The organism is Roseivivax halotolerans (assembly GCF_900115815.1).
GTDB classification, from domain to species: domain Bacteria; phylum Pseudomonadota; class Alphaproteobacteria; order Rhodobacterales; family Rhodobacteraceae; genus Roseivivax; species Roseivivax halotolerans.
Genome location: NZ_FOXV01000012.1, coordinates 1 through 56,880, shown reverse-complemented (window position 1 = coordinate 56,880; position 56,880 = coordinate 1). Strand labels below are relative to the sequence as shown.

At 65.2% G+C, this 56,880-nt stretch carries 53 protein-coding genes (1 of these 53 only partly in view); 29 read left to right on the top strand and 24 right to left on the bottom strand.

Going from position 1 to position 56,880, the window contains the following annotated elements; genetic code table 11:
- The 7 genes from BM171_RS14965 to BM171_RS14935 all read right to left on the bottom strand — a co-directional run.
- A protein-coding gene (locus BM171_RS14965; protein ID WP_093014176.1) for an ABC transporter substrate-binding protein crosses the window boundary here: on the bottom strand, positions 1-734 show its 5' portion. Its footprint begins 481 nt before the window's first position; 734 of the gene's 1,215 nt are visible here — the first part of the coding sequence; its start codon is at positions 732-734; its stop codon lies off the left edge, out of view.
- Positions 731-1,354, bottom strand: a complete 624-nt coding sequence (locus BM171_RS14960; RefSeq protein WP_093014173.1) for a CDP-alcohol phosphatidyltransferase family protein — start codon at positions 1,352-1,354, stop codon at positions 731-733. Before BM171_RS14960 ends, BM171_RS14965 begins: the two co-directional genes overlap by 4 nt.
- Before the next feature lie 113 nt (positions 1,355-1,467).
- Complete coding sequence (locus tag BM171_RS14955; RefSeq protein ID WP_093014170.1) at positions 1,468-2,028, bottom strand: PqiC family protein; 561 nt, start codon at positions 2,026-2,028, stop codon at positions 1,468-1,470.
- A gap of 5 nt (positions 2,029-2,033) precedes the next feature.
- Positions 2,034-4,499: an MlaD family protein gene (locus BM171_RS14950; protein WP_093014167.1), complete on the bottom strand. Its 2,466-nt coding sequence runs from the start codon at positions 4,497-4,499 to the stop codon at positions 2,034-2,036.
- 3 nt (positions 4,500-4,502) lie between these two features.
- Entirely contained in the window at positions 4,503-5,147 is a 645-nt protein-coding gene (locus tag BM171_RS14945; protein WP_093014164.1) for a paraquat-inducible protein A, read from the bottom strand.
- Positions 5,117-5,773, bottom strand: a complete 657-nt coding sequence (locus tag BM171_RS14940) for a paraquat-inducible protein A (protein ID WP_093014161.1) — start codon at positions 5,771-5,773, stop codon at positions 5,117-5,119. Before BM171_RS14940 ends, BM171_RS14945 begins: the two co-directional genes overlap by 31 nt.
- A 166-nt stretch (positions 5,774-5,939) precedes the next feature.
- Positions 5,940-7,037 (bottom strand): transglutaminase-like domain-containing protein, encoded by a 1,098-nt coding sequence (locus BM171_RS14935; protein ID WP_093014159.1) that lies wholly within the window; start codon positions 7,035-7,037, stop codon positions 5,940-5,942.
- A gap of 275 nt (positions 7,038-7,312) precedes the next feature.
- On the opposite strand from BM171_RS14935, the gene BM171_RS14930 reads away from it, so the two are divergent.
- From BM171_RS14930 to BM171_RS14920, 3 genes are read left to right on the top strand one after another with little or no spacing between them, the layout of a single operon-like run.
- A complete protein-coding gene (locus BM171_RS14930; protein WP_093014156.1) occupies positions 7,313-9,349 on the top strand; it encodes an NADH:flavin oxidoreductase in 2,037 nt (678 codons plus the stop codon).
- Between the two features lies 1 nt (position 9,350).
- Positions 9,351-10,586: an aromatic ring-hydroxylating oxygenase subunit alpha gene (locus BM171_RS14925; RefSeq protein WP_093014153.1), complete on the top strand. Its 1,236-nt coding sequence runs from the start codon at positions 9,351-9,353 to the stop codon at positions 10,584-10,586.
- An 8-nt stretch (positions 10,587-10,594) separates the two neighbouring features.
- Positions 10,595-11,644: an FAD-binding oxidoreductase gene (locus tag BM171_RS14920; RefSeq protein ID WP_093014150.1), complete on the top strand. Its 1,050-nt coding sequence runs from the start codon at positions 10,595-10,597 to the stop codon at positions 11,642-11,644.
- 3 nt (positions 11,645-11,647) lie between these two features.
- Here the strand turns inward: BM171_RS14920 and BM171_RS14915 are convergent, their stop codons facing one another.
- Entirely contained in the window at positions 11,648-13,276 is a 1,629-nt protein-coding gene (locus BM171_RS14915) for an AfsR/SARP family transcriptional regulator (protein ID WP_093014147.1), read from the bottom strand.
- Between the two features lie 177 nt (positions 13,277-13,453).
- Here BM171_RS14915 and BM171_RS14910 point away from each other — a divergent pair, with 177 nt between their 5' ends.
- Complete coding sequence (locus BM171_RS14910; RefSeq protein ID WP_139218716.1) at positions 13,454-14,599, top strand: phosphatase PAP2 family protein; 1,146 nt, start codon at positions 13,454-13,456, stop codon at positions 14,597-14,599.
- On the opposite strand, the gene BM171_RS14905 is transcribed toward BM171_RS14910, so the two are convergent.
- Positions 14,575-16,641 (bottom strand): S8 family serine peptidase, encoded by a 2,067-nt coding sequence (locus BM171_RS14905; protein WP_093014142.1) that lies wholly within the window; start codon positions 16,639-16,641, stop codon positions 14,575-14,577. The genes BM171_RS14910 and BM171_RS14905 overlap by 25 nt on opposite strands.
- A 201-nt stretch (positions 16,642-16,842) precedes the next feature.
- Between BM171_RS14905 and BM171_RS14900 the strand changes: the two genes are divergently transcribed.
- Positions 16,843-18,054 carry an acetyl-CoA C-acyltransferase gene (locus BM171_RS14900; RefSeq protein WP_425438954.1) on the top strand — a complete coding sequence of 404 codons (1,212 nt, stop codon included), beginning with the start codon at positions 16,843-16,845 and terminating at the stop codon, positions 18,052-18,054.
- Positions 18,055-18,097: 43 nt separating this feature from the next.
- Here the strand turns inward: BM171_RS14900 and gph are convergent, their stop codons facing one another.
- Both gph and rpe read right to left on the bottom strand, forming a co-directional pair.
- Positions 18,098-18,730, bottom strand: a complete 633-nt coding sequence (gene gph, locus BM171_RS14895; RefSeq protein WP_093014138.1) for a phosphoglycolate phosphatase — start codon at positions 18,728-18,730, stop codon at positions 18,098-18,100.
- Positions 18,727-19,410 (bottom strand): ribulose-phosphate 3-epimerase, encoded by a 684-nt coding sequence (gene rpe, locus BM171_RS14890; RefSeq protein ID WP_093014135.1) that lies wholly within the window; start codon positions 19,408-19,410, stop codon positions 18,727-18,729. The genes gph and rpe overlap by 4 nt, the downstream gene beginning before the upstream one ends.
- 394 nt (positions 19,411-19,804) lie before the next feature.
- Between rpe and aroQ the strand changes: the two genes are divergently transcribed.
- From aroQ to BM171_RS14835, 11 genes are all read left to right on the top strand, one after another.
- Positions 19,805-20,245, top strand: a complete 441-nt coding sequence (gene aroQ, locus BM171_RS14885) for a type II 3-dehydroquinate dehydratase (RefSeq protein WP_093014132.1) — start codon at positions 19,805-19,807, stop codon at positions 20,243-20,245.
- Between the two features lie 130 nt (positions 20,246-20,375).
- Positions 20,376-21,428, top strand: a complete 1,053-nt coding sequence (locus BM171_RS14880) for a C4-dicarboxylate TRAP transporter substrate-binding protein (protein WP_093014129.1) — start codon at positions 20,376-20,378, stop codon at positions 21,426-21,428.
- Positions 21,429-21,512: 84 nt separating this feature from the next.
- Complete coding sequence (locus BM171_RS14875) at positions 21,513-22,034, top strand: TRAP transporter small permease (RefSeq protein WP_093014127.1); 522 nt, start codon at positions 21,513-21,515, stop codon at positions 22,032-22,034.
- 1 nt (position 22,035) lies between these two features.
- The gene (locus BM171_RS14870; protein WP_093014124.1) at positions 22,036-23,373 is read left to right on the top strand and encodes a TRAP transporter large permease; all 1,338 of its coding nucleotides are present in this window, start codon (positions 22,036-22,038) and stop codon (positions 23,371-23,373) included.
- A complete protein-coding gene (locus BM171_RS14865) occupies positions 23,373-24,212 on the top strand; it encodes an IclR family transcriptional regulator (protein ID WP_245760284.1) in 840 nt (279 codons plus the stop codon). The genes BM171_RS14870 and BM171_RS14865 overlap by 1 nt, the downstream gene beginning before the upstream one ends.
- A 32-nt stretch (positions 24,213-24,244) precedes the next feature.
- A complete protein-coding gene (locus tag BM171_RS14860) occupies positions 24,245-26,341 on the top strand; it encodes a 3-hydroxyacyl-CoA dehydrogenase NAD-binding domain-containing protein (protein ID WP_093014121.1) in 2,097 nt (698 codons plus the stop codon).
- 12 nt (positions 26,342-26,353) lie between these two features.
- Complete coding sequence (locus BM171_RS14855) at positions 26,354-27,532, top strand: acetyl-CoA C-acyltransferase (RefSeq protein WP_093014118.1); 1,179 nt, start codon at positions 26,354-26,356, stop codon at positions 27,530-27,532.
- 11 nt (positions 27,533-27,543) lie between these two features.
- Entirely contained in the window at positions 27,544-28,740 is a 1,197-nt protein-coding gene (locus BM171_RS14850; protein ID WP_093014115.1) for an acyl-CoA dehydrogenase family protein, read from the top strand.
- Between the two features lie 34 nt (positions 28,741-28,774).
- On the top strand, positions 28,775-29,905 hold the full coding sequence (locus BM171_RS14845) for an acyl-CoA dehydrogenase family protein (protein WP_093014111.1): 1,131 nt from the start codon (positions 28,775-28,777) through the stop codon (positions 29,903-29,905).
- A 3-nt stretch (positions 29,906-29,908) separates the two neighbouring features.
- Complete coding sequence (locus BM171_RS14840; RefSeq protein ID WP_093014108.1) at positions 29,909-30,334, top strand: PaaI family thioesterase; 426 nt, start codon at positions 29,909-29,911, stop codon at positions 30,332-30,334.
- 48 nt (positions 30,335-30,382) lie between these two features.
- Positions 30,383-31,897 carry a class I adenylate-forming enzyme family protein gene (locus BM171_RS14835; RefSeq protein WP_175497578.1) on the top strand — a complete coding sequence of 505 codons (1,515 nt, stop codon included), beginning with the start codon at positions 30,383-30,385 and terminating at the stop codon, positions 31,895-31,897.
- A gap of 4 nt (positions 31,898-31,901) precedes the next feature.
- On the opposite strand, the gene BM171_RS19010 is transcribed toward BM171_RS14835, so the two are convergent.
- The 3 genes from BM171_RS19010 to BM171_RS14825 are packed head-to-tail and all read right to left on the bottom strand — an operon-like array spanning position 31,902 to position 34,135.
- The gene (locus BM171_RS19010) at positions 31,902-32,072 is read right to left on the bottom strand and encodes a hypothetical protein (RefSeq protein ID WP_175497577.1); all 171 of its coding nucleotides are present in this window, start codon (positions 32,070-32,072) and stop codon (positions 31,902-31,904) included.
- Positions 32,069-33,202 carry a YeeE/YedE family protein gene (locus tag BM171_RS14830; RefSeq protein WP_093014105.1) on the bottom strand — a complete coding sequence of 378 codons (1,134 nt, stop codon included), beginning with the start codon at positions 33,200-33,202 and terminating at the stop codon, positions 32,069-32,071. Before BM171_RS14830 ends, BM171_RS19010 begins: the two co-directional genes overlap by 4 nt.
- A 3-nt stretch (positions 33,203-33,205) precedes the next feature.
- Positions 33,206-34,135, bottom strand: coding sequence for a sulfurtransferase (locus BM171_RS14825; RefSeq protein ID WP_093014296.1), 930 nt, complete (start codon positions 34,133-34,135; stop codon positions 33,206-33,208).
- Positions 34,136-34,486: 351 nt separating this feature from the next.
- Here BM171_RS14825 and BM171_RS14820 point away from each other — a divergent pair, with 351 nt between their 5' ends.
- The 8 genes from BM171_RS14820 (at position 34,487) to BM171_RS14785 (ending at position 42,880) form a co-directional block, all read left to right on the top strand.
- A complete protein-coding gene (locus BM171_RS14820) occupies positions 34,487-37,345 on the top strand; it encodes a monovalent cation/H+ antiporter subunit A (protein ID WP_093014293.1) in 2,859 nt (952 codons plus the stop codon).
- Between the two features lies 1 nt (position 37,346).
- Positions 37,347-37,715 (top strand): Na+/H+ antiporter subunit C, encoded by a 369-nt coding sequence (locus tag BM171_RS14815; protein ID WP_093014102.1) that lies wholly within the window; start codon positions 37,347-37,349, stop codon positions 37,713-37,715.
- Positions 37,712-39,394, top strand: a complete 1,683-nt coding sequence (locus BM171_RS14810; RefSeq protein ID WP_093014099.1) for a monovalent cation/H+ antiporter subunit D — start codon at positions 37,712-37,714, stop codon at positions 39,392-39,394. The genes BM171_RS14815 and BM171_RS14810 overlap by 4 nt, the downstream gene beginning before the upstream one ends.
- A 2-nt stretch (positions 39,395-39,396) precedes the next feature.
- Complete coding sequence (locus BM171_RS14805) at positions 39,397-39,930, top strand: Na+/H+ antiporter subunit E (protein WP_175497576.1); 534 nt, start codon at positions 39,397-39,399, stop codon at positions 39,928-39,930.
- Entirely contained in the window at positions 39,920-40,204 is a 285-nt protein-coding gene (locus tag BM171_RS14800; protein WP_093014096.1) for a K+/H+ antiporter subunit F, read from the top strand. Before BM171_RS14805 ends, BM171_RS14800 begins: the two co-directional genes overlap by 11 nt.
- On the top strand, positions 40,201-40,584 hold the full coding sequence (locus BM171_RS14795; RefSeq protein ID WP_093014093.1) for a Na+/H+ antiporter subunit G: 384 nt from the start codon (positions 40,201-40,203) through the stop codon (positions 40,582-40,584). The genes BM171_RS14800 and BM171_RS14795 overlap by 4 nt, the downstream gene beginning before the upstream one ends.
- Before the next feature lie 125 nt (positions 40,585-40,709).
- Positions 40,710-41,654 (top strand): lipid A-modifier LpxR family protein, encoded by a 945-nt coding sequence (locus BM171_RS14790; RefSeq protein WP_245760283.1) that lies wholly within the window; start codon positions 40,710-40,712, stop codon positions 41,652-41,654.
- Between the two features lie 161 nt (positions 41,655-41,815).
- Positions 41,816-42,880 carry a Hint domain-containing protein gene (locus BM171_RS14785; RefSeq protein WP_093014090.1) on the top strand — a complete coding sequence of 355 codons (1,065 nt, stop codon included), beginning with the start codon at positions 41,816-41,818 and terminating at the stop codon, positions 42,878-42,880.
- Positions 42,881-42,911: 31 nt separating this feature from the next.
- Here BM171_RS14785 and BM171_RS14780 read toward each other — a convergent pair whose 3' ends face one another.
- Positions 42,912-43,415 carry an SH3 domain-containing protein gene (locus BM171_RS14780; protein WP_093014087.1) on the bottom strand — a complete coding sequence of 168 codons (504 nt, stop codon included), beginning with the start codon at positions 43,413-43,415 and terminating at the stop codon, positions 42,912-42,914.
- Positions 43,416-43,516: 101 nt separating this feature from the next.
- Here BM171_RS14780 and BM171_RS14775 point away from each other — a divergent pair, with 101 nt between their 5' ends.
- Positions 43,517-44,503, top strand: coding sequence for a 2-hydroxyacid dehydrogenase (locus BM171_RS14775; RefSeq protein ID WP_093014084.1), 987 nt, complete (start codon positions 43,517-43,519; stop codon positions 44,501-44,503).
- On the opposite strand, the gene BM171_RS14770 is transcribed toward BM171_RS14775, so the two are convergent.
- From BM171_RS14770 to BM171_RS14750, 5 genes are all read right to left on the bottom strand, one after another.
- Positions 44,493-45,458, bottom strand: a complete 966-nt coding sequence (locus BM171_RS14770) for a GGDEF domain-containing protein (RefSeq protein WP_175497575.1) — start codon at positions 45,456-45,458, stop codon at positions 44,493-44,495. The two genes, BM171_RS14775 and BM171_RS14770, sit on opposite strands and share 11 nt — an antisense overlap.
- The gene (locus tag BM171_RS19005) at positions 45,433-45,954 is read right to left on the bottom strand and encodes a methanogen output domain 1-containing protein (RefSeq protein WP_175497574.1); all 522 of its coding nucleotides are present in this window, start codon (positions 45,952-45,954) and stop codon (positions 45,433-45,435) included. Before BM171_RS19005 ends, BM171_RS14770 begins: the two co-directional genes overlap by 26 nt.
- A gap of 118 nt (positions 45,955-46,072) precedes the next feature.
- Positions 46,073-47,647, bottom strand: coding sequence for a 2-isopropylmalate synthase (locus BM171_RS14760; RefSeq protein WP_093014073.1), 1,575 nt, complete (start codon positions 47,645-47,647; stop codon positions 46,073-46,075).
- A 487-nt stretch (positions 47,648-48,134) separates the two neighbouring features.
- Positions 48,135-49,070 (bottom strand): ornithine cyclodeaminase family protein, encoded by a 936-nt coding sequence (locus BM171_RS14755; RefSeq protein ID WP_093014070.1) that lies wholly within the window; start codon positions 49,068-49,070, stop codon positions 48,135-48,137.
- Positions 49,071-49,080: 10 nt separating this feature from the next.
- Positions 49,081-50,208 carry an alanine racemase gene (locus BM171_RS14750; protein ID WP_093014067.1) on the bottom strand — a complete coding sequence of 376 codons (1,128 nt, stop codon included), beginning with the start codon at positions 50,206-50,208 and terminating at the stop codon, positions 49,081-49,083.
- Positions 50,209-50,300: 92 nt separating this feature from the next.
- On the opposite strand from BM171_RS14750, the gene BM171_RS14745 reads away from it, so the two are divergent.
- Both BM171_RS14745 and BM171_RS14740 read left to right on the top strand, forming a co-directional pair.
- Positions 50,301-51,206 (top strand): LysR substrate-binding domain-containing protein, encoded by a 906-nt coding sequence (locus BM171_RS14745; protein WP_093014065.1) that lies wholly within the window; start codon positions 50,301-50,303, stop codon positions 51,204-51,206.
- Between the two features lie 164 nt (positions 51,207-51,370).
- Positions 51,371-52,003, top strand: coding sequence for a tyrosine-type recombinase/integrase (locus BM171_RS14740; protein WP_093014062.1), 633 nt, complete (start codon positions 51,371-51,373; stop codon positions 52,001-52,003).
- Between the two features lie 103 nt (positions 52,004-52,106).
- Here BM171_RS14740 and BM171_RS14735 read toward each other — a convergent pair whose 3' ends face one another.
- On the bottom strand, positions 52,107-52,850 hold the full coding sequence (locus tag BM171_RS14735) for an SDR family oxidoreductase (RefSeq protein WP_093014059.1): 744 nt from the start codon (positions 52,848-52,850) through the stop codon (positions 52,107-52,109).
- A gap of 98 nt (positions 52,851-52,948) precedes the next feature.
- On the opposite strand from BM171_RS14735, the gene BM171_RS14730 reads away from it, so the two are divergent.
- A complete protein-coding gene (locus BM171_RS14730) occupies positions 52,949-53,878 on the top strand; it encodes an AraC family transcriptional regulator (RefSeq protein ID WP_175497573.1) in 930 nt (309 codons plus the stop codon).
- 350 nt (positions 53,879-54,228) lie between these two features.
- Here the strand turns inward: BM171_RS14730 and BM171_RS14725 are convergent, their stop codons facing one another.
- Complete coding sequence (locus BM171_RS14725; RefSeq protein WP_093014053.1) at positions 54,229-54,861, bottom strand: tyrosine-type recombinase/integrase; 633 nt, start codon at positions 54,859-54,861, stop codon at positions 54,229-54,231.
- 279 nt (positions 54,862-55,140) lie between these two features.
- The gene (locus BM171_RS14720) at positions 55,141-55,485 is read right to left on the bottom strand and encodes a c-type cytochrome (protein WP_139218714.1); all 345 of its coding nucleotides are present in this window, start codon (positions 55,483-55,485) and stop codon (positions 55,141-55,143) included.
- 156 nt (positions 55,486-55,641) lie between these two features.
- On the opposite strand from BM171_RS14720, the gene BM171_RS14715 reads away from it, so the two are divergent.
- A complete protein-coding gene (locus BM171_RS14715) occupies positions 55,642-56,337 on the top strand; it encodes a VIT1/CCC1 transporter family protein (protein ID WP_093014046.1) in 696 nt (231 codons plus the stop codon).
- Between the two features lie 81 nt (positions 56,338-56,418).
- Here the strand turns inward: BM171_RS14715 and BM171_RS14710 are convergent.
- Positions 56,419-56,880, bottom strand: a 462-nt coding sequence (locus BM171_RS14710) for an MOFRL family protein (RefSeq protein WP_281244606.1), incomplete at its 5' end; no start/stop codon positions are given.

The following is a 56,880-nucleotide window of genomic DNA, read 5'->3' as shown; positions in this document are numbered from 1 at the left end:
TTCGGCGTCAGCGCGTCGAGATAATCCCAAAGCGGCGCGGTGACTTCCTGGAAATCCGCCTCTTCGACCGGCGTTGCCAGCGTGTCGTTGTCGTCTGTCAGCTCGATCAGCGTCTGCTTGAGGAAGGTCGAGCCCAGGAAATCGGGCGGCTGGGGATAGGTGAAGCGCCCCGGATTGGCGCTCGCCCATTCGAGGATCGCCTCGGAAGAGGCCAACGGGCCCTCCATGTCGGCGGTGTCGTACATGAAGACGACTTGCGCCATCGCCCAAGGCGCTTCCAGGCCGTCCGTCGGCACGGTGAAGTCGGTCTGAACCGTCTTGCCCTCGACATCGACATATTGCCAATTCGGAAGCTCCTCGGCGAACGGGCCGAAGAGCAGCTCCGCCTCTTTCATGGAGGCGAAGTTGGGACCGTTGATCCAAATGAGATCGACCGCTCCGTCTTCATCCTGGCCCGCCTGCTTCTCGGACAGGACACGCGTCACCGCATCGCCGGTATCGGATAGCTTCACATGCTCAAGCGTGACGCCGTACTCAGCGTCAACCTGCTCGCCGACCCAGGCGATGAAGTCATTCGTCGCGGTGTCGCCGCCCCAGGCATGCCAATAGACGGTTTGCCCGTCCGCAGCATCGCTCACGGCATCCCAATCGGCGGGGTCGATCTCTTGCGCGGCGGCGGGCAAGGCCAGCGCCGCCGCGAGGGCGAAGGGCAGGGCGGAGGAAATATGTGTCATTCTGTCTCCCGGTCGTTGGTGAAGATGGATTGAGCCGCCCAAAGCCTGAGCGCGCCCGTGGCAAAGCAGAGCGTCCCGAATATCCACGCAAGCGGGGCGAAAAATGGTTCAAACAGGCAGATCAGCACGAAAAACCCTATGGTTTCGGTGCCTTCCAGGAGCCCGTTCGAGAAGTAAAGCGACTTCGAGCCTTGGGCCGATGTCTCCATTTCACGCTTCTCGGCGAGGATGGCGTAGCCGAGGAAGGATGTGCCGTTGAAATAGAAGGACGTGAGCAGGAAGGCTCCCGCAAGACCATTCGCCGCCGGGTCGTGGATCACGAAGGCCAAAGGCACGGCGCCATAGAAGAGAAAGTCGCAGACGATATCGAGGTAGCCGCCGTAATCGGTCTTGTGGCTGGCCCGCGCGACCGCTCCGTCGAGACCGTCCGCGAGGCGCGAGACAACCAGGGGAACAAGTGCCCAGAGCGGCGCGCCGAGCGCGATCATCGCCGCGGCGACAAGTCCGATGGCAAGCCCCAGAAGCGTCACCGTATTCGCCCCGATCCCGAGACCGGCAAGCTGCCGGCCCGCCGCGTTGAGCGGCGGATCGATCAGGGGACGGATATGGGCGTCGAGCATGGGCGGCGCAAAACCTTCAGGTGCGAGGATGCTGCGATGAATGCACCCCGCACCCCTATCCGTCCATCGCGCCTACGCGAACGTGATACGGCGTAACGGGCGCAAGGATTGGCTCAGAGGCCCTCGCGCGCGATTTCCTCCGCAAGCCGCGCCACGGCCCGACCGCGTGCATTGGCGATCGCCGCCGCGCTTTCGCCGCCGATCGGCTCCACGATGGCGAACTGACCCGAGGCAGCGCGGCCGCCCGCTTCGGGCGCGACGAAATACTGCCCGGCAAGGCGGAATGTGCCCTCGGCCGTGGCAAGCATCTCCTCAAGCCGCACATCGACACGCGCGGCGGGGAAGGGGCGGAACGGCCAGGGTTCGGGCGCGACCGTCACGCCGGTGATCGTCGCCAGATCCCGCGAGAGCTGCAGCGTGATCGCCCGCGCCGGAAGATCTGCCCAGAGCGTGCCCGCGGGCGAGATCGCCCCGTCCGCACCGCGCAGGTAGATATCCTCCGCGGCGGCGTAGGACGGCAGCGTCACCTCGGCCACTTCGAGGCTCGGGAAGCTCGAGGGCACACGCACCTCGGGCGGCGCGATGGGACTCGCGAAACGGGTTTCCGAGCCGCATGCGGCCAAGGCCAGTGCAAGTCCGATGGCGGCGAAGCGCCGTGTTGTCGTGATCGTCATGTCTGTCACCGTCCCAGGATAAGCGAATTCGGATTGCGTTCGATGGTGCGCGCCAGCCGTTCAATGGCCTCAGCGGCGGACTCGATCTGCCGGATCGCCCCGCGCGTGTTGCGCGAGAACGCGGAGTCGCGGCTGTAATCGCCGAGGGTGGAGCCCGCCTGGTTGGCCACCTGCCGCAGCTGCGTCGCGATGCCGGGCAGAAGCTGCGTCGCCTCCTCGATGGCCGAGGCCGCATCCCGTGCCGAGGCGAGCGTGGCGTTGGTGTTCTCCACGACGCCGCCAGCGCGCAGCTCGGAGAGCGTGAGGCGCAGCTCCTCGAGCGTGCCGTTCAGCTCCTCCGGCAGATCACGCGTCGATTGCTGGTCGAGGATCGCCTCGGCGGAGGCGAGAAGCTCCGACGTGCGGTTCGCCAGCGTCTCGAGCGGCACTTCCCCGGCCTCGTTCAGGATGCTGTCCGCCTGATCGACAAGGGCCGGGAGACCGTCTGCCGCGACGCGCACATCCTCGATCGTCTGGGTGAGCTGCGCGGCGATACCTTCGCGCTCAAGCTCGGCGACGATGTTGTTGAGCGAATTGGAGATCTCGCCAAGGTTGCTGATCACGCCCGAGACCTGATCCGGCAGTCCTTGCGTCGTCTCGTTGCCGGTGAGGCCGCTGACATCGTTCAGGATGGTCTGAACCTCGGTCATCGCGGCGACCAACTCATCCGGGATCGCCTGCGTCGCAGGATCCTCGACATAGGCCCGGATCGAGGCGAGCAGCGCCTGCGCATCGCCCGTCAGCTCGGTCAGTGGCACCTCGTTCGCGCTGGCGACCAGGGTATCGACCTGCTCCACGATGCCGGGCAGGCCATCGGCGGCGGTGCCGACGTCTTCGACCGCGGCGGTGAGCGTCTCCGCGATGCCCTGACGCTCCAGCTCCGCGATGATGTTGTTGAGCGAGTTGGAGATCTCTCCGAGGTTACCGACGACGCCCGACACTTGTCCGGGCAGGCCTTGCACGTCCTCGCTCTCCGCGACGCCGCGCACGGCCTCGAGGATGCCGCGAAGCTCTTCGGGGGCCTCCTGCAGCGCCTGGCTGCCGACCAGCGCCGTGGCGTTGTTGAGGAACCCGATCGCCGATTGCATGACCTCCTCGATGGGAAGATCGCTGACGCGCTGCAAGACGCCCTGCGCCGAGTTGGAGATGTCGGTCACATCTGCCGGTGCCGTCGGGATCTGCGGATAGGGATCGGCGTCGCGCAGGAGCGTGGCCTCTTCGGCGTCGTCGACTTCGACCAGCACGACCTTCAGCCCGCCTGTCAGGAGCGAGGCGTTGGTCAGCCGCGCGCGCATGCCTTCGGCGATCCGCGTTTCGAGGTAGGTGAAAAGCTCTTCCTCTTCGGCGCCTTCGCCAAGCCCGATCCGTCCCGGATTGATCCGCACGGTGGTCAGAAGGTGCACATCGTTGTCGCCGAACCGCTCGGCATCGACGAGGCCGGTGATCGAGGAGACTTCGCCCACGCGCAAGCCCCCGAGTTCGACCGGCGCGCCTGTCGAGAGCCCCGAGAGGTTCTGATCGAAGACCATGCTCATCGTCACGCTCTGACCGTCGCCTTCAACGAGGAAGTCGTCACGCGCGGCGTCTTCGTCGCCGAATAGCTGGAACTCCGTGCCGTCTTCCAGCGGCATGCCGCCAGAGCCCATCGTCTCGAAGGTGACGCCGCCGGAAATGAGCGAGGCGAAGCTGTCGAAATTGAGCCGTGCGCCGGAGGTGCCGAGCGAGAAGGAGAACCCGGAGACGTCCCAGAACCGCGTCGCGGTGGTGACAAGCTCCGTGTGCGGCTCGAAGATCACCGCCTGCGAGACGACGCCCGTGCCGTCCGCGTTGATCTCGGCAGCGGCAACCTGGCCGACCTGAACGCCCTTGTAATAGATCGGCGTGTTCGCCGCGGGCAGCCCGTCGGTGGAGCGCAGCGTGAACTGCACCCCTTGCTGGTCAGCGCCCAGAAGCGGCGCGCTGGTGAGGCCCTCGAACCGGCTCGTGAAGCCGCTCGGCTCGCTATCCCATGCGCCCTGGATGTAGACACCCGACAGCACCGTATCGAGGCCTGTCACACCGCGCGCGGAGACTTCGGGGCGAACGACCCAGAACCGGCTTTCCGCGTCGATATAATCGGCAACTTCGTTGTCGACGCGGATCTCGGCGATGACCTTTTCAAGATCGGGGCTGAAGCGCACGTCCTCGACGAGACCGACCTCGATGTCGCGATACCGCAGCAGTGTCTCGCCTGATTTCACGCCGGCCGCGTTGTCGAAGGTGATCTCGATCAGCGGGCCTTGTTCGGCGTAATTGCGATAGGCGGCACCAAGGGCCACGGCGAGCGCGATCACCGGGATCAGCCAGATAAAGGAGATCCGGCTCCAGACGGATTTCTTGCCCTCCTCGAGCGGGACGGGATCGGGCGAGACGGTGTTATCGTTATCAGACATGGATCAGCGACGGGTCCTCTTGGTTCCGCGGAAACGCGCGTCCCAGATGAGACGCGGATCGAAGGATTGCGCGGAGAGCATGGTGAATATGACGGAAAGCGCGAAAGTGAAAGCCGCGGGGCCCGGCCGGATAGAGGCCACGACCGAAAGCTGCACGAGCGATGAGAGGATCGCGACGACGAAGACGTCGATCATCGACCAACGGCCGATGAACTCCACGATCTCGTAGAGATGGGTGCGTTTGCGCGCCGGCACCGACGAGCCGCGCCGCGCCGAGATTGCAAGAAAGGCGATCGCCAGGAACTTGCCCACCGGGATGAGCACGCTCGCGATCAGAATGATCGCCGCGACCCCGTAAGAGCCGTATTTCGCGATTTCGACCGCGCCGCCCACGATGGTGTTCTCGGTCGAGGAGACCAGCGTATTCGTCGACAGCATTGGATAGATATTGGCGGGGATATAGGCGATCACGCCCGCGACCCACCACGCCCAGACCTTTTGCAGGCTGGCGGGGTCGCGCGACTCAAGGCGGCTGCCGCAACGCGAACAGCGCTCCTGGCCCATCGGCCAGACGCGGGCGCAGCGACGGCAAGCCACGAGGCCCGCCTCGCGCGCCGTTACTCTTCTTCCAGTTCCAGGGATTTCCATACAGACCAGGTACACAAATAATTATCGTTTACCAGAACAAGGATGACCAGGACGGCAAACATCCAGAAAGCGGGGCCGAAGCCGATATTGGCCAGATCGGCGACCTTGACCAAAGCCACGGCGCACCCGATGGCGAAAATCTCCGCCATCGCCCAGGGCTTGAGCTCCTGGCTGAGACGGAAAGCCCGCCGTGCCTGCGGCCAGGGTTTGAAGTCGAAGACGACGGGCGTGAGGACGTAGACGATCAGCATCGTTCGCACCAGCGGAATGACGATGATCGCGGCGGCGACGACGATCGACAGGAAGGTCATGTAGCCCGAGCGGAAGCTCGACGCGGCATCGAGGATCGAGGTCGAGTTGCCGAAGCCTTGCGCGTTGATGTCGAGAAACGGAAAGAACAGCGCGGAGATCACGAGGATCATCACCGCTAGCGTCATCGCGATGATGCGCGCGCCCGCTTTCCGGCGCGGCGAGATGAGCACGGTGTGACAATCGCGGCAGACCGCGCGGCCGCCCGGCTCGGGCAGGCGCGCGACGTAAAGCGCGTCGCAATGCGGGCAGGCCATCAGATCCTCGATCGGAACGTCCGGGGCCGCTGCGTATTCTGACGCGGTGGCTGTTGTCATGCGCTCCTCTTTCTAGCGCTCTGCGATAGTCGCAACCCGGCGCACTCTATGTGGCTACGCGGGCGAGCGAAAGGTCAGGGACGGGCCCGCCGCGTGGAGACACGTAGCTGCCGGGCGAAAAAGCCGTCCCTTCGCGTTCAAGACATAGTGAGCAAAGCCGCGCGGACTAGCCTTCCCGTTCTGCGGCGAAGATCTCATAGGCAAAGCGTTCGGGGTCGAGCTCATCCCGTCGCACGCCGCCGATCTCTGCCTGCGGATACATCAGGAACGGCACCGGCGCGCCGGATGAGCCCGGCAAGGCGACATCGTGGGCGTCGTTGAGCGGAACCCAGTTGCCTTCCGCCGCGCCGAACAGACCTGCGCGCACGGCACGCACCTCGGGATCGCCAAGCTCGAGATCGCGCGGCGGCTCCTCGAGGATCACCTTGCGCACATCTGCCGGATCGGCGGGCACCCAGCCTGCGCCCTCGATGAAGACGTCGGCGCGGCAATGCTGCGCGCCGGTCACGTTGGACGATCCTGCCCCGAGGCTCTTGTAGCCGAAGGCCGAGGGCGCGACCCGCAAGCCGTAGAGATCGCGTGCGGGCAGGCCGGCGGCGCGGGCCAGGCCCACAAAGAGCGCATTGAGATCCGCGCATTTGCCGGTGAGGTTGCCCGAATGCAGCATCGAGGCCACGTCGCCAAGTCCGCAGCCGCGAGTCTCGGGGTTGCGGGTCGTGGTCTCGACGACCCAGTCATAGATCGCGCGCGCTTTCTCCAGATCGCCCGTCTTGCCTTGCGTGATCTCAGCCGCTGTCTCGGCAACGATCCCGTCGGTCGGGATGAGCTCGGTCGGGGCGAGATGCCGGGCGCGCTCTTCCTGCGATAAGGGGTCTGCGCCGGCTCCGGCCGGATCGACACTGCGATCGCGCGTGGTGACGGTTGAGACCACATCGAGAGTTGCCGGTGCATCGCCTTCAGGCCAGACCGCATGCACGAAAGCCGCGCCGGTCGCGGCGTCCCTCCGCAAGACGACTTCCGGGGCGTTCGTGTCCCATCGCGTCGGGCCGGGACGTGACCAATCCGGCGCATCGAGAGACGGCACCGGAATCCAGGCCTGCGCGGTGCGTCCGGCGCGGTCGAGGCGCACGCGTGTCGTCAGCTCGAATGTTCGCCATTCCGGTGAGCCGGGTGCGAACCGCGCCGCGCCGAGCGCCGGGGCTGCTTGAACGAAAGCCGTCGCCGCGCCGAGGGCCAGAACATGTCGCCGTGTGATCGTGGTCATCGAGAACTCCGCACTGAGACCTTTGCTGGCGGATAGCCAAGCGGCAGATGTTGTGCAACGCGGCGCGTCCGCGCGGGCGGTTTGCCTGCAAATGAGGCATGTCGTGACGCGCGTTCAGCCGCTTATAGCGGGCTATTGCGCCGATTTGAGCGGGTGGTCGCAATTAGACCCGCCGTAGTCGCCTTGCGGCACGCGGCAAGAGCGCGATTCTCCGATGTGTCGCTGCAAGACCGGAGGGCGCTCGACCCTCACGGCAAGGCCGACAGGATACCCTCATGCGTAACGATCCCCTTTTGCAGCCCTATCAGCTCAAGCACCTGACGCTGAAGAACCGCATCATGACCACCGCGCACGAACCGGCCTATCCCGAGGACGGAATGCCGAAGGCACGCTATCGCGCCTATCACGAGGTGCGCGCGAAAGCGGGCGTCGCGCTTGCCATGACCGCGGGCTCCGCGGCGGTGTCGCGCAACTCCCCGCCGGTCTTCAACAATATCCTCGCCTACAAAGACGAGGTGGTGCCGTGGATCCGGGATCTCACCGATGCCTGCCACGAGCATGGCTGCGCGGTGATGATCCAGCTCACCCATCTCGGTCGCCGCACGCATTGGAACAAGGGCGATTGGTTGCCGGCGGTCTCTCCTGGCCACGAGCGGGAGCCGGCGCATCGCGCCTTCCCGAAGATGGTCGAGGATTGGGAGATCGAGCGCATCATCGAGGACTATGCCGACGCGGCGGAGCGCATGAAGGCCGGCGGCATGGACGGGATCGAGCTTCAGGCCTACGGGCACCTGATGGACCAGTTCTGGTCGCCGCTCACCAACGCGCTCGACAGTCCCTATGGCGGCTCGCTCGACAACCGCCTGCGCTTTACCTGGGATGTGCTCGACGCGATCCGCGCCCGTGTCGGCGAGGACTTCATCGTGGGCATCCGCTATACCGCCGATGAGCGGCTCGAGGGCGGGATCTCGGTCGAGGAAGGTCTCGAGATCTCTCGCCGACTTGCAGACAGCGGCAAGGTCGACTTTCTGAACGTCATCAAGGGTCATATCGACACCGACCCGGGCCTGACCGACGTGATTCCCGTTCAGGGCATGAAGAACGCGCCCTTCATCGACTTCGCGGGCACGATCCGGAAGGAAACCGGGATGCCGACCTTCCACGCCGCAAAGATCCCGGACGTCGCGACCGCGCGGCATGCGGTCTCCTCGGGGCTTCTCGACATGGTGGGGATGACGCGGGCGCACATGGCCGACCCGTTCATCGTCCGCAAGATCATGGAAAACCGCGAGGACGACATCCGTCCCTGTGTCGGCGCGACCTACTGCCTCGACCGGATCTATGCCGCCGGAGAGGCGCTCTGCATTCACAACGCCGCCACGGGCCGCGAGCTGTCGATGCCGCACATAATCGCGCCCGCAGAAGTGAAGAAGAAGGTCGCCGTCGTCGGGGCGGGGCCCGCCGGGCTCGAAGCGGCGCGCGTCGCCGCCGAGCGCGGCCATGCCGTGACCGTCTTCGAGGTCCAGCCCGATCCGGGCGGGCAGGTGCGGCTAACCGCGCAATCCGAACGTCGCCGTGAGATGATCTCGATCATCGACTGGCGCATGGCGCAATGCGCCGCGCGCGACGTGGACTTCCGTTTCAACACCTATGCCGAGGCCGAGGACGTGGCCGAGTTGTCGCCCGACGTGGTGATCGTCGCCACGGGGGGCCTGCCGCATACAGAGGTCTGTGAGACCGGCAACGATCTCGTCGTCTCCGCCTGGGACATCATCGCGGGCGATGTGAAGCCCGGCACCCGCGTTCTCGTCTACGATGACGCGGGCGATCACACCGGCCTTCAGGCTGCGGAAGTCATCGCCAAGACTGGCGCGCATGTGGAGATCATGACGCCCGACCGCAGCTTCGCGCCCGACGTGATGGCGATGAACCTTGTGCCATACATGCGCGCGCTCCAGGACAAGGACGTGCGGTTCACCGTCACCTATCGGCTGAAGGACGTGACCCGGACCGGCAACATGCTCACCGCGCATATCGGCACGGATTACTCGGCCCACCGCGAGACGCGCGACTTCGATCAGGTCGTGGTCAATCACGGAACGCTGCCGATGGACGAGCTGTATTTCGACCTCAAACCGCGCTCGCGCAATCTCGGCGCGGTGGACCAGGACGCACTGATCGAGGGCCGTCCCCAGCCCGAGGGCCGCAACCCGGACGGCGCATTCACGCTCTACCGGATCGGCGATGCCGTCTCGGCCCGCAATACCCATGCTGCAATCTATGACGCGCTGCGTCTTGTGAAGGACATCTGACATGAGTGCACAATCGGATATGCTCTCCCACCTGATGAGCCGCCGGCCGGGCTACACGCTGCCGCGCGCGCTTTATACCGATCCCGAGATGTTCGACGTCGACATGGAGCGGATCTGGTACCGCGACTGGCTGCTCGTCGGCGCGGGCTCCGAGATCCCCAAGACCGGCAACCACATGACGGTCGAGATCGGCGCCTATTCGGTCATCGTCGTGCGTGGCGCGGACGGCGTGGCGCGCGCCTTCCACAATTCCTGCCGCCATCGTGGCTCCCGGATCTGCAAGACACACAAGGGCTCCGCGCCGAAACTCGTCTGTCCCTATCACCAATGGACCTACGATCTAGACGGCAAGCTGCTCTGGGCGCGCGACATGGGGCCGGAATTCGACCCCTCGCAGCACGGGCTCAAGACCGTGCATTGCCGTGAGGCCGCCGGCATCCTCTTCATCTGCCTCGGCGCGGAGGCTCCCGCATTCGACGCGATGGCTGAGATGGCGCAAAAATATGCCGGGCCGCACAAGCTCTCCGAGTGCAAGCTGGCCCACGAGACCACCATCGTCGAGAAGGCGAACTGGAAGCTCGTGATCGAGAACAACCGCGAATGCTACCATTGTTCGGGCAGCCATCCCTCGCTGTGCGTGACCTTCGATGACAACCCCAACATCGCGGGCGACGGGTCGGGCAAGGACGATCCGGTGATCGCGGCGCATCTGCAGAAATGCGAAAAGGCGGGCCTTCCCTCCGAATTCACGATCGCGCCCAACGAGCAGTGGCGCTTTGTCCGTGTGCCGCTCGTGGGATCGTCGGTCAGCTACACGCTCGACGGCAAGCAGGCCTGCGAGAAGCTGGTGGGCGATGTGACGATCCGCGATGCGGGCACGCTGCTCTTCTTCCACTATCCCAACACCTGGAACCACTTTCTGTCGGACATGGTGATCCTGTTCTCCGTGAAGCCCGTCGGCCCGCAGGAGACCCAGGTCACGACCAAGTGGTTCGTCCACAAGGACGCCGTCGAGGGGCAAGATTATGACCTCGAGCGCCTGACGACCGTCTGGATTCACACCAACGACGAGGATCGCGAGATCATCGAGGAGAACCAGCGCGGCATCAACTCGCCGGCCTACGAGCCCGGCCCCTACAGCGCAGCGCAGGAATCCGGCGTCGCGCAATTCGTCGACTGGTATTGCGAAACGATGACGTCGCGGCTCACGGGCCGCGCCCTCTACGCGGCCGAGTGAGGCAGGGCATGTCCGAATACTGGACCGACACCGAAGAGCTTATCTGCACGATGGTCGTGCCCGAGGCACCGAACGTGAAGACATTCGCGTTCCGCGCCGCCTCGGGCAAACCGTTCCGCTACAAGCCGGGGCAGTTCATCACGCTCGAAGTGCCGGTGAAGGGCGGGCCGATCCACCGCACCTACACGCTGTCTTCGACGCCCTCGCGGCCGCTGACGATCTCGGTCACGATCAAGTGCCAGCCGGACAGCATCGGCACGCGCTGGATGTTCGACAACCTGGGGCCGGGCATGAAGATGCGCGCCTTCGGACCGGCAGGGCATTTCACCCTCGACGACCCCGAGAAGAAGTTTCTCTTCATCGCGGCGGGCTCCGGCATCACGCCGATGATGTCGATGGCCTCTTACCTCTACGACAAGGGCGACATGCCCGATGCGCGGCTCGTGGCCTGCGCGCGGCGGCCCTCCGAGCTGATTTTCCGGCAGCGGCTCATTCATATGGCAAGCCGGGTGCCCGGCCTGCATCTCAGCTTCGCCGTCACCGAGGAGGAGCCCTACGAGGTCTGGACCGGGTATCTCGGCCGCTTCAACCAGCTGATGCTGGGCTTGATGGCGCCTGATTACCTCGAACGCGAGGTCTATTGCTGCGGGCCCGAGGACTTCATGACGATGGTGCGCGAGGGCCTTGCGGGGCTCGGCTTCGACATGGATCACTACCACCAGGAGAGCTTCGAGGCACCCGTGGCCAAGGCCGAGGACGTGCCCGAGTTCGACGACACCGTGCCTCAGGACGCCACCGAGGCCGAGGTGGTCTTCTCGAAGAGCGGGCTGCACGTTTCTTGCCACGAGACCGATACCGTCCTGTCGCTCTCTCGGGCGAACGGTCTGCGAATCCCCTCGGGCTGCACCTTCGGGATCTGCGGCACGTGCAAGATCAGGAAGACCGCGGGCGAGGTCCACATGGTCCATAACGGCGGGATCTCGGAGGAGGATATCGAAGAGGGATATATCCTCGCCTGTTGCTCGCACCCGATCGGCAAGGTTGAAGTCGACGCCTGAGGGTCACAGCAGGTCGAGCGCCATCTCGTGCGACGGCAGAAGGTTCGACTGGCGCAGCGTGAAGACGGGATAGGTTTCGTCTTCACGGATGCGGAGCACGTCGAAATCGGGCTCGATACGCTTGAGGGCGCGGGCCATCTGCGCCGATTTCTGCGCCTCGCCTTGCGCGGCGTAGAGGCACAGCAAGTGCCGCATGGGGGCGCGGAAATGCGGCGCGCGGGCATGGGCGCGCTCATAATGGCGCACCGCCTGGTCGAGATCCCCCGCCGAGATCGCCGAGAGCCCCGCGATGGTGTCGAACCAATGCGCCGAGGCGGCCCGGCCCGCGAGCCGGGCGGCGTGTTCTGAGGCGGCGAGCGCCGCCGCCGTATCGCCCGCGCGCAAGGCCACCGTCGCCGCGGCGGAATGGGCAAAGGCGTTGAACCGGCTCGCCTCCACAGCGTCGCGAGCCAGCACCGCGCTCACCACCGTGTCGTTCTCGAGGATCGCCAACAGCTGCGCGACGAGCGACATCACCAGCGTGTTGCCGTCATTGCCCTCGAGCGCCGCGTGGGCGAAGGCGCGCGCTTCCTCGTGCAACTCCTCGAGGTTCTGCTCGGTCCGTTCCACCAGCATGATCTGACGCAAAAGGCTCCGCCATGCAGCGATGCGCGACAATGGGCGCAAGGCGTATGCTTCGGCAAGAAGCGCTTCGGCGCGGCGCAATTCTCCGGGCATGTAGGTGAACATCGCGGCGATCGCCGCGTTGACGAGCGCGTCGATCCTGAGGCTGAGCCCGGCATCCTCCCGCGCGTCGAGCATCTGCGTCAGAACCCGTTCGGCGGAGTGATAGACAAGGCTCGGCACATCGCCCTGGCCCAGAAGATCGCCTGCGCGTGCATCGAGCCGCGCGGTCTCGGACCAGACCATCTTGCCGGAATCCTGCGCGGTCAGCCCGGCGAGGATCTGAACCTCCTCACCGACGGTCAGTGCACGGATCGCCAGGGTCAGGCCGCCTGCCTTGGCCTCCGCGCTCCGATCCACCAATGTGTCGAACGTTCCGAAATCCGAGATCAGCCCCGCCATCTGCTGACTAAGCATGTCGCCGATGAACTGACCGGTCTCGCGGGCGCTTTCGCCGAAGCCTTTGACCTCGATGGATAATGGTCGGCCCATGAGTGGCGGGGCGCCCGCGCCGAGGGTCAGCGCGCCGGCCGTGCGTTCGAGCGTCTGCAGAATGCGGCTCTTCTCCTCGCGGTGCCAGCTTTTATAGGCTGGAACCTTGAGGCGGACATCCTCCAGGAGATCACCGCCGCTGCGGAGCCGATCGAGGCAGGAGCGCGGATCGACCTCGATATCGGTCGTGCAATCCACGAGCGAGATTGCCGCGCGTGTCGAGACGAGGTGGTCCTCCGCCAGGGGACCGAACGCCTTTCGGATCTGGCTGACCACCTGCCGGAGCGATCCCGAGGCCTGCTCCGGGCTGCGGTCCGGCCAAAGCGTCTGCTCGATCCAGCGACGCGAACGGGTGCAGTCGGGAGACCGGGCCAGGATCGCCAGAAGCGCGCGTGCGCGCGCCGCATTCGGCGTCACGTCCGATCCCGCGTCATCGAGGACGCGGAAATCTCCGATCAAACGGATCTTCACGGTCACCCTGTTCCCCTTCCCGTGCCCGACGAAAGCTAGCAAATCCGGGGCCTTCCGGGAAGCGCCACCGAGAGCTTGCGTGAATTCTTCGCGAATTTCGTGCCCGTTTTGCGAATTTTCTTCGCGCCGGGCCGAACCGGTATCAAACTCCGCCAGCATATTTCAGGCGAGGAGTTTTTCGGTATGGCGATTTTAGGAACCCATGGCACGCACGGAACCCATGGGACGCACGGCACCCACGGCACGCACGGTACCCATGGGACGCACGGCACGCACGGCACGCATGGCACACATGCCGGTGGCGGCGGCTCGCCACTTCTTTCGAGCGCGCTTGGCGTCTCGGCCGAGGGCCTGATGGGATATTGGGACGGGCAGGGCGAGGTGCCGCCTGCGCCGAGCGCGACGATGATCGATCGTCTGCGCGCCCTGCAACCCGGCTCGCGGGCTGCGGTGGTCGCGCAAGAAATGAGCGGCTTTTTCTCCGTCGCCGGCCCGCCCGAAGCGCCGCGCGTGTCCGCGCGAGGCATCTCTCTGACATTGCCGACGCCGAGCGCCGAGGATCTCGGAGTGCATCAATTGCCGTATCTGCGTACCGCGATGGATCTGCGATCCGACCGGCTGCCGGAGATCCTGCTACAACAGGGCGACATGCTCTCCTTCTTCGGCACGCAAGTGCAGCTCGACGCGACCCGGCGGCGCTGGACGATGGAGCTTTTGGGCCGTGTCTACGACGTCGTGATCCAGCCCGAGCAGGCAGTGAAACTCGCCGCGGACGTGCCGCGCCCCATTGCATATTCCCCGAAAGTGCAACCGATCATCCAGACGCCCGGTCACGGCTCCTGCCCGAGCGGCCACGCGACAGAGGCTTTCGCGTTCGCCACGATCCTCGCGCTCATGTCGCAAAAGGGGCGCCGCCCGCACGAGAGCGCCATTGTCGGCGTGATCGAGACGCTGACCGCGGTCGGTCAGCCGGCCCCGGCCGATGAATGGACGCTAATGCCCTTCGCGCTGGCGGCGCGTATCGCCGACAATCGCACAGTGGCAGGCGTGCATTTTCCCATCGACAGCGCCTATGGCGGGCTTCTTGGCTTCATGCTCGGTCTTGCGCTCGCGCGTCCGATCCTCGGCGAGTCCCTGACCCATGACTTCGCGCCGAGCGCGCCTTTCGCGCCCGACGCCGCCTCCTGGAATGGCGGGTTCACGCTGGATGCCTGGCGTGAATGGGTGCGCGCGCTTGTGCCGGGCAGCATCTCGAACGCCGTAAGCGAAGGACGCCGCTCGCGGCTTCTCGGTGCGATCGGTGCTCAGGCGCTGCGCGAATGGGGATGATCGTGTAGCGTGCCGCGGCCCAGCCTTGGGTCCGGGCGGGGCAGAGGCGGCGTATCGCCGAGGATCGCCATGAGGTCGGCTTCGGGATCGCCCGAGCCGCCTTGGCGCGCCCAGAGGCTGGCAAGCGCGCGGCTGACCCGAGGTGCCGCGACGCTGGTTCCCGAGAACCGCGCGACGCTGCCGGTCAGAACGCCCGATGCCCGCTGGCCTGTCAGGAAGACGCCGTCATCGCCGCGTGCGGACAGGGTCGGGCCCACGGATTGCCCGGGACGCCCGAGAGATGAGATGCCTTCGGCCGAATAGCGCGACGCGATGTGGGCGCCCGGCTGACCGGTTGCCGGCCCTGCGGCGCTGACGAACCACAGCATCGCGCTCGTGGCGCCGGCATAGGCGACGGCCGTTCCCTGCCGTGAGATCGGATTCCCGAAGGCCGGCGCGGCGTTGCCTCCAAGCTCGGCATCCCAATCCCAGCCCGGCGCATCGAGATAGGATTGCCGCCCGCGCGGGCGGAAGCCGTAGGGCGTGTCGTCTCGCAGCACCTCGGCGGTGACGAGGGCCGAAGCCGCGCTCTCGACCGAGAGCTTCCAGGCGCCTGCCGGGGCAAGCGCACCGTCATCCCAGCGCGCTGTCGGCGCGACGGCGAGAACCAGGCACGCCCCACCCGCGGGTGCGGACACGGAATAGAGCGCCGCGATCACATGCCGTCCGCGCTGCAGAAGACGCACCTGTCCCGCATCCGGCCAGTCGAGCACCAGCGGCGCGATGCGCGGGTCGGGCACGGTCACCGACACGCGCTTTCCGGCACCGCCTCCTGGTGCGCGCAGTTCGAGAAAGCTCGCTGTGCGGTCATCGGGCTGAATGCGCCAGTCGAGTGCGAGCGGCGCGTCGGCGCAGACCTCCTTGCGGGCGACAAGCTGGTCGAGCCGCGCATTGCCGTAAGCGGCGACGATCTGGAGCCGCCCGCCGGTCAGGCGTTCATAGCGCGCGATTTCAGAGCTGCACCACTCGGCAAGAAAAGCGGTCTCGTCGCCCGGTCCTCCCAGCGCACCTAGGCTCAGGTTGACGACGACAGGGCGTCCGTCGCACGTCGAAGCGCGCATGGCTTCGGTCACGATCCAGCGCAGGCCGATGGCCACATAACCTTCCGTCTTGCGCCCCGAGGTCTCGGCGATCGCGGCGGGCGGCAATTGCACGGCGAGGATCGGCAGATCGCGCAATGGGTCGTCTCCCGTGCACTCTGCGCCCGCGGCGAGGTCGAGAACATGCGTTCCATGCGCCGCGCGGTGATCGGTCGAGTGCCGCACATCCCGCGGCAGAAGCCCGGCGTTCCGCATCCGGTAGAGGTGATCCTCGTCAAGGCCCGTTGCCAGCTCCCGGTCGATGTCACGACGGGTGAGCACTTGGCCGATCCGAACGTCCGGCAGCGGCTCCACGACACCGTGAGTATCGCCGCGCGGCTCGGACTGAAGCCAGATCTTCTCGATCCGGGTTTCGCTCAGGCTGCGGCGGAAGCGGGCATTGAGATAACCGATCCCGTCATCGATGGCGGCGATGATCGGTGTCGTGCCGCGCCCCGTCGCGGCATGGCGTGCGATCGGATCGCGGTCGCGGGGGTCGGCTTCGTTGAGCCGTGCCACGCGCGGGCCGACATGGATGAGCCGGCAATAGTCCGGCAGCTCGTCGAGCGCTCCGAGCCAGAAGACAGCGACACGGACCGGCCAGGGAAAAGCAGGAGGCGGCGGGGAGAGGTCGCCGGCCTCACTGCTGCCCTTGCCGCGCGCCATCTCGTCGAGCGCGGCAATCTCGGCATCGAGCGCATCGAGCTCGGATGCCTGCATGCGGGCCATGGGTTCGGCCTGCAGCGCGAGGATCGCATCCCTGAGGGAGGTCACGGATGCGCTTTCGCGGAGTTCGGCAAAGACCATGACAGCGCGAAGTTGCTCTGTCTTGGTTGCGGCTTCCCAATGGGAATAGCCGTCGCCGGGTTCGGGCAGGGGCTGGGCGTCGCTCCAGACAATTCCCTCATGCGTTGGAATGCTCATTTCGTGCCCTTCTCTGCGTCACCCGGAGCAAACACTGCCATGACGCGGCAACGACGCAATGGCGGCGCGGCATGCAGGCGCAGCATTCACGATTTATTAACGCTTGGATTCACGTGCTTGCGGGCGAGCTTAACGCTAGGGCAGTTTGCTCTCTCGGATAAGCTGCGCCAAAGTACCTGAGAGCTTGTTTGGGAGGCTGATTTGCCACGCGACATCACCGATGATCCGATTCTCATTTGCGGGGCGGCCCGCACGCCGCTCGGCGCGTTCCAGGGGGCGTTCGCTGGCGTCTCGGCCACCGAGCTCGGTGCCGCAGCGATCCGCGCGGCGCTCTCGCAGGCAGGGCTCGCACCTGACGAGGTCGGCGAGGTGCTGATGGGCAATGTCCTGCCTGCCGGCCTCGGTCAGGCGCCGGCGCGGCAAGCGGCTTTGGGTGCCGGGCTGCCGGTTTCGGTACCTTGCACAACCGTCTCCAAAGTGTGCGGATCGGGCATGAAAGCCGTGATCCAGTCGGTCGACGCGATGCGCGCAGGCTCACACGGCATTGCCATCGCGGGCGGTATGGAGAGCATGACCAACGCGCCGTACCTTCTGCCGCAGGGCCGCGCCGGTGCGCGGATCGGTCATTCGCGCGTTCTGGACCACATGATGCTCGACGGGCTGGAGGATGCCTACGACATCGCGCCCGATGGCACACGCCGGTCCATGGGCACATTCGGCGAGGATTGCGCCGAGGCCTACCAGTTCACGCGCGAGGCGCAGGATGCCTACGCCATCGAAAGCGTCACGCGCGCGAAACGGGCCACCGAGAGCGGCGCCTTCGACTGGGAGCTGACGCCAGTCGAGGTCAAAAGCCGCAAGGGCAGTGCCGAAGTCGCCCGCGATGAAGGGCCGGACAGGATCGACCCGGAGAAGATCCCGAGCCTGCGCCCCGCCTTCAAGAAGGACGGCACGATCACCGCGGCATCTTCCTCGTCGATCAACGACGGTGCGGCGGCGCTCGTTCTGGCGCGCGCGTCCGAAGCGGAGCGGCTGGGCCTCGAGCCGCTGGCCCGGATCGTCGGCCATGCCGCCTATGCCGGAAAGCCGGGCTGGTTCACGACAGCGCCGATCCACGCCAAGCGGCGTCTCTTCGATGCGACCGGCTGGTCGGTGGACGACGTGGACCTTTTCGAGATCAACGAGGCCTTCGCCGTTGTCGCGATGGCGTCCATGAAAGAACTCGATATCCCGCATGACAAACTGAACGTGCATGGCGGCGCGGTCGCGCTCGGTCACCCGATCGGAGCCTCGGGTGCGCGTATCCTCGTGACGCTGCTTGGCGCGATGCGTGCGCGGCAGGCGCGGCGCGGGGTCGCTTCGATCTGCATCGGCGGCGGCGAGGCGACGGCGATCGCGGTGGAGGTGATGTAGCCGCTACGGGATGGCGCGGCTCGGCGCTGATACCTTCGCTCCGTCAGGCGAATGCGGAGACGAGCTGCGGTAAATCCTCAAAGTCGGAGAACATCGCTGCCGCCGTGATCTCCTCACGCGGCAGATGACAATAGCCTTCCGTGAAGAACAGAAACGGCACGCCCGCTCTCGCCGCCGTTTCGGCATCGACTTCGCTGTCGCCAACATAGACCGCCGGCTCACCCTTCATCGCCGCCCAGAGCGGCGCGGGGTCGGGTTTGCGAACCGGCAGGCTATCGCCGCCGATCACCGTGTCGAAGGATGGCTCCAGTCCCAGATGCGCTAGCACGGCAAGGGTGGGGCCGATCGGCTTGTTGGTGCAGATGGCGAGAACGTGGCCTTCCCGGCGCAGAGCCTCAAGCGCGGCGCGAACGCCGGGATACAGCGTCGTGAGGCCGAACGCGGTCTCGTACCGAGCCTCGAAACCGTGCAAGAGGCGGTCCTGTGCCGCCTGGGGCAAATCCCGCGCCGCGCGCATCCGCGCGATGAAGGCCGGGGCGCCGTTGCCGATGAACCCTTTCGTCTCTTCCAGCGTCAAAGGCGCGCGCGCCTCCTCGGCCAGAAGCGCGTTGGCGATCCCGCGGATCTCGGGCGCGCTGTCGATGAGCGTGCCGTCAAGATCGAAGACGATCCTCACGCGGTCTCTGCCGCCTCGCGGATCGCCTTGATGTTCCGTCCATAGACATCCGGCTTGTCGACCGATCCACCCTTGAACACCGCCGAACCCGCAACGAGCGCATCGGCCCCGGCTTTTGCCAGCAGCGGCGCGGTGGTCGGATCGACGCCGCCGTCGATCTCGATATGCACCTCGCGGTCGCCGATCATCTCGCGCAGGGTGCGGACCTTGGCGGTCATGTCGATGAACTTCTGCCCGCCGAAGCCCGGATTCACCGTCATCACGCAGACGAGGTCCGCAAGATCGAGCAGATGCGCCACGGCCTCCGCAGGGGTGCCGGGGTTGAGCGCGATGCCCGCCTTCATTCCCGCCGCGCGGATCGCCTGAAGCGTCCGGTGACTATGCGGGCCTGCCTCCACATGGGCGGTCAGGATGTCCGCACCGGCATCGGCATAGGCATCGATATACGGATCGACCGGGGCAATCATCAGGTGCACGTCCATGACCGTGGTCACATGGCGACGGAAGGCTTTCACCGCGGGCGGGCCGAAGGTGAGGTTCGGCACGAAATGTCCGTCCATCACATCCACATGCACCCAATCGGCGCCCTGATCCTCGATGGCGCGAATCTCGCGGCCGAAATCGGCAAAATCGGCCGAAAGGATGGACGGGGCGATCTTGATCGAACGGTCGAATGGCATGAGGCGCGCGCTTTCCGGCTGGGGTCGTCGCTGTCGTATCTGGCACGGTCTTGCCCAGAGGGGAAGAGCGTCGCTCCGCCGCGCCGGGCGCGAATGATCGCCGATGTCATGGAGACGTCACGGTTTCGGTCTAACTGCCCCTTTCAGGGAAGCATCGACTGATTTGGGGACATGACCGATGACTGAACTCGACCCGCTGCGCTACGTTCTGGCCTGCTGCTTCGGCACATCGCCGAACGGGCCGCTTGCACGGCTATTCGGGCGCAAGACACCCAGCCTCTTCGACTGAGGGCGGTTTTTCCGCCACAACGCTCGTCCCGAGGCGCGCGCTCGTCTTGCCTGATCGCCCCGCGACGGGCGACAACGGACCCATCCGCGTCGCACGAGGCCGCCTATGGGCAAGACGATCTATCTTCTGAACGGGCCGAACCTTAATCTGCTCGGCCAGCGTCAGCCCGAAATCTACGGGCGCGAGACGCTCGCCGACATCGCCGCCGATTGCGCGGCGATCGCGGAGACGTCCGATACCGAGATCGAGGCGCTGCAATCGAACTGGGAAGGCCAGCTCGTCGACTGGATTCACGAGGCGCGGCTCCGGGCGGACGGGATCGTCATCAATCCCGGTGCTTACAGCCATACCTCGATCGCGATCCTCGATGCGCTCAACGCGTTCGAAGGGCCGGTGATCGAGGTGCATATCTCCAACATCCACAAGCGCGAGAGCTTCCGCCACCACTCGTACATTTCCGGGCGGGCCGATGGGGTGATCGCGGGTTGCGGAACGGACGGCTACCGCTTCGCGATTCGGCGCATCCTGTCCTTGCTGGGCAGCTAAGCCTCCTCGACTTTTCCAGTCATGCGAAGAGCATCCGCGGTTTTGCGCGGATGGCCGTTGACGTGGCGTTTGATTTCTGTAGCCATATAGCGGAAATCAATTCCGCATAGTAGAACTGGGAGGAGAAACTATGACGCGTTTCATGAAAGCTGCGCTGGCAAGCGTGATGATCTGTGGGGCTGGAGCCGCCACAGCACAAGATCTGTTCGTCGGTGAGGCGGGCCCGAACCGCGGCGCGCGTGGCGAGTCGCTCAACTTCTTTGCAGAACAGGTCGAGGAGATGTCGGGTGGCGATCTTTCGCTTAACATCCAGTGGGGCGGTGCGCTCTTCAAGGCGGGTGCGGCGCTGTCCGGCATCGCTGACGGCGTGGCCGATCTCGGCACGATCATCGCGGTCTATTTCCCGCAAGAGATGGCCCCCTACCGCATCGCGGACATGCCGCTCGAGAATTCCGACGCCTGGGTCGGCATGAAGGCGACCGACGAGATCATGCGCTCGAACGAGCAGATCACCGAGTACCTCGCGGCGCAGAACCTCGTCTATCTTGGCACATTCACCACCTCCGCGGTCCATATCGGCTGCAAGGGCACCGCGATCCGGTCGGTCGAGGATATCGAAGGGCTCAAGGTCCGCGGCGTCGGCGCTTACGGCGATACGTTCGGCGATTTCGGCGCGAACCTCGTGCCGATGTCGATCTACGACGCGTATCAGGGGCTCGACACGGGGCTCATCGACTGCTCGCAGACATATTCCTACGCGACGGCCGCGCTGAAACAGCAGGAAGTCATCGACAGCTACACGCTCCTCAACTGGGGTCAGACCGGCGCGCTTGGCATCTTCATGAACAAGCAATCCTTCGACGGGCTGCCGGCCGAACAGCAGGACGTCCTTCTCGAAGCGGGCCGCATGATGTCGGACGAGCTGGGCCGTCTCATCACCGCCGACAACGAAGCCGCCATCGAGACGATGCGCGAGGCGGGCGTCGAGATCATCGAACTGCCTGCCGAAGAGCGGAGCAAGCTCGTCGAAGAGGGCTCCAAGTATATCGACGAGTGGGTCGAGCAGGTCTCCGGCCTGGGTCTCGACGGTGCGGCGATGCTCGAGGAATATCGCGGCCTTCTCGAGAAATACGAAGAAGAGCGCGACAGCCAGGGCTACCCCTGGGAGCGTGAGCAGGGCTAAGGCCCGCATCTTCGACGAACACGCGGCGCGCCTTGCCCAGCAAGCGCGCCGCCCCCCCAATCCCCTTCCTCATGAGGTTTCGCGATGCTGCGCCGTATCGAGCGCCTTCTCGTGGATTTGGCGATCATTTCCGTCCTCGGCCTTGGAGTGCTGATCACCGCGACCGTCCTTCTGCGCGCCTTCTTCAATTCGGGTGTGCCTGACGCGATTGTCATGGTGGCCGAGCTGATGGTCGCCGCCGTGATCCTGCCCCTGGCCGCGACGACCGCGAACCGCGCGCATATCGTGGTGGAATTCGTCTCCAACCGGATGCCGCCGCGCGTGCGGGACGGGCTGGTTGTCTTCGGCTCGATCTTCGGACTTCTGGCGCTGGCGCCGCTCATCTGGGCCGGCTGGCGCGAGGTCACGCATACGATTGCCTCCGGGGGATACTTCTTCGGCGATCTCAATCTGCCGAAATGGCCGGGCCGCGTGATCTTCCTCGCCGGCATCTCCTTCTGCTGGCTGCGGCTGGCGATCATGGTCTGGCGCGACATCGGCGCGATGCGCCGGGGCGAGCCTCTGGCTGATACGGGCTACGGCCCCGAACAGACCGAGGAGGCCTGAGATGGATCCGACCACGATTGGCCTCATCGCCTTCGCCGCCGTCATCGTGTTGCTTGCGCTGCGCGTGCCCATTGCCTTCGCGCTCGCGGGCGTCGCCAGCCTCGGCACCTTCGCGATCTTCGCCTTCCGAACCGGCACCTTCATGCCCGAGCGAGCGTTCACGCCGACGTCGAGCCTCGTCTTCTCGAACTCGTTCGACCTCGTTCATTCCTACGATCTTTCGATGATCCCTCTCTTCGTGGCGCTGGGCCACATCGCCTATCGCGCGGAGATCACGACGAAGATTTACCACGCGGCGCGTGTCTGGCTGGCCTCGGTGCCCGGCGGCGTGGCGATGGCCTCGGTCGTCGGTTGTGGCGGCTTCTCGGCGATCACCGGCTCGTCCATTGCCTGCGCCTCGACGATGGGGCGGATCTGCTCGCCCGAGATGCTGAGGATGGGCTACGACAAGCGGCTCGCGACAGCCTCGGTTGCCGCGGGCGGCACGCTCGGATCGCTCATCCCGCCATCGGTGCTGTTCATCATTTACGGCATTTTCACGGAAACCTCGATCTCGGCGCTGTTTCTCGCGGGCATCATCCCCGGCCTTCTGTCGCTCGCAGGCTTCCTGATCGTCATCTTCTTCTGGGTCTGGCGCGAGCCCGAGGCGGCTCCGGCCTTCACCGGCAAGATCACCGCGCGAGAGCGTTTCGACGCGGCGATTGAAGCCTGGCCGGCAGTTGCGCTCTTCGTGATCATCGTCGGCGGCATCTATGGCGGCATCTTCACGGCGACCGAAGCAGCGGCGGTCTGTGTCTCCGCAGCGATCCTCATCGGCTTCGCGCAGCGCAAGCTGACCTTCGCGGGTCTCTGGGAAAGCCTGCGCGAGACCGTGATCCAGACCACGTCCATCTTCATCATCGCCGCTGGCGCGAAGATCTTCGTGGCCTTCATCGCCTTGACGGGCGTTGCCTCGGACATCGTCTCCTTCGTTTCGGACGCAAACCTGTCGGTGGTCCTTCTGCTTGTCGCGATCGCGATCATCTACCTGGTGCTCGGCATGTTCCTCGATCCGATCGGGATCATGGTGCTGACGCTGCCCCTGATGGTGCCGCTCGTCGAAAGCTATGGCTGGGACCTCATCTGGTTCGGCGTCGTGGTCATCAAACTCCTGGAGATCGGCCTCATCACACCGCCCGTCGGGCTCAATGTGTTCGTGATCTCGGGTGTTGTCGGTAAGGATGTGCCCATCGACCGGATCTTCTCGGGCATCCTGCGTTTCCTCAGCATTGACGTGCTTGTGCTTGCGCTCATCATGGCGTTCCCGATCCTGTCGCTCCTGATCCCGAGTTCGATGTGATGACCGGCATGCGACCCGAGGAAGATATCCGCATCCTGCCGCAGGACGAGACCGACCGCCGCTTTGCGACGACGCTGGCGCGGGGACTCGCGGTCTTGCGCGCGTTCCGCGCCTCCGATGACGGGCTCGGCAATGCGGAGATTTCGGAACGGACCGGAATCCCGAAATCCACGGTCTCCCGGCTGACCTTTACGCTGCAATCGCTTGGCTATCTCAACCACGCCCGCCGGCATGACCGCTATCGGCCCGGACCTGCACTCCTGGCACTCGGCAACGTCGCGACATCGTCTATTTCCTTCGTGGAACTCGCGGGGCCGATCATGCAGCGGGTCGCGGACGAGACGGGAACCATGTCGCTGCTGCTGGTGCGCGACGACAAGAAGCTTCTCATCCTGAAGACCTGGCGCCCACGCGGCATCTCTTCGCTGTGGCTCGAGATCGGTCATCGCTTGCCATTCAACGGCACATCCTCGGGGCACGCGCTGCTCGCGGCGATGCCCGAAGACGTCTTTGAGAAGACCGTCGCGAACGTCGCCGGCGCGGGCGGGCTGACGCCGGAGCGCGCGCTCGAGATCCGCCGCGACGCCTGGGGCCAGCTCATCACGCAGGGCTTCTCGATCACCGATCCCGACCAGTATTACGCCGCCAATATCCACGCCGTGGCGCGGCCCTTCCATTCCCGCGATCTCTCGGAGCCCGTGGTCTTCACCTGCGGGGCGATGCCCGAGGCGCTCAGTATCGAACGGATGCGGCAAGAGGTCGGCCCGAAGCTGAACGAAGCGGTGGGCGAGCTCGAACGGATCATGGGGCAGGGTTCCGCAATGACGATGCGGGGCTAGGTAATGAAACGCAAAGACTACAGAGGTGCAGCATGAGCGACGTCGTCGCCTATGAGATGGACGGAGATATCGCCGTCATCACCATCGCCAACCCGCCGGTGAACGCGCTCGGCCATGCCGTGCGGCAAGGTCTCTGGGACGCGATCGAGCGGTTCGATGCCGACGAGGCCGCGCATGCGGCGGTGATCCTCGGTGAAGGTAAGCTTTTCATCGGCGGGGCGGATATCTCCGAGTTCGGCAAGCCGCCGCAAGACCCCTGGCTGCCCGAAGTGGTGAACCGGATCGAGGCCTGCGGCAAGCCGGTCGTGGCGGCCATCCAGGGCGCGGCGCTGGGCGGCGGTCTCGAAGTCGCCTTGGGATGTCACTACCGCGTGGCGATGCCGGGCACGAAGCTCGGTCTGCCGGAAGTCAATCTCGGCATCATTCCGGGCGCGGGCGGCACCCAGCGGACGCCGCGTCTCATCGGCGTTGCCGCCTCGGTGCAGATGATCCCTGCCGGCGGCAATCTCTCGGCCGAGGATGCGGTCGCGCGGGGGCTCGCGGACACGCTCGGGGAGGGCAGCCCGCGCGAGGCCGGTCTCGCCTATGCGCGCGAGCTGGTCGGACAAGGCGCAGGCCCGCGCCGTGTGGGCGCGCTGCCATGCCCGAAAACGGACGAGGCGGCGCTCGAGCAGGCGCGCGCGCTCTGGCGCAAGAAATCCGCAGGCGAGGTCGCGCGGCTTGCCGCCATCGACGCGGTCGAGGCCGCAACGCGTTTGGACATCGCCGAGGGGCTCGACGAAGAACGCCGCATCTTCCGCGAGATGATGGAGACGCCGCAGCGCGCGGGCCTGATCCACGCCTTCTTCATCGAGCGCAAGGTCGCCAAGCTGCCCGAGATCGAGGGCGTTGCCCCGCGCGAGGTCGCCCGGATCGGGGTCATCGGCGGCGGCACGATGGGCGCGGGCATCGCCACGGCGGCGCTGACGCGCGGGCTCGATGTGACGTTGATCGAACGTGACGAGGCCTCGGCGGACAAGGCGCGCGCGACGATCTCGAAAAACCTCGAAGGCGCGGTGAAACGCGGGAAGCTCTCGGACGCGCAGAAGGACAGCATCCTGTCGGACGGGTTCCGCACGGCGACGGGCTATGACGCGCTGTCCGAGGCGGACCTCGCCATCGAAGCGGTGTTCGAGGACATGGACGTCAAGAAGCAGGTCTTTGCCGAGCTCGACCGCGTGATGAAGAAAGGCGCGATCCTGGCGACCAACACCTCTTATCTTGACGTGAACGAGATCGCGGCGAGCATCTCGCGCCCCGGTGACGTGATCGGGCTGCACTTCTTCTCGCCCGCACATGTGATGAAATTGCTCGAGGTGGTCGTTGCGGACCAGACTGCGAACGACGTGACCGCGACGGCCTTCGCCCTGGCGAAAAAGCTCGGCAAGGTGGCGGTGCGCGCTGGCGTCTGCGACGGGTTCATCGGCAACCGCATCCTTGCCAAGTATCGCGCGGCGGCGGACCGGATGGTCCTGCAAGGGGCGAGTCCCTACCAGGTCGACCGCGCCGTGAAGGCCTTCGGCTGGCCGATGGGCCCCTACGAGATGGGCGATCTCGCGGGGCTCGATATCGGTTACATGACCCGCAAGCGCAAGGAGCCGACGCGCGATCCGCGCGACGTGGTGCCGACCTGGGCGGATGAGCTCTACCATCTCGGGCGTCTCGGCCAGAAAACCGGGCGCGGCTACTACATCTACGAGGAAGGCAAGCGTGGCGGGCAGGAAGACCCGGAGGTCGAAGAGCTTGTCGCCAAAGCCCGCGAGAAACAGGGGATCGCGCCGCGCGAGTTCACCGACGCCGAGATCCAGCGCCGCTACATGGCCGCGCTCGTGAACGAGGCTGCCCGCGTCGTCGAGGAAGGCATCGCCAAGCGCCCGCTCGATGTCGATGTGACCTTCCTTTACGGCTACGGCTTTCCGCGCTGGCGCGGCGGGCCGATGCACTGGGCCGATCACGCGGGCCTCGCGGACCTTCTGTCAGACATCAAGGAGTATGCCGAGGAGGACGATTTCTTCTGGCAACCCGCGCCGCTTCTCGAACGGCTCGTCGCCGACAATGCCAATTTTGCCAGCCTAAACGATCAAGGCTGAGGGAGGATTATCATGAACGATCCCGTCATCGTCTCCGTCGCACGCACCGCCATCGGCAAGGCCGGGCGCGGCACTTTCAACATCACGCATGGCGCGGACCTCACCGGCCATGTCGCGGCGGCTGCGGTCGAACGCGCCGGCATCGATCCCGCGCTCATCGAGGATTCGATCTGGGGCTGCGGCTATCCGCAGGGCGTCACCGGCCGCAACATTGCCCGGCAGGCGGTGATCCGTGCCGGGCTTCCGGTCACCATCGCGGGCACCACGGTCAACCGCTTCTGCGCGAGCGGGCTTCAGGCCATCGCTATGGGCGGGCATATGATCGCCTCGGAGGGCGCGAAAGCCGTTCTCGTGGGCGGCGTCGAGTCGATCTCGGGGGTGCAGCCGCCGCCGGATGAAGCCCCGAACGAGTGGATCCTCGAGAACAAGCCCGATCTCTACCTACCGATGATCGACACAGCCGACATCGTCGCGGATCGCTACGGCGTTAGCCGCGAGGCCCAGGACAAGCTTGGCTACCAGTCGCAGATGCGCACCGCCGAGGCGCAGGAGGCGGGCCGCTTCGATGAGGAAATCGTGCCGATGACCGTCACCAAGGCCGTCAAGAACAAGGAGACGGGCGAAGTCACCCACGAAGAGGCGACGATCGCCCGCGATGAATGCAATCGCCCGTCCACAACGCTCGAGGCGCTCCAGAAGCTCGAGCCGGTGCGCGGCGCGGGCAAGTACATCACCGCTGGCAACGCCTCGCAGCTCTCGGACGGCGCGGCGGCGCTTGTGATGATGGACGCCAAGGAGGCCGAGAAGGCGGGATTGACCCCGCTCGGGCGCTTCCGTGGTTTCGCTGTCGCAGGCTGCGAGCCCGACGAGATGGGGATCGGGCCGGTCTACGCCGTGCCGCGCCTTCTGGAGCGCGAAGGGCTTTCGGTCGATGATATCGACCTTTGGGAACTCAACGAGGCGTTTGCGAGCCAGGCGCTTTACTGCCGCGACAAGCTCGGCATCGACAACGACAAGATGAACGTGGACGGCGGCTCCATCGCCGTGGGCCACCCCTTCGGCATGACCGGCGCGCGGATGACCGGGCACCTGATGTTCGAAGGGCGTCGCCGGGGTGCGAAGCTCGGCGTCGTGACGATGTGCGTGGGCGGCGGCCAGGGCGCTGCCGGCCTTTTCGAGATTTTCAGCTGAGGAGACATCTCATGGACCTCACTTATACCGATGAACAGAAAGCCTTCCGGGACGAGGTACGCGCGTTTCTGGACGAGAAACTGCCCAAGCGTCTCTCGGACAAGGTCGCGGGCGGCAAGCACCTCGTGAAAGAGGATTACGAGGAATGGCATGCCATCCTGAACGAGAAGGGCTGGCTCGGCGTGACCTGGCCCGAGGAATTCGGCGGCACCGGCTGGGATGCCGTGCAGCGCCATATCTTCGAGGAAGAGACCACCCGGGCGAGCGCCCCGCGCATCGTGCCCTTCGGCGTCAACATGCTGGGGCCGGTCCTGATGAAGTTCGGCTCCAAGGAACAGCAGGATCACTACCTGCCTCGCATCCTTTCGGGCGACGACTGGTGGTGCCAGGGCTATTCGGAGCCCGGCGCGGGCTCTGACCTTGCCTCGGTCAAGACGAGCGCCGAACGCGACGGGGACCATTACATCGTCAACGGCCAGAAGACCTGGACGACGCTTGGCCAGTACGCCAACAAGATCTTCTGCCTCGTGCGGACCTCGAAGGAGGGCAAGCCGCAGGAAGGGATCTCTTTCCTGCTGATCGACATGGACACGCCCGGCGTCGAGGTGCGACCCATCGTGCTCATCGACGGCGAGGCCGAGGTCAACGAGGTCTGGTTCGAGAACGTCAAGGTGCCGGTCGAGAACCTCGTCGGCGAGGAGAACAAGGGCTGGACCTATGCCAAGTACCTCCTGACCCACGAGCGCACGAACATCGCCGGGGTCGGCTTTGCCAATGCGGCGCTGCAAAATCTCAAGCGGATCGCGGGTCTCGAGAAATCCGGCGGCAAGGCGCTTATCGAGAACCCGTTCTTCGCCGCCAAGATGGCGCAGGTCGAGATCGACCTGATGGCGATGGCGACCACGAACCTGCGCACCATCGCGGCCGCCGCCGCGGGCAATGCGCCCGGCGCGGAAAGCTCCATGCTCAAGATCAAGGGCACGGTGATCCGGCAGGAGATCAACGCGCTGACCCGGCAGGCGGTCGGACCCTTCGCGATGCCTTTCGTTTCCGAAGCGCTCGACGAGGGCGCGAACGTGGAGCCCGTCGGCCCCGATTACGCGCTGCCCGCGACGCAGAGCTATTTCAACAACCGCAAGCTCTCGATCTACGGCGGCTCGAACGAGGTGCAGCGGCAGATCATCTCGAAAGCGATTCTGGAGCTCTGAGCGCCCCGCGCGCCGGCTCCACAGGAGGACCAAGATGAATTTCGAACTGACCGAAGAACGGCAGATGCTTCAGGACGGCCTTCGCCGCTACCTGCGCGAGAACGTGACGCCAGAGGCGCTCAACGAGGCGACCGACAGCGAGGCGGGTCATATCCCCGCGCTCTGGGACGGGCTCACGGAAATGGGCGTGATCGGCGCGCTCTTCACCGAGGACGATGGCGGGTTCGGCGGCGCGGGCTTCGACCTTTCCGTCGTCTTCGAGGAGATGGGCCGAGCGGGCGCTTTCGAGCCGCTCCTTGAGACGGGTGTGCTTGCGGGCGGCCTGATCGCGGATATCGGCTCTGACGCGCAGAAGGCGGTGATCGAGGAGATCGTCGGCGGCAAGATCCTGAGCTTTGCCCATACCGAGCCCGGCGCCCGCTATGACCTTGAGCATGTGACGACCGAAGCGAAGAAATCCGATGCGGGCTGGACGCTGTCCGGCCGCAAGAGCGTCGTCGGCCATGCCGGCATCGCGGAAGCCTTCGTGGTCTCCGCCCGGACAAGCGGCGCGGCGGCCGATGAGGACGGTATCTCGCTTTTCCTCGTGCCCGCGAGCGCGGACGGGGTCGATATACGCGACTACGCGATGAATGGAGGTGGCCGCGCGGGCGAGGTGACGCTGACGGACGTCTCCATTCCCGCCGATGCGATCCTTGGCGAAGAAGGCCAGGCTTATCCCGCGCTTGAGAAAGCAGCTGCGCGCGCGACCGCGGCGCTGTCCTCGGAAGCGGTGGGCCTGATGGAGACGATCCGCGCGCTGACCGTCGACTACCTGCAGGGTCGAAAGCAGTTCGGCCAGCCCATCGGCAAGTTTCAGGCGCTGCAGCACCGCATGGCGGATGTTCTGATCGAGATCGAGCAGGCGCGCTCGGCGGCGATCAATCTCGCGGGGCACCTCGACGCGGGCCGTGTGGAGCGCGAGCGCCATGTCAGCGCGACGAAGAACCTGATCGGCCGCGCAGGACGGCTGGTGGCCGAAGAGGCGATCCAGATGCATGGCGGGATCGGCATGACGCAGGAATATGCGCTTGGTCATCTCGCCAAGCGGCTGACGATGATCGACCATCGCTTCGGCGACACTGATTACCACCTCGAACGCTTCATCCGTCTCAGCGCGGCCTGAAGCATGGCGGTGATCGAAGGGGAGACCGGCGCGCAGCGCAGCATCGGTTACGTGCTCGATGTGGGACAAGGGGACGGCTCTGCCCGCTGCCATCTCGATGTGAGCGAGGCGCATGCCAATCGGCACGGCGTGCTGCATGGCGGGATCGTGTCGATGATGCTGGACAATGCGATGGGTGCGACGGGCAGCCTGACCGTGGACGAGACCGGGCGCGCGCCGTTCCTGACGGTATCAATGACGACGAGCTTCGTCGGGCCGGCGGATATCGGCAAGCGCGTCACCGCGACCGGCCGTGTGACCGGAGGCGGGCGATCGCTGCTTTTCATCGAAGGACGGCTCGAAGACGCGGACGGACGCCTCGTCGCCACCGCCACCGGCGTCTTCAAGCGTGTCCCGCGCGAGCGGATGGCGACGGGCGGCGACGCCTGACCGGGTGGCAGCCCCACTCATGGAATATGCGAAAAGGACTGGGATCACATGACCGAATTCACGCGGGTGCATGAGATGATCGCCGCCAGCGCCGCGCCGCGGCCCCGTGCGGTTGCGGTGATCGACGGAACTGCGCGGATATCTTGGAAGACCTATGCGCGCCTGACCGAGGAAATGGCCGCGGTGCTGAGCGGCCTTGGTGTCGGTCCCGGTGACCGGGTGATGATCGTGGCCGAGAACTGCCTTGCCGTGGCAGTGACGATCTTCGCGGCAAGCCGCCTCGATGCATGGGCGGTGCCGGTCAACGCGCGCATGTCGTCCGCGGAGCTCTCGCGGATCGAGGATCACGCCGAGCCGAAGGTCATCCTGTTCACCAGCCATGTCTCGAAGGATGCGGCGGCCCATGCAGGTGCGCTCAAGGCCGAGAAGCTGCACACCGATGTCGGCGATCTGCACGTGGCCGCGCGGCGCGGCGGCGCGCCCGAGCCGCTGGAACCGGGTGCGGAGCAGGTCGCGGTCATCCTCTACACGACCGGGACGACCGGCGCGCCCAAGGGCGTCATGCTGACCCACGGCAACCTCATCTTCGCCGCGCGTGCCTCGCGCGATCTGCGCCGGCTCATGCCCGAGGATCACGTTTATGGCGCGCTGCCGCTGACCCATGTCTTCGGGCTCGCCTCGATGCTGATGGCCTCGGCACTGGCCGGCTGCACCGTCGAGCTGGCCACCCGCTTCTCGGCCGAGGCGCTTTACGACGCGCTCAAGCGCGGGGCGACCGTGGTGCCCGCCGTGCCGCAGATGCACGCCGTTCTCATGGCTTATGCCGCCGAGCACGGGCACGAGACGCTCGGGTCCGAGCGCCTGCGCTATGTGTCCTCCGGGGCCGCGCCGCTCGATCCCGCTTGGAAGCGCAAGGCAGAAGCGTTCTACGGCCTTCCTCTCCAGAACGGCTATGGCATGACCGAGACGACCGCAGGTGTGTCGGGCACTCAGAACGTGCTGGGTGATCCCGATACCTCTGTCGGACCGCCGCTGCCCGGCGTCGAGGTGCGGCTCGACGAAAGCGTCGGCAACGAGCCGGGCGTTGGGGAAGTGCAGACGCGCGGCCCGCACATCATGAAAGGCTATTACAAAAACCCTACCGCGACGGAAGCCGCGATCACCGAGGACGGCTTCATGCGCACGGGCGATCTCGGCAAGATCGACGGCGAGGGCCGCTTGCACATCGTCGGCCGCTCGAAAGAGCTGATCATCCGGGGCGGGTTCAACGTCTATCCGCCCGAGGTCGAGGCCGCGCTCAACGATCACCCGGCGGTGGTGCAATCGGCGGTGGTCGGCAAGAAGCTCGACGGCGGCAGCGAGGATGTGCTCGCCTTCTGCCAGATCACGAAGCCGTATGCTGTGGCCGAGGAGGAGCTCAAGTCCTTTGTGAAAGAGCGGCTGACGGGCTACAAGCGCCCCTCTCGCATCTTCATCGTGGAGGCCTTGCCCGCCGCCGCGACGGGCAAGATCCTCAAGCACAAGATCCTCGACACTTTCGCCGAGATGGTGGCCGAAGGCTGAAGCGCTAGTCGGGCAGGGCCGCGCAATGCGCGCCGCCCGCCGCCTGGCCTGATCCGAGCGCGATGGTCGCTGGCTGCTGGAAGCGGTTCACCGGCTCGCTTTGCGCCTGATCGAAGATCAGAAGCGCGGCGATGAACAGCACCGTCAGTCCGGCTGTCAGTCTGCGCGTTCTCATCGCCGACCCTCCAGCCCGAGGACCGGGCGCAGCTTCACTCCGACGAACGCGCCGCCGAAGGCCGCCACGAACCAGGCCCAGCCGTGCAGCGAACCCGTCGAGATGCCCGAGAAGAACGCACCCACGTTGCACCCGAACGCGATCCGCGAGGAATAGCCCAAGAGGAAGCCCGCGATCACCGTGGCGACCCAGGCGCGTTTCGGCAGGTCGGGAAGGCCCTGGCCGAGACCGCTCCGCCAGACGGCGACGAGGAACGCGCCGCCGATGATGCCGAGATTGGTGAGCGAGGTGACGTCGGTCAGAAGGCTCTGGCTCACGCGCTCCATGTTGCCGGGCGTGCCCCAGAAACTCGACGCGCTGATATCCGCGCCAAGCGCCGTCGCACCCTTCGCGGCCCAGAGGCCCAGCCCGTAGACCACGCCCCAGGGCTGGCCCGCGACAACGAGGTTGAGAAGCGCCAAACCCGCGAGAAGTGCCGCCGCGATCCAGAGGCGGCGCGGGATGCGCCGCGTGCCGGGTGCCGCGAGGAACAGGAGCAGCCCCGCCGACGCCGCCAGCAGCCCCAGCGTCACCACGAGACCCGAGGTGCCGTCGAAGGCGATCAGCGGCAGGGTGCCCAGCTCGGTCCACCACAGAAGGTGATAGGCGCCGGCGAAGCTGCCGATGGCGAAGAAGGGCAGGGCCAGAAGGCTCACCGGGTTGCCGCTGCCGGCATTGACCAGCGTGCCCGAGCCGCAGCCCATGACGATCTGCATGCAGGCCCCGAAGACGAACGCGCCGCCGACCATGGCAAAGCCCACTGGCGCGCGCGCGCCCACGAGCGTGCCGCCTGCATCCGCGAGAAGCGGGATCGCGACGATGGCGACGAGCGCGATGGAGAGCAGTTGCGCCAGAGTGCCGCCCGGATCGCGCTTGGTGATCATCTGCCGCCACGGCCCGGCAAAGCCGAAACGGAAACCTTCAAGCACGATGCCGAAGCCGAGACCGATCAGCAGGAGCAGGCCATACCGCGCGCCGACGAAGGCCGCGACGATAAGCGCCAGAACGAGCGCACCGGCCACGAGGCCGGTGCGGGTGAGAAGCGAGGAGGCCGGCGCCGTGCCAGCCTCGGGGGTCGTTGCGGTGGACATGGATCAGAACGTGTTCTTGATGTTGAGCCACAGGCTGCGAAGCGGCCCCGGAACGTTGGCCATCTCATAGCCCGCATTCGACCAGCCGACCATGCTTTCGGGGTAGAGTTTTACATTCTCGGCGCCTGCAAGTTCGGACAGGGCGAACCAGTTGGTCGCGGCCCAGTGGCCGGTATTGCAGAAGGAGATCAGGCCGTCCGCGCCCGCAAGGTCGTTCTCTTCGGCGAGGCTTTGCGCCGCCGAGGCGTCGATGATGGTGGGGCCGTCCGAGAACCAGCTCGAATGCACGAAATACTGCGATTGCGGCAGCGTGCCGGGCCGCGCGGCGGCAGCGTGCGATTGCTGGCCGTTCCAGAAGCTCTCGGGCCGCGCATCGACGAGCGTCGTATCGGTCTCGCCGTCGATGGCGGCTTGCACATCCTCGACGCTCGCGGTCCAGCTGTCATCCCAGGTGACGGTGATGTCGGAGGGCTCCGGCTGTACGGCGTCGGTGGACAATGCGTATCCTGCCTCGGTCCAGGCGGTGAGACCGCCATTGAGGATCGCGATTTCCTCGAACCCGCTCGACTTCAGGGTCCAGTAGACGCGCGCCGCGGCGCCGAAATCGGTGACGCTTTCACCCTGGTAGGTCACGACGACCGGCTGATCGGTCTCGAGCCCCAGCTGTCGGAAGGTTTCGGTCAGCTGATCCGCGGGAACGATCTGGCCGGGGTTCTCGGCGGGGCCACGGAAAAGACCATAGGGCGCGTTCACTGCGCCTTCGATATGTCCGCCCGCGAACCCGTCCTCGCCCTCGGCGCGGATGTCGAGGATCTGGATGTCCGAGCCGAGCTCGGCTTCAAGATCGGCGGGCGCGACAAGCGGCCCCTCGATCGCGGCCATCGCGGGCGCGGCGAGAAGGGCGAGCGTCGAAGTCAGAGCGATACGGGTCATGCGATCCTCCATGAGTGGGGCGAGTGCTGTTTCCATGCGAATTGGCGAGATTGCGCCCGGTTTCAAGTCCGGCAGGCCGCGCAGGGCAGGGTCGCCGGGAAACGCGCGTTCGATCCGGACATCGAAGTCGGAGAAGCCGCTCCATTCGCACGGCTTCGCGCCAGACGCGCGTCTCGCACTTGCCCCGCTTTCGCAAACGACGTTCTTTTCAGACACGATTTCGGGTGACTCACGAAAACGTCGATCCATATCTCCCGCGAGATAAGGAAAAACTGTCCTGTTTCGCTTGAGGCTCGTGCGAAAGTTTCGCAGAAACGGGAAACTGTCTGTCAAATGGGACCGGGGGACATCGTGTCGCTATTCTTGATCGTCGCGCTGCCGTTTCTTGGCGCTCTGCTGCCTGGCCTGATGTATGGCGCGGGTCGGAAAGCCTGTGCGAGCGTCACGCTGGCCGTGACCCTGACCGCGTTGATCGGATTGCTGACCCGCCTGCCGGAGATCTGGAGCGGTCAGACGATCACCACTCGGATCGACTGGATTCCGGCCCTCGGCCTCAATCTTGAGCTTTGGCTCGATCCCTTGGGCTTCTTCTTCGCCGCGCTGATCCTCGGGATCGGCTGTCTCATCATCATCTACGGGCGCTACTACCTCTCGCGCGAAGATCACATGGGCGAATTCTTCACCTACCTGCTGCTCTTCCAGGGCGCGATGGTGGGGATCGTTCTGTCTGACAACATACTGCTTTTGCTGATCTTCTGGGAGCTGACCTCGCTCTCTTCCTTCCTGCTGATCGGGTATTGGAAGCACCTGCCCGAAGGCCGGCAAGGCGCGCGGATGGCCCTGGCCGTGACCGGGATGGGCGGTCTTGCGATGATCGGCGGCGCGATCATCCTGGGGCAGATCGCGGGCAGCTACCGGATTTCCGACATCATCGCGGCGCGCGATGCGATCCAAGCCTCGGAGCTTTACACGACCGCGCTCGTCCTGATCCTCTTGGGGTGTTTCACGAAGTCCGCGCAATTCCCGTTCCACTTCTGGCTGCCGCACGCGATGGCGGCGCCGACGCCGGTCTCGGCCTATCTGCACTCGGCGACGATGGTGAAGGCGGGCATCTTCCTGATGGCGCGGCTGTGGCCCGCGCTTTCGGGTACGCCCGAATGGTTCTACCTCGTGACCGGGGCGGGGCTCATCACGATGTGCCTCGGTGCGGTGATCTCCTTCTTCAAGCACGATCTCAAAGCGATCCTCGCCTTCTCGACGGTCTCGCATCTGGGCCTGATCACCATGCTCCTCGGTACGGGCACGGCGTTCGGTGTGCTGACGGCGGTGTTTCACATTCTCAACCACGCGACCTTCAAGGCGGCGCTCTTCATGTCGGCGGGTATCGTCGATCACGAAGCGCATACGCGGGACATTCGTCGCCTCGGAGGGCTCCGGCACCTGATGCCGGTCACCGCGACCATCGCGATCATCGCCGCATTGTCGATGGCGGGCATCCCGCTCATGAACGGTTTCATCTCCAAGGAGATGATGTTGAAGGAAGCTCTCGAGACGCAGCTTTTCGGCCCGGAATGGCTGGTGCCCGCGCTCGCGACCTTCGGCGCGCTGTTCTCGGCGGCCTATTCCTTCCGCTTCATCGCCCACACTTTCCTTGGCAAGACGCGCGACGATTATCCCTCGCACCCGCATGATCCCAACAAGGGCATGTGGCTGCCGCCGGCGTTCCTAACGGTGCTCGTGGTGGGGATCGGCGTGCTGCCGTTTCTCGTCGAGCCCTTCGTGAAGTTCGTGACCGGCGCGGTCTTGGGCGGTGTCGCGGAGGTGCCGGACTATCACCTGGCGATCTGGCACGGCGTGAACATCCCGTTGATGATGTCGGCGGTCGCGGTTGTCGGCGGTCTTATCCTGCTGGGCCTGCATCGCGGCTTGCAGGCGGGCTGGGACAAGACCCCGCGTCCAGAGGCCAAGACCATCTTCGACGGCATCATCGCCGGCGCGATCTCCTTCGCGCGCGGCCTGACGGGCGGGCTGCATGACGGCGCATTCACGCGCTATGCGGCGATCCTGGCGCTCGCGATCATCGCGGCGGCCGGACATGCCTGGATGACCGGCGAAGTCGGTGCGCCAGCCTTGCCCTTTGCCTGGCCGAACCTGGCCTCTGCGCTCGGCTGGCTGATGCTGGTCGTGGCGACGGTCGTGCTGGTCGCCACCCATCACAACCGCCTCCTCGCACTCATCCTCATGGGCATCATCGGCACGATGGTGTCGGTCGGCTTCGCCTATTTCTCCGCGCCCGACCTTGCGATGACGCAGATCTCCGTCGAGGTGGTGACGATCATCCTGATGTTGCTCGCGCTCAACTTCCTGCCCGACTGGACCCCGAAGGAATCGACGCCGATGCAGCGGCTCTTCGATGGAACAGTCGCGATCCTCGGTGGTCTCGGGGCAGGGGGGCTGTGCTATCATCTCCTGCGCCGGACGGCGGTAGAGACGCCGATCTCGTCCTATCACCTCGAAAACAGCTATTACGGCGGCGGCGGCACGAACGTCGTGAACGTGATCCTCGTCGATTTCCGGGGCTTTGACACGTTCGGCGAGATCATCGTGCTCGGCATTGCCGCGCTCGTCATCTACGCGCTGACCGAGGCTCTGCTGTCCGGGCCGGTGCGTGCACGGCTTCTGAACCGTGTGCCTGACAAGCCGCTCGCGGGCGACAGGCATCCGCTGATGATGGTCGTGCTGACGCGGGTCATGATGCCGATCGTTCTGATGGTGGGCGTCTACATCTTCCTGCGCGGGCACAACCAGCCGGGCGGCGGCTTCATCGCCGGGCTCGTCGTCGCGGTGGCGGTTGTCATGCAATACCTGGCATCGGGGTTTGCCTGGGCGACGGACCGGCAGCGCTACCCTTACCATGCGATCATCGGTTCTGGCGTTCTGGCGGCGGGTCTGACCGGGATCGGTGCCTGGTTCGCCGGGCGCGAATTCCTGACCTCGAGCTTCGGCTACGTGAAATTGCCCGGTCTCGAGGCCTTCGAGGTCGCCTCGGCGCTCTTCTTCGATCTGGGCGTCTTCCTGGCCGTGGTCGGCGCGGTCATGCTCTCGCTCGAGAGCTTCTCGCGACTTGCACGCCGGTCCGATACGCGCGATCCGGAGCATCCGATGGATATCGACCCTTCACGGGACCAACGCGCAGAGGGAGGGGCCTGACATGGAACTGATCGTTGCAAGCGCCGTGGGCGTCCTGACCGCGGCGGGGCTCTACCTTGTCACCCGATTGCGGACCTTCCCGGTCATCATCGGTGTCGCGCTTCTCACCTATGCGGTGAACGTCTTTCTCTTCGCGAGCGGTCGGCTCACCGTCGGCGCGGCTCCGATCCTGCGCGACGGGATGGAAAACTACGCCGACCCGCTGCCCCAGGCGCTCGTCCTGACGGCGATCGTCATTTCCTTCGGCATGACCGCTGTGGTCGTCGTGATCGCGCTCGGCGCATATCTGGCCGGTGACGATGACCGCGTGAACGATGCCGCCGATCATCTCGACACGACCCGCGTCGGCGGAAAGGAGGCCGGGCAATGAGCCACTGGATCATCGCCCCCGTCCTGTTGCCGGGCCTGCTCGCGGCGTTCATCGTGCTCGCCGCGCGTTTCCATCGCGATATCCAGCGCACCGTCTCTCTTGGCGGGGCGGTCGCATTGCTGGTCATTTCGCTGGCACTTTTCGTCAATGCCTCGGACGGCACGCTGACGCTTTACCAGCTTGGCGACTGGGCCGCGCCGTTCGGTATCGTTCTTGTCGCCGACCGGCTTTCGACGACGATGCTGCTACTGACGAGCGTTCTGTCGCTCTCGGTTCTGATGTATGCGATCGGCACCAATTGGGACGAGAGGGGAAGGCATTTCCATGCGCTGTTCCAGTTCCAGCTCATGGGGATCAACGGTGCGTTCCTGACCGGCGACGTCTTCAACCTCTTCGTCTTTTTCGAAGTGCTGCTCATCGCCTCCTATGGCCTGATGATCCATGGCGGAGGCGCGAAGCGGATGAAGGCGGGCACGCAATACGTGCTCTACAACCTTCTGGGCTCGACGCTTTTCCTCTTCGCGCTCGGCACGATCTACGCTGAGACGGGCACGCTCAACATGGCCGATCTTGCCCAACGGGTGGCGGCGATCTCGCCCGATGAAAGCTCTGGCATCCGTGTCGCGGCCGTCCTCCTGATCATCGTCTTCGGCATCAAGGCGGCGATCGCGCCGGTGCATTTCTGGCTGCCGTCCTCCTATTCGGAGGCGCCCGGTCCCGTTGCCGCGCTCTTTGCGATCATGACCAAGGTCGGTGCCTACGCGATCCTCCGCATCTACACGCTGGTCTTCCCCGCAGATGCGCCGCTCTTCGAGGGACTGCACGGGGCGTGGCTGATGCCGCTTGGTCTTGTCGGGCTCGTGATCGGCATGATCGGGGTGCTCGGCGCATGGAAGCTCGACCGGCTGATCGCCTTCTCCGTGATCGGGTCGATGGGCATGGTGACGATCGCCATCTCGATCTTCACCGAAGCAGGGATCACCGCGGGCCTCTATTACATCGTGCATTCGACACTGGCGACGGCGGCACTCTTCATGATCGCCGACTTCGTGCTGACCCACAGAGGCGGTGCAGGACTGCGCCTTTACGCCTCCACACCGATCCGCGGCAATGCGATGCTGGCCGGTCTCTTCTTTGCCGCTGCCATCGCGATGACCGGTCTGCCGCCGCTTTCGGGCTTCATCGGCAAGCTGCTGATCCTCGACGCGGCCTATTCGACCGACCTCGTGGTCTGGGCCTGGGCGGCCATCCTCGGCTCCTCGCTTGTCGCGGTTGTTGGCTTTGCGCGGGCGGGCACCATCGTCTTCTGGAAGTCACGCCAGATCGCCGGAGAGATGCAGGACGATCCGCGCAGTGAGCAGGACAATGTCGACAGCAAGCCCGACTATCCGAGCGCGCCGCTGAAGGCACTGCCGCTCGTCGCGATCGGCGGATTGGTCGCGCTGATCGGCGTCCATACCGCTCTTGCCGGGCCGGCCACAGCGTTCTTCCGCGCCACGGCGCAGCAATTGCAGTCGCCGGAGCCCTACATCTCCGTCGTGCTCGACACGGAGGGCAAGGAGATCAAGGAAGGCGGCAACGCGCTCGGCTACAAGAAGGACGACCACAGCGGCGAGGAGGGCGCGCTTGCAGGCGAGGACGCAGCCGAGGAGCCCGCCGTTGAAGAGGGAGGCAACTGAGCATGGCAGAGTCGCAGGCACAGGACCGCCCCAAGCTGATGCGCCGGGTCTTTCCGCACCCGCTCCTGACGGTGCTGCTCATCGTCGTCTGGTGCGTCATCACCAATTCCGTCGCGCCGGGCACGATCGTCCTCGGAGTGATCCTTGGCATCCTGATCCCGTTCTTCACCTATCCCTACTGGCCGCATGTCCCGCGCGGGTTCCGGCCGTTCAAGATGGTGAGCTACCTCTTCCTCGTGATCTGGGACATCCTTGTCGCGAATGTCAGCGTCGCCTGGATCGTTCTGACCAAGCGCAATTCCGACATGCGCTCGACCTGGGTGGTGATCCCGCTGGATCTCAGAACCCCCGAGGCGATCACGCTGCTTGCGGGCACCATCACGCTGACGCCCGGCACGGTGTCCGCGGATCTGTCCGACGAGGGCCACTGCCTTCTGGTTCATGCGCTCGACGCGGACGACCCGAACGCTGTCAGAGACGAGATCAAGACCCGCTACGAGGCCCGGCTGAAGGAGATCTTCGAATATGAATCCTGAGAGTTTCTTCGAATGGTGCCTTCTTATCGCGATCGCCTCCGTCGCGGTGAGCCAGGTCCTTGCCATGGTGCGGCTGGTCAAGGGTCCCAATACCGGTGATCGGATCCTCGCGCTCGACACGATGGTCATAAACGCAATTGGCCTGATCGTGCTTTTGGGCGTTGCCGAAGGATCGGAGGTCTATTTCGAAGGCGCGCTGATCTTCGCGATGCTGGGTTTCGTCTCGACCGTCGCCTATGCGCGCTTCAAGCTGAGAGGGGACATCATCGAATGATAGCGATCCTCGAAATCGTCTCCGCCATCGCGCTCCTTGTCGGTGCGCTCTTCACGCTGGTCGGCTCCTACGGCCTTCTGAAGCTCGACGACCCGATGAAGCGACTGCACGCCCCGACAAAGGCCGGCACGCTTGGGATCGGGGCGCTGATCATGGCCTCGATCCTGCATTCCTTCACGACCGGTATCGATTCCGTGCACGAAATCCTGGTTATGGCGTTCCTGTTCGTCACGGCCCCGATCTCGGCGCATTTCGTCTCCAAGGTCCATCTCCATCGCGGCACCTGCGAGACGCCGCCTCCGCCACCCGAAGACAAGGTCTGGGCAACGCGAGGTCAGGCAGACGACGGCCCGCTCGCGCCGGACCAGGCCCAAAGCTGAGTTTGGCAGCCGGCCTGTGGCCGAAGGGAAACGCCTGGTCGTTTTGCGCGTCTTGCGGGTTTGCGTAAACGCAAGGGCTCGCTAAAGCTTGCAAAAAACAAGACAAGAACGAGCGAGCAGGTTTGATGCCTTTCAAGATCATGGACCGGCGCATGCCGGCATGTGCCGCCTTGTGCGCGCTGGCCCTTTCCGTTTTCGCCGCGAGCGCCAGCTCCGCACAGGAGCGCCTCCGGGTGGGTTACGGACGGCTCGTCATCAACGACTCCGCCGGCGAGCTGAAGGATCGTTGGCGGTCAGGCTCCATCGCGTCGAGCCGCGTCTGGGGCTATGGCTGGGACGGTCAGGCGCCGGCGCGGCCGGGTGAGCTTCTCGAGCTGCGACTGCACGGTCAGGTCATCGCGCCGTCGAGCCTGAAAGACTTCAATCCCGACGACCGGCTCTATGCCGGTGCGCTTTCCGCAGGTCTTCACACGCATTTCCAGCGCGGGCTTGCCGAGGTGTCTTTGGGAGGCGACCTCGTCGTGACCGGACCGCAGACCCGTCTGGACGAGCTTCAGACCGCGCTGCACGACCTGCTCAACATTCCCCGGCCAAGCGAGGATATCCTCGATGAGCAGATCGAAAACGGCTTTCACCCGACCCTTGTGGCCGAGGTGGGCAGCACGTTCGAGCTTGGCACCGTGGGCCGCGTGCGGCCCTTTACCGAACTCCGCTGGGGCGCCGAAACACTGGCGCGCGTCGGGTTCGACATGTCCTTCGGTGCCTTCGGCAAGGACGAGCTGATGGTGCGGGAGTCGGTGAGCGGCCAGCAATACCAGGTGATCAGCAAGGATCCGGTCGGCACGAGCTTCTTTCTGGGCGCGGATGTCGCGCAGGTCGAGTCCAGCGTCTACATGCCCGAGGATCGCGGGCCCGAACTTGAGCAGAACCGGCACCGACTGCGCGCTGGTGTGAACTGGCAGGGCAAGTCCTGGGGCGCGCAATACGGCGTCACCTATCTCAGCGAAGAATTCGAGGGACAACCGGAAGGGCAGTTCCTCGGCGGCGTTCGCATCAAGTACAATTTCTGATTGAATGGGCCCGAGGGCGGCGCCGCAGCGCTGTTGCTATTACGCAACCTCGGGCTTGAAAGATGCGAAGCCGGGCAGCGCTTCGGGAAGTTTCTCTTTGGGAAACAAAGTCTTTCCGCATAACCTTAAAGCAATAAAAAAAGACTGAGGCAGATTTGAGAATGGGAACGGGCTATCGAGGCACGTTCGTCATCTCTTGGTCGCAAACTGGTGTGGATGGGTTGGATGCGGCGCCGGTCGCGTCTCTCACTGTCGGATCGCAATGGATCTGGCGGGGTGAAACGGTGCGTGTGGACGGGCCGAATTCCGTACTTGAACTCGACCGGGCAGAGGATGACGTTCTGCTGCGCAGACGCGCGGCGCGTATGGTGCGCCGCCTTGTCGGTGCGGCGCTGGACACATCGCGCGAGCTTTCGGATGTCGAGGTCGATCACCCGCTGACGGACCAGAGCTTTGTCGTGACGGACGGCTTCTCGAGCTACACCGTCACGCTGATCGAGGTCGGCCGCGACGCGCCGCCGCTCTTGATGTTCCTCGACGAGGTGCCGCCGGCGCATAAAGATCTGTGGGTGGTTCACCATAACATCGACATGACGGCGCTCGATCCGCAGTCGCATCTCGGTTCGGGTGTCATCTGCTTCACCAAGGGCACGCGCATCGCCGCGGAGAACGGGGCGGTGCGGGTCGAGGATCTGCGCGAGGGCGACCGCGTCCAGACCAAGGATAATGGGCTGCAGGAGATCTGCTGGATCGGCAGCCGCCGCATGACCGGCGCGCGCCTCTTCGCGCTTCCGAAGCTGCGTCCTGTGCTGATCCGCGCGGGTGCGCTCGGCGTGGAGCGTCCCGACGACGCGCTTCTCGTCTCGCCGCAGCACCGGCTTCTCATCAAGGGGGCGAAGGCGCGGTCTCTGTTCAATTCCGACGAGGTTCTCGTCGCGGCATCCGATCTGATCGACGGGCAGAGCATCGTCGCGGACACGATGGCGAAAGAGGTGACCTATATTCACCTGCTCCTGCCGCAGCACGAGATCCTGTTTGCAAATGGCGTCGAATCCGAGAGCTTTCATCCGGGAGAGACGCAGCTCGACACGCTCGATCCGGGCGACAGGGCGCGGCTATCGCAGCTCATCCCGAGCGTGGAGCGCGCTCCGCAGAGCTATTCCGCGCCAGCGCGCCGTATGCTGACGCCTTCGGAGGCGGCGATCCTGACCCATCGCGCGGCCTGACCCAACAGGGCACCGGCTCGCACGTGTCGCGTTATTCGCGGATCTCGCGCGGGCCGACGCCCCAGAGTGCCGTCTTGGGTGCCCAGCCGCGATAGCCGCCGGCTTCAACCTCGCACCAGGCAGGCTCGCAGCTGCCGAGACGGGCGATCACGCCGAGGCTCAGTTCGGCATTGATCGGTGCGTCCTTCCGGGGGCGGGAGCGGATCATCAGCTTGTCCTGCTCGACGAGGACCGTCCGCACGCCCGACAGAAGTGCGTAATGCACCCAGCCGCCGGCGCCGTCGCGGTCGCGCACGCGCCGCCAATGTCCGAACTCCGCGGTGATCTCGAGAGGCATGTCGCGACGCACGTAGACCCAATCGATCCTGTGGCTGAGGGAGGGGCCGCGCCGCACATTGCCTTCGTCCGTCTTCAACGAGACGTAGCGGGGAAGCGGCAGATTGGTCACGGGGCCGCGCTCTTCGGCCGCCAAGGCTGCGATCGGCCCGACCGTCAGGACGGCGGCCAGAAAAAGACCCTTCAACGCTTTGATCATTCTCAGTGCTCGAGTTTTTCGGGCGGGGTTCTTGTGCCTCGTCCGGTCTTGCGACACTCTGCCTTGAAATGGCTGTTCGGAAAAGGTCGGGGAGGTCGGGCATGCCCTCAAAACGTCTGAGTGTTGTCGTCACGCGACGCCTGCCGGATGTCGTGGAAACACGTCTGTCCGAGCTGTTCGATGTCCGCCTGCGCGATGACGACACGCCGATGTCCAAAACGGAGCTGGCCGAGGCCATGCGCGAGGCGGATGTCCTCGTGCCGACGGTCACCGACCGGCTCGATGCGGGTCTGATCGGTCAGGCCGGTGAGCGGCTCAAGCTCATCGCGAATTACGGCGCGGGCGTCGATCACATCGATGTGGATACGGCCCGGTCGCGCGGTATCCTCGTGTCGAACACGCCAGGCGTTGTGACCGAGGACACCGCTGACATGACCCTGGCGCTGATGCTCGCCGCGACGCGGCGCATCCCCGAAGGCCTTGCCACGATGCAGTCGGACGGCTGGCAGGGCTGGGCACCGACCGCTTTTCTGGGCGGACGTCTCGGCGGACGCAGGCTTGGCATTCTCGGGATGGGGCGGATCGGGCAGGCGGTTGCCAAACGGGCGCGCGCCTTCGGTATGCAGATCCACTATCACAACCGCCGCCGGCTGCGCCCGGAGATGGAAGAGGCGCTCGAGGCGACCTACTGGGACAGCCTCGACCAGATGGTTGCGCGGATGGATATTCTGTCGATCAATTGCCCGCACACGCCTTCGACCTTTCACCTGATGAACGCCCGCCGCTTGAAGCTGATGAAGCCGGACGCGGTGGTGGTGAACACCTCGCGCGGCGAGGTGATCGACGAGAACGCGCTGGTGCGGATGCTGCGTGGCGGGGAACTGGCAGGAGCGGGGCTCGACGTCTACGAACACGGCAACGATGTGAACCCCGAACTGCGTAACCTGCCCAATGTTGTTCTCTTGCCGCATATGGGCTCTGCCACCCGCGAGGGGCGCGTCGAGATGGGCGAGAAAGTCATCATCAACGTGAAAACATTTGCGGACGGGCATCGCCCGCCCGACCAGGTCGTGCCCTCTATGCTCTGAGGCGGCGCGTGGTCTTCATTTCGTACATGCGGGCATCCGCTGTCTCGAGAAGGTCCGAATAGCGCGCCCCGTCGACCGGGGCCGATGCGGCGCCCATTGAGAACGTGATCGAGATTTCCCGAGGACCGACGAGCCCGGACGTCTCAGGACGTGGTATCGGCGCTTCGACGATGCTGCGAAGCCTGTCCATCAGGCGCGCCGCTTCGCGCGCGCCGCTTCCTGCGAACCAGATACCGAACTCGTCGCCGCCGAGCCTGCCGACAAGGTCATCGGTTCTGCCGAAGGAGCGAAGACGCGCGCCCAACGTGGCGAGGATGATATCGCCCGTCCGGTGTCCGTAGGTATCGTTGATCGACTTGAAGTCGTCGCAATCGAGAAACACGAAAGTGCCTGCGCGTTTGCGGGGGGCATGCAAGTAAGTGCGGCACAGGCGCGCGAATTCCTCCGAATTGAGCAGGCCGGTCAGCCGGTCGGTCGCGGCGAGATATGACAGGCGTCGCGCCTGTGCCTGAAGGTGCTGGCGCTCCGCCTCGATCACCGCCAGTTCTCGCGAGGCCTGCGCCCGCGATTCCGACGCGGCGAGAAGGCGTGCGCTCATGCTCTGCTCCGTGTCCTGTTTGAGGATGATGAGGCCCGCGGGAAGACCCGGAACGTCGTGCATCCGCCATCCGATCGCCTCGAGCCGCCCCGAGGGCGTCCGGATTTGCAGGGCGCAGGCAATGGAGGCCGAGGAGATCCGCCGCAGATCGGCGACGAATGTCGGGTCTTCGGAGAGGCGCGATCTGTGTTGCCCGGCCTGCCCGGTCACGAGGAAGGCGCGGCGACCCAGGCGATTGGTGTAAACGAGCGAGCCGCACAAGGTGAAGACGGCGATGGCCCGCGGCGCATGCGCGAAGACGGCCTCGAGCGATAACAGCGCCGCGGCGCGCTCAACCGAAGAATTCGTGCCCGTCATCGGACGTCTCGCGGCGAAGGGAAACCACGACGCGGCAACGGCCATGGCCCGTCGCGATCGCCTCGTCGATATGGACGCGGGCATAGCCGGTCGCATCCGATACGATCCGGCCGAACACGCTGGTCGTCATCATGCAAAGGGAGGGATGCCCGACGACCCGGTCCGCGAAGGGGCAGGCGGTGTTGATCAGCACCAGTTCGGTCGGGCTGATCGTCTCTATTCGGAAACGGCCCCCGATCCGCGCCTTGAGGTCGATGAGGATCGCGCCGATCGCTTCGATCTCTTGGGGGAGGGCGCCGTCGCTATCGACGTAAAGAGCGCCGATTGCGTCGCCCATATCCCCGCCGACGCGGGCGATGAAGGTCGATGCGTCCTCTATCCCGAGATAATTCTCGAGCGTTCCCGCCAGGTTGACGAGCGTATCGCAGAAGAAGTCCTCGCGCTTCAGATCGCAGGCTGCGCCCGTGGCAACGGATTGGTCGAGACTGTGGGACATCGATGGGCACCCTTCCTGAAGAAAGGGTGCCGCGCAAATCTAAACAAAAGGTTAACGGGTGTCCGGGTTTGATGAGCCGGAGCGCGCTTTCCCAGCGGCCCCGGCCCAACCCCGAGGCTCAGCTCACATCCTTGTAGCTGATCTCTCGCTGATCCGCGCCCGGTCCGGCCTTGTCGCGCCGCACGAGAAGGCGGTTCAGGGCGTTGATATAGGCCTTGGCCGAGGCGACGACGGTGTCGGTATCGGCCGATTGGCCGGTCGCGATCATGCCGTCCTCCTCGAGACGCACGCTCACCGTGGCCTGTGCGTCGGTGCCCTCGGTCACGGCGTGGACCTGGTAGAGCTGCAGACGCGCGGCGTTGGGGTGCAGCTCGCGCACGGCCTTGAAGGTCGCGTCCACGGGGCCGTCACCCTCGCAGGTGGCCGAGACCTCCTTGCCGTCGATCTCCATCTCGAGTTCGGCGCGCGCGGGCCCGCCGGTGCCGCAGGTCACGCTCATGTTCACGAGCTGCAGCCGGTCGGCATGACCGTCGGTGGTGGTGGCGGTGACGAGGGCGAGGATGTCCTCGTCGTAAACTTCCTTCTTGCGGTCGGCGAGATCCTTGAACCGCACGAAGAGATCCTTGAGCTGGTTGTCTCCGACCTCGACGCCCAGATCCTTCAGCTTCGCACGGAGCGCCGCGCGCCCCGAATGCTTGCCCATGACGAGATTGGTGGCGGCCAGGCCGACATCCTCGGGGCGCATGATCTCGAAGGTCTCGGCGTTCTTCAGCATCCCGTCCTGGTGGATGCCGCTTTCGTGGGCGAAGGCGTTCTTGCCGACGATGGCCTTGTTGAACTGCACGGGGAAGCCCGAGACGGTCGCGACGCGGCGCGAGATCTGCATGATCTTCCGCGTGTCGACGCCGGTATCGTAGGGCATGATGTCCCCGCGCGTCCGGAGCGCCATGACCACTTCCTCGAGCGCGGTGTTGCCCGCACGCTCGCCGAGCCCGTTGATCGTGCACTCGATCTGCCGCGCGCCGCCTTCGACCGCGGCCAGCGCGTTCGCCGTCGCCATGCCGAGATCGTTGTGGCAGTGCGTCGCGAAGACCACCTCGTCCGCGCCCGGCACCTCGGCGATCAGGCGGCGGATGAGATCGGCGCTCTCGCGCGGGGCGGTGTAGCCCACCGTGTCGGGGATGTTGATCGTCGTGGCCCCGGCGCTGATGGCGATCTCGACGACGCGCTTGAGGTAATCCCACTCGGTACGGGTCGCGTCCATCGGCGACCATTGCACGTTGTCGGTGAGGTTGCGCGCGTGGGTGACGGTCTCGTGGATGCGGTCGGCCATCTCGTCCATCGTCAGGTTCGGGATGGCGCGGTGCAGGGGCGAGGTGCCGATGAAGGTGTGGATGCGCGGGCGCTCGGCGTGCTTCACCGCCTCCCAGCAGCGGTCGATATCGGGCAATTGCGCGCGCGCCAGCCCGCAGATCACCGATTGCTTCGAGCGCTTGGCGATCTCGCTCACCGCCCGGAAATCGCCCTCGGAGGCGATCGGGAAGCCCGCCTCGATGATGTCGACGCCCATATCGTCGAGCATCTCCGCGATCTCGAGCTTCTCGTCATGGGTCATGGTCGCGCCGGGGCTCTGCTCGCCGTCGCGCAGGGTCGTGTCGAAGATCAACACGCGGTCTTTGTCTGTGGTGGTCATGGCATGTCTCGTGGGTTCGTGTCTGCTTAAGGCTTGGTCGGCGCGGATCCCTGTCTCCCCTGAGCGGTCGCGCCGGTCAAGGCACGCTCAGAGGCGGGTAAGCAGAAGAAGGAGGCCAAGCGCAGGTAGCGCGCCGAGGGGCGCGGTCGCTGCGGAGATATGGCCGGTCATGCTCATGGAGCGGAAGGTAACGGTCTGCGCGGCGGAAGGGAAGGGGGGATTTTGAGGGGGCCGGAGGCGGAGGTTCAGACAGGCTGGAGCGGATGGCGGGGAAGGGTCCAGGCTTGCCCTCGCGGTGCCGCGCTTTCGCTGCGAGCGCATTCGGCAGGTGACAGCCCAGAGCGGACACGGGGCGAGATTGCGCTATTCATCAGAGCCGACCTTCGCTGAGGGCCCGTTGAGTGACAGCTGTGCGGGACGTAGCTGCCATTCGTATTTGTTGGCAGGTCGAAGCCGCACGCGAAGGTATGGGTGTGGCCCACAACCTCTAACTGTCGGCTGCACCGCTTCCCGAAAGATGGTCGAGGATCGCCTTCGCCATATGCAAGTCTTGCAGCGAGATGCCCGAGCTATCGAATATTGTGATCTCGCTGGCATGCCCGCGCCCCAGCGCGTCACCGGATAGAACCGATCCAATGGCAGTCGGAGTTGCCTCAGGGCCCGCGTGCTGGAATTCTCCGATGCGCACTGACTGTTCCGGCAGGTCGCAGAAGAGTCTGGCGTCTCGAAAGATCTCGGTCGGTAGTTCCTGCTTGCCCTGGGAGTCCGACCCCATGGAGGAGATGTGCGTTCCCGGCTGGACCCAGGCCGCCTCGAAGAGAGGCGCGGTGGCCGTCGTTGCGGTGACAATGATATCGGCAGCACGGATCGCCGGTTCTGCCATCGCGGCCTCGACCGACAAGCCGGCGCTGCGCAACTTCTCTACGAAGGCTTCCGTGCGAGAGGCATCTCTGCCGACCACCAGCAGGCGAGAAAGCTCTCGGACGCGGGCGATGGCCTGCGCCTCAAAGGCGGCCTGATGGCCCGTTCCGAACAGGGTCAGAACCTCGGCATCTTGGCGCGCGAGAGCATCCGTTGCCACCGCATCCGCCGCGGCGGTGCGATAGCAGTTCACCGCCGATCCCTCGACCACAGCGCCGATGCGCCCCGTGGACTGATCGATCAGCAGGATGGTCGAAGCGTGCCGTGGCAAACCGCGTGCATCGTTCGTCGGGAAGTAGGCACCGACCTTCAGCCCAGCCAGATCTGCCCCAGACGCGGACTTGATGGTGAAGCGGTTCTGCGGGTCGCTGCCATGGGCGACTACCACCGGAAAGCTTGCGGCGCCCGGCGCGACGGCAGCGATGAAAGCTTCCCGAACGGCCTCGAAAGCGAGTTCGGGCGTGACGATGGCGGAGGACTCGGCCTCGGTGATCAAGATCATGTCGGTCGCCTTACCAGCCGCCGAAGCGGTGCCAAGTCTGCGTAGGGCCGCCGTCCACCGGCAGCACGTTGTAACGATCATGCTGCGCGGCGGTCGCGCAGGCGTGGTTCGGCAGGACGCGCAGGCGTGTCCCCACGGGCAAGTCCGGCACCGACCCGTCCGCGCCAGGGCGGAGCGAGACGATCCCGTGCTCCTGATTGGCGCTGCTCACGATCAGGTCGGGAAGAACATGGCCGTTCTCGTCGCAGACCAGGCCATAACCCTGATCCACGTCCTGCGCCGCCGTGCCGCGGTCGCGCGACAGGGCCATCCACCCGGCGTCGATCATGGTCCAGCCCTTGGCCGGCTGGTGTCCGATCACGGTCGTCAGCACGCTGAGCGCGATGTCGTCCACGGTGCAGACCTCGATCCCGGCCATCACGAGATCGAAGAACATGTAGACCCCGGCCCGCAGCTCCGTCACGCCGGTCAGATCGCGCGCGGCATGGGCAGTTGGCGTCGAACCTACACTCACGACCGGGCACGGCAGGCCCGCGTCACGCAGCGCCTCTGCTGCGGCGACGGCGGCCTCGCGCTCCAGTTCGGCGAAAGCGGCGTGGGCGGCGTCCCCCCGCACGCCATAGCTTTCGCCTGCATGAGTCATCACGCCGCGCAAGCACCCGACTGTGTTCAAGATGCGCCCGATCTGGATCAGCGCCGGATCATCCGGTCGAAGCCCGCCACGATGGCCGTCGCTTTCGATCTCTATCAGCGCAGGAACGGCCGCCCGCGCCACGGCCTGTGCCTGCGCCTCGCTGTCGAGGATCACCATCAGGTCGCAGCCGCGGGCGCGCAGCGCTTGCACGCGCTCCAGCTTCTGCGGGGCGATGCCGACGGCGTAGAGAATATCCGCGTGCCCTGCCTCGTGAAACACTTCGGCTTCCGCGAGGGTCGAGACGGTAATGGGACCGAGCGTCCCGCCGGTCAGGCGACGTGCGGCCTCGACGGATTTGGCCGTCTTCAGATGGGGGCGCAGCGAGACACCGAGGCTCTCTGCGCGCCCGGCCAGTCGTGCGATGTTCCGCATCATCCGCGCCTCGTCCAGCAGCAGCGCGGGTGTGGGCAGGGCATCCTGGTTCAACGGAGCGGGCTCTATCATCGGGTGAATCCTCCAGCATGGCCTGAGGTCTACCCTCGCAACCTTTCAGGGTATATTCACACGATCTGAAGCACGCATTAAGCTGCGCCTTAATGTTTGATGTCTCCGATCTCCGATTTCTTACGGCCCTCTCCGCAGCACCGAGCCTTGCGGCGGCGGCGCGCGGTCTGGGCGTGACGCCGCCCGCGGTTTCGCAACGGCTGGCGCTGCTGGAAGACCGTTTGCGATTGCGGCTCATCGAGCGCGGGCGGGGCCAGCTCAGGCTGACGGCCGAAGGGGCCTATCTCGTTGATCGGGCAAAGGACATCCTGGACGACGTGGAAAGCCTCGCGGACGAGATGGCTGCTCGGGCGGGTCGTATCGAGGGGCCGCTCCATGTCATTGCCCCCTTCGGCTTCGGGCGGCTGCGCGTCGCGCCGGTTCTCGCCCGCTTCGGCGACGAGAACCAGGAGCTGCGCCCGATGCTCAGCCTCAGCGAAGATCCTGTGGGCGCGATGAACGATGGGCTCTGGGATCTCCTGGTCCATGTCGGACGGTTGCCGGACCTGCGGACTACGCAGCGCAAGCTCGCGCCGAACCGTCGCCTGCTGGTGGCGTCGGCCGGCTACGCCAGGCGCTTCGGTCTTCCCCAGAGGCCGGAGGATGTAGCTGCCCACCGGGTCGGCGTGGTTCGCGAGAACCGGGCCGACGCCACGCTTTGGCCCCTGACGGGCCCGGAAGGCATCGAGATGAACCTGCGCGTGCAGCCGGTCTATGGCTGCAACGACGGCGAAGTCCTGCGCGCCTGGGCGCTGGAGGGCTTCGGTATCGTAGAGCGGTCCGAATGGAGCATTTCCGCCGATCTGCGCGCCGGCAGGCTGGTGCGCGTGTTGCCGGACTGGTCACTCCCAGACGCCGACATCGTGGCTTTGCTGAACCCCCGCGCGGTGCGCTCGCTTCGAATAGACAAGTTTGTCGAGCGGCTGGCGTCGGAGATCAGCGCGCCGCCGATGGCTTGACCGGCCGCACTTGGACAAGTCACCCGTCTCTCAGCTTTCTCCGTGAACGCCGTAGAAGGGCTCCGAGCAGCCATTCGTGCAGCGCTCCCGTGGTAGCGTGGTAGGATCGTCCTGCCGACATGATGTCGGTGTTGCGGAGGATGGGGCGGACCGGAGGATCCACCTTGCCCACCACAAACCTCCCTGCCATCCGCCTTCGGAGACCAGCCTGGAACAGAGGCCGCATCGTCGGCCAGAAACGACCGCTTCTGCCGAAAGATGTCTGGGCCATTCGCGTGCGCCTCGAGATCGCTAACCGAATTCGGGATCTCGCCCTCTTCAACACTGCCATCGACAGCAAACTGCGCGGGTGCGATCTCGTCAGTCTCAAGGTGGCGGACGTGTTTGCGGCCGGACAGGTCAAAGAGCGCACATCAATCAACCAGAGCAAGACCAGGCAACCCGTGCGGTTCGAGATCACCGAGGGCACACGCAGGTCGATCGCAGCGTGGCTTCAGGATCCGGCCATGATCGGTTCCGAGTATCTCTGGCCCGGGCGCTTTCACGAGCGTCTGCACATTTCAACGCGCCAGTATGCCCGGCTTGTGCGCGATTGGGTGACCTCGGTCGGCCTTGAGCCGAGTGCCTACGGGACCCATTCCATGCGGCGAACCAAGGTCGCACAGATCTACCGCAAGACAGGAAACCTGCGGGCGGTTCAGCTTTTGCTGGGTCATACCAAGATGGACAGCACTGTCCGCTACCTCGGCGTCGAGCTGGAGGATGCGCTGGCGATTTCCGAGGCGGTGGAAATGTAACAAGCTGGGCCGTCTTCACGGACGGCCCAGAGCCGTCATTCGCCGGTTGCCCTGCGAATGACGGCTTTCACCGTTTGTTCATGAAGTAACGGCGCAGCTCGCGTCAACTTGCCTGCGCCAAGGCCACCGCGTCGGAACCGGCCGGAAAGCGCAAGCGGTCCGTCTTGTCCTGAGCCGCAAGCCAGACCGCTTCGGCGACATCGCTTTCCGAAGTGGTCAGGGCCGGTGTCGCGAAGGCCGCGAAGATCGGCGCCGCGAAGTCGGCATAGGCTTCAGGAATCAAATCCGCGACATCGATGTCGGTGTTCTCGGCGAAACGCGTGGTCGGGGCGTAGCCGGGCTCAACCAGCTTGGCGCGGACGCCGAAAGCTCCGAGTTCGTGTGCGAGCGATCCGGTAAATCCCTCGATGGCCTGCTTGCTTGCCGTATAGGCCGCAGCGAGGGGCATCGGGGCCAATGTCACGCTGGAGGTGACGTTCACAATCACGCCCGATCCGCGTGACCGCATCCCCGGGATTGCCGCCCGAACCATGGCCATCGTGCCGAAGGTATTCGTTTCGAACACTTTTCGGACATGCGCCATCGGCGTTGCCTCGAAGGCCCCCACGACCCCGATTCCGGCGTTGTTGACCAAGGCATCAATCGGACCGGCGGCCTCGATCGCTGCCCGGATACTGTCAGGGTCGGTCACATCCAGCGACAGAAGCCGGAGCCGATCGGATGGCGCGAACAGCCCTTCGCGAGGTGAACGCATGGTGGCGATGACGGTCCAGCCTTTGGCATGGAAGTGGCGCGCTGTTGCAAGTCCGTAGCCCGAGGAGCAGCCGGTGATGAGGACGGTCTTCATGTCAGTCTCCTGTGTTTTGTGTTGACGAGACTGACATAGCGGCCAAAATCCGGACAATCATCGACTCAAAGTCCAATTTTAATTTGCGAAGGTCCAGGATGGCCGATCCTCTTGAGCAGATCATCCGCCTCTTGCGGCCGAAGGCCGTATTCTCAAAAGGGATTTCCGGAGCGGGGGAATGGGCCGTCCGCTACGCGCCCATGCGCCATCCCGGCTTCTGCGCGGTGACGCTTGGACGTTGCCTGCTCGCAGTGGAGGGGGAAGCGCCGATCCTGCTGGAGGAAGGCGATTTCGTTCTTCTGCCCGCGACCCCGGCCTTCACCATGTCGTCGCCCGACGCGACCGGACGCCGGGCCACCCCCGGGGACCTGCATCCGTCCGGGCAGGAGGTGCGCCACGGCAGGAAAGGCGTACCCGCCGATATGCGTCAGTTCGGCGGCTACTTCTCATTTGCTTCCCCGGACGCTGACCTGCTCGTGAAGCTGCTACCGCAGGTCATTCACATCCGCGGAACCGCGCGGTTGACGCAGCTTGTGCATCTGGTCGGCGACGAGGCCGGCCGAGACGACGTCGGGCGGGAGTTGATCCTGGAGCGGCTGGTCGAAATTCTGTTGATCGAGGGTCTGCGATCAGTGCCCGGTACTACGTCCGGGCCAAGCCTGTTGCGTGGGCTGTCGGATGACCGCGTTGTGACGGCGTTGCGTCTGATGCACGGCGATCTTAAGCGGAACTGGACCGCAAACCGCCTTGCGCGGGAGGTCGGAATGTCGCGCTCCGCCTTTTTCGACAGGTTCCTGAGGACCGTCGGCATGACGCCGATGGACTATCTTCTGGCCTGGCGCATGGCCGTCGCCAAGTCGCTGCTGCGGGAAGGAGCGTTGTCGATTGCCGACATCGCGGATCGGATCGGCTATGGATCGGCGAGCACGTTCAGCACGGCCTTCAGCCGCCACGTCGGTGAGCCTCCCGGCCGCTACATGCGGCGCGCGTTGGAAGTGGACACGATCGCGGAAGTCGGCGCTTCGTGATCGAGAAAGGGAATATCCCGCCGGCCTCCGAGACGCAGGCTGCGGGCCAAACTGATATCATGTTCGTCTGATCGCCGTCAGGGCACCCAATGCGTTTGCTCCCCCGTCACCGCAGTTCGCACATACCGCAGCGAACGACTGCTCCCCGCCCTGCCTCCCGGGTGACTGCGTGTGCGCAGCGTAAACCGAGCATGCGCAGCGAAGGTCCGGAAGGTCCCGCTCAGCAGACCTCCGACCTTTCGATTTCGCTGCACGATGTCATGGAGGGCCGGTTCGGGGAAGCCGCGGCGCAGCAAGGCCGAACATCTCGAAGGTCCGGAGTGGGCCGTCTTTGAAAACGGCCCGAGCCTTCAGATTTCTACTGGCTCAGGTATTGCCAAGGCGTCTTCAAGTTCGACGCCGAGGTAACGAACGGTGCTGTCCATTTTAGTGTGACCGAGAAAAAGCTGAACAGCGCGCAGGTTGCCAGTGTTGCGGTAGATCTGAGCCAGCTTGGTTCGGCGCATAGAATGGGTTCCATACGCACTCGGTTCCAGCCCGATCGATTTCACCCAATCCCGGACCAAGCGTGCGTATTGCCGGGTCGAGATGTGCAGCCGCTCGTGAAACCGTCCCGGCCAAAGGAACTCGGAACCGATCATCAACGGTTCGTCCATCCACCGCAGGAGTGATTTCCGCGTTCCCTCAGTGATCTCGAAGCGGACAGGTTTCTGTGTCTTGCTTTGAATAACCGAGGCGCGCTCTTTGACCTGACCGGCAGCGAAAACATCGGCGACCTTCAGCTTGATCAGATCGCAACCTCGCAGTTTGCTGTCGATGGCAGTGTTGAAGAGGGCGAGATCCCGAATTCGGTTAGCGATCTCGAGGCGCACGCGAATGGCCCAGACATCTTTCGGCAGAAGCGGTCGTTTCTGGCCGACGATGCGGCCTCTGTTCCAGGCTGGTCTCCGAAGGCGGATGGCAGGAAGGTTTGTGGTGGGCATGGTGGATCCTCCGGTCCGCCCCATCCTCCGCAACACCGACATCGTGTCGGCAGGGCGATCCTACCACGCTACCACGGGAGCGCTGCACGAATGGCTGCTCGGAGCCCAAACTGACCGCGTCGATCTTGGGTGCGCTCGCTGTTGCAGCATGGGCCAAGCCCATCGCGACCGGCCCGAAGCAGACCTTCGCATGAATACTGATTGTCTCGGCGGAGTTTACCCGATCCAGCCATTCGCCGAAGCTGCGAGATCGGAAGCGAGGCGCTCGCACGCAATCCCTTAGTCGTGGGATTGGAGTTCCGGACGCTGGATCGTCTCGAGATACCGCCAGATCGCCATCATGTCTTCGGGTACGGGGGTTCCGTTGCCTTCTTCTATCTCGACCACCAAGGTCGGACCCGGGACGAGATCCCGGAAGGCCGGCATGGCGTCGCCCCCCTCGTGCATCCGGGTCAGGACCTCGATGCTGGGGAACGTGCCGCTCCCGTCCATTGTCATGCGCGTCAGGCCCGGTGCGAGCCCGTCGCGGCCGTCCAAACCATGGAAGGCCGCGCAGGTCTGCTGAAACAGCTTGGCCCCGCGCGCAGTTATCGACAGCTCGAGGCCCGGGCTGCCTGTGGCCAAACCAGACTGGCCAGCATCATCGTCAAAGCCGATGTTCTTCCCTCCATGCGTGCCCCTCCAATTTATATCGTCGTTTCGATCCTTCCGGCGCAGCCCATCGCACGCTTTGACCCGGATCAACGCCATGTCGATGCAGGAAGGATAGGACTGAGCCGCATGACAGATGTCCCTGAGCCCTCGCCTGATCTGGACGCCGATCACGGCGCTGCGCCGTATCTTCGCGAGGCGGTGCTGGGCGCCATCGACGGAACGGTGACGGCGTTCGCCATCGTCGCCGGCGTGGCCGGCGCGGGGCTGCCCATCAGCGTGGTGCTGGCCCTCGGAACGGCCAACGTCGTCGCGGACGGGTTTTCGATGGCAGCGGGCATCTATGCGGGTGGGCGCGCAAACATGGAGGATGCCGCGCGGCGGCGTGCCTGGTTCACCGCGCTGGTGACGCGCGACCCCGACGCGGCGCGGACGCGCCTGTCACGCCTTCTGTCCGCGCGTGGCCTGACCGGAGACTCACTTGCCCAAGCGACGGAGGCCATCGAGCAAAGCCGATCAGCCTGGATCGGCCTTCTGGTTGACGGCACCGACGCGCCATCGACACCGACACCCGCCCGGGATGCGGTGGCCACCTTCCTGGCCTTCCTCTGCTGTGGTCTTCTGCCGCTCGTGCCATTCGCCGTGGGGGTGCCATATCCCTTCATGACCTCTGTTCTGGCGACAGCGGTTACGTTCGCTGGTATCGGCGTTCTCAAAAGCCGGTGGTCGCTGCGGCGGTGGTGGACCTCTGCGGCCGAAACAATTCTGATCGGGGGGACCGCTGCCCTGATCGCCTATGGCGTGGGGCGTTTTTTCGAGGGGTGAGGGCGGGCCTGGACGGCCCTCTCCCACCATTCGCTGTCGCTGTCACGCTGCTTTGCAAATCGCTCAAAGCAAACTGTTTTTTCACCTGCGTATCACGATCGCTCGGAAATCGTTTACGTTGGTCAGTGTTGGCCCGGTTGTTACAAGGTAGCCGAGTTGGTCGAACACCGTGAAACTGTCATGCATCTCGAGCGCCCTACTTGCATTGATGCCTTTGCGCGCCGCATCCCTTGCAAAGTCTGGACCTAAAATTGCCCCAGCCGCATCCTCTGTCCCGTCGATGCCGTCCGTGTCAGCGGCAACTGCGGAAATGTTTTTGTGGCCATTCAGCGCGAGCGCGAGAGACAGCAAAAACTCGGTGTTTCGTCCACCGCGACCGGGTTTCGTATCGCCGACTGTCACCGTCGTCTCTCCACCCGATATCAGCACGGCCGGCGGAGAAGCAGGTGTGCCGTGGCGCGCTACCGCCTTGGCAATCCCGGCCATCACGGTGCCCAGCTCGCGCGCCTCTCCCTCTAACGCATCCCCCAGAAGAACAGGCGC

Bases quoted from the DNA above. Each gene is read 5' to 3' on its own strand.
- BM171_RS14960 (WP_093014173.1), bottom strand. From the start codon at position 1,354: ATGCTCGACGCCCATATCCGTCCCCTGATCGATCCGCCGCTCAACGCG.
- BM171_RS14955 (WP_093014170.1), bottom strand. From the start codon at position 2,028: ATGACGATCACGACAACACGGCGCTTCGCCGCCATCGGACTTGCACTG.
- BM171_RS14950 (WP_093014167.1), bottom strand. From the start codon at position 4,499: ATGTCTGATAACGATAACACCGTCTCGCCCGATCCCGTCCCGCTCGAG.
- BM171_RS14945 (WP_093014164.1), bottom strand. From the start codon at position 5,147: ATGGAAATCCCTGGAACTGGAAGAAGAGTAACGGCGCGCGAGGCGGGC.
- BM171_RS14940 (WP_093014161.1), bottom strand. From the start codon at position 5,773: ATGACAACAGCCACCGCGTCAGAATACGCAGCGGCCCCGGACGTTCCG.
- BM171_RS14935 (WP_093014159.1), bottom strand. From the start codon at position 7,037: ATGACCACGATCACACGGCGACATGTTCTGGCCCTCGGCGCGGCGACG.
- BM171_RS14930 (WP_093014156.1), top strand. From the start codon at position 7,313: ATGCGTAACGATCCCCTTTTGCAGCCCTATCAGCTCAAGCACCTGACG.
- BM171_RS14925 (WP_093014153.1), top strand. From the start codon at position 9,351: ATGAGTGCACAATCGGATATGCTCTCCCACCTGATGAGCCGCCGGCCG.
- BM171_RS14920 (WP_093014150.1), top strand. From the start codon at position 10,595: ATGTCCGAATACTGGACCGACACCGAAGAGCTTATCTGCACGATGGTC.
- BM171_RS14910 (WP_139218716.1), top strand. From the start codon at position 13,454: ATGGCGATTTTAGGAACCCATGGCACGCACGGAACCCATGGGACGCAC.
- BM171_RS14905 (WP_093014142.1), bottom strand. From the start codon at position 16,641: ATGAGCATTCCAACGCATGAGGGAATTGTCTGGAGCGACGCCCAGCCC.
- rpe (WP_093014135.1), bottom strand. From the start codon at position 19,410: ATGCCATTCGACCGTTCGATCAAGATCGCCCCGTCCATCCTTTCGGCC.
- aroQ (WP_093014132.1), top strand. From the start codon at position 19,805: ATGGGCAAGACGATCTATCTTCTGAACGGGCCGAACCTTAATCTGCTC.
- BM171_RS14880 (WP_093014129.1), top strand. From the start codon at position 20,376: ATGACGCGTTTCATGAAAGCTGCGCTGGCAAGCGTGATGATCTGTGGG.
- BM171_RS14875 (WP_093014127.1), top strand. From the start codon at position 21,513: ATGCTGCGCCGTATCGAGCGCCTTCTCGTGGATTTGGCGATCATTTCC.
- BM171_RS14870 (WP_093014124.1), top strand. From the start codon at position 22,036: ATGGATCCGACCACGATTGGCCTCATCGCCTTCGCCGCCGTCATCGTG.
- BM171_RS14865 (WP_245760284.1), top strand. From the start codon at position 23,373: ATGACCGGCATGCGACCCGAGGAAGATATCCGCATCCTGCCGCAGGAC.
- BM171_RS14860 (WP_093014121.1), top strand. From the start codon at position 24,245: ATGAGCGACGTCGTCGCCTATGAGATGGACGGAGATATCGCCGTCATC.
- BM171_RS14855 (WP_093014118.1), top strand. From the start codon at position 26,354: ATGAACGATCCCGTCATCGTCTCCGTCGCACGCACCGCCATCGGCAAG.
- BM171_RS14850 (WP_093014115.1), top strand. From the start codon at position 27,544: ATGGACCTCACTTATACCGATGAACAGAAAGCCTTCCGGGACGAGGTA.
- BM171_RS14845 (WP_093014111.1), top strand. From the start codon at position 28,775: ATGAATTTCGAACTGACCGAAGAACGGCAGATGCTTCAGGACGGCCTT.
- BM171_RS14840 (WP_093014108.1), top strand. From the start codon at position 29,909: ATGGCGGTGATCGAAGGGGAGACCGGCGCGCAGCGCAGCATCGGTTAC.
- BM171_RS14835 (WP_175497578.1), top strand. From the start codon at position 30,383: ATGACCGAATTCACGCGGGTGCATGAGATGATCGCCGCCAGCGCCGCG.
- BM171_RS19010 (WP_175497577.1), bottom strand. From the start codon at position 32,072: ATGAGAACGCGCAGACTGACAGCCGGACTGACGGTGCTGTTCATCGCC.
- BM171_RS14830 (WP_093014105.1), bottom strand. From the start codon at position 33,202: ATGTCCACCGCAACGACCCCCGAGGCTGGCACGGCGCCGGCCTCCTCG.
- BM171_RS14825 (WP_093014296.1), bottom strand. From the start codon at position 34,135: ATGACCCGTATCGCTCTGACTTCGACGCTCGCCCTTCTCGCCGCGCCC.
- BM171_RS14815 (WP_093014102.1), top strand. From the start codon at position 37,347: ATGGAACTGATCGTTGCAAGCGCCGTGGGCGTCCTGACCGCGGCGGGG.
- BM171_RS14810 (WP_093014099.1), top strand. From the start codon at position 37,712: ATGAGCCACTGGATCATCGCCCCCGTCCTGTTGCCGGGCCTGCTCGCG.
- BM171_RS14805 (WP_175497576.1), top strand. From the start codon at position 39,397: ATGGCAGAGTCGCAGGCACAGGACCGCCCCAAGCTGATGCGCCGGGTC.
- BM171_RS14800 (WP_093014096.1), top strand. From the start codon at position 39,920: ATGAATCCTGAGAGTTTCTTCGAATGGTGCCTTCTTATCGCGATCGCC.
- BM171_RS14795 (WP_093014093.1), top strand. From the start codon at position 40,201: ATGATAGCGATCCTCGAAATCGTCTCCGCCATCGCGCTCCTTGTCGGT.
- BM171_RS14790 (WP_245760283.1), top strand. From the start codon at position 40,710: ATGCCTTTCAAGATCATGGACCGGCGCATGCCGGCATGTGCCGCCTTG.
- BM171_RS14785 (WP_093014090.1), top strand. From the start codon at position 41,816: ATGGGAACGGGCTATCGAGGCACGTTCGTCATCTCTTGGTCGCAAACT.
- BM171_RS14780 (WP_093014087.1), bottom strand. From the start codon at position 43,415: ATGATCAAAGCGTTGAAGGGTCTTTTTCTGGCCGCCGTCCTGACGGTC.
- BM171_RS14775 (WP_093014084.1), top strand. From the start codon at position 43,517: ATGCCCTCAAAACGTCTGAGTGTTGTCGTCACGCGACGCCTGCCGGAT.
- BM171_RS14770 (WP_175497575.1), bottom strand. From the start codon at position 45,458: ATGACGGGCACGAATTCTTCGGTTGAGCGCGCCGCGGCGCTGTTATCG.
- BM171_RS19005 (WP_175497574.1), bottom strand. From the start codon at position 45,954: ATGTCCCACAGTCTCGACCAATCCGTTGCCACGGGCGCAGCCTGCGAT.
- BM171_RS14760 (WP_093014073.1), bottom strand. From the start codon at position 47,647: ATGACCACCACAGACAAAGACCGCGTGTTGATCTTCGACACGACCCTG.
- BM171_RS14755 (WP_093014070.1), bottom strand. From the start codon at position 49,070: ATGATCTTGATCACCGAGGCCGAGTCCTCCGCCATCGTCACGCCCGAA.
- BM171_RS14750 (WP_093014067.1), bottom strand. From the start codon at position 50,208: ATGATAGAGCCCGCTCCGTTGAACCAGGATGCCCTGCCCACACCCGCG.
- BM171_RS14745 (WP_093014065.1), top strand. From the start codon at position 50,301: ATGTTTGATGTCTCCGATCTCCGATTTCTTACGGCCCTCTCCGCAGCA.
- BM171_RS14735 (WP_093014059.1), bottom strand. From the start codon at position 52,850: ATGAAGACCGTCCTCATCACCGGCTGCTCCTCGGGCTACGGACTTGCA.
- BM171_RS14730 (WP_175497573.1), top strand. From the start codon at position 52,949: ATGGCCGATCCTCTTGAGCAGATCATCCGCCTCTTGCGGCCGAAGGCC.
- BM171_RS14725 (WP_093014053.1), bottom strand. From the start codon at position 54,861: ATGCCCACCACAAACCTTCCTGCCATCCGCCTTCGGAGACCAGCCTGG.
- BM171_RS14715 (WP_093014046.1), top strand. From the start codon at position 55,642: ATGACAGATGTCCCTGAGCCCTCGCCTGATCTGGACGCCGATCACGGC.